Annotated in this window: 60 protein-coding genes and 2 other annotated features (1 of these 62 running past the window's edge); of the genes, 37 read left to right on the top strand and 23 right to left on the bottom strand. The window is 39.8% G+C overall.

Annotated elements, in window-relative coordinates; all coding sequences use genetic code 11:
* Positions 1 to 147: 147 nt before the first annotated feature.
* The 3 genes from GSM42_RS16980 to GSM42_RS16990 all read right to left on the bottom strand — a co-directional run bounded on the left by GSM42_RS16980 (position 148) and on the right by GSM42_RS16990 (position 2,694).
* A complete protein-coding gene (locus GSM42_RS16980) occupies positions 148 to 1,479 on the bottom strand; it encodes a D-alanyl-D-alanine carboxypeptidase family protein (RefSeq protein WP_160802732.1) in 1,332 nt (443 codons plus the stop codon).
* Between the two features lie 357 nt (positions 1,480 to 1,836).
* Positions 1,837 to 2,154: a hypothetical protein gene (locus GSM42_RS16985; RefSeq protein WP_160802733.1), complete on the bottom strand. Its 318-nt coding sequence runs from the start codon at positions 2,152 to 2,154 to the stop codon at positions 1,837 to 1,839.
* A 282-nt stretch (positions 2,155 to 2,436) separates the two neighbouring features.
* On the bottom strand, positions 2,437 to 2,694 hold the full coding sequence (locus GSM42_RS16990) for a hypothetical protein (protein WP_160802734.1): 258 nt from the start codon (positions 2,692 to 2,694) through the stop codon (positions 2,437 to 2,439).
* Between the two features lie 301 nt (positions 2,695 to 2,995).
* Here GSM42_RS16990 and GSM42_RS16995 point away from each other — a divergent pair, with 301 nt between their 5' ends.
* Complete coding sequence (locus tag GSM42_RS16995) at positions 2,996 to 3,523, top strand: hypothetical protein (protein WP_160802735.1); 528 nt, start codon at positions 2,996 to 2,998, stop codon at positions 3,521 to 3,523.
* A gap of 127 nt (positions 3,524 to 3,650) precedes the next feature.
* Here the strand turns inward: GSM42_RS16995 and GSM42_RS17000 are convergent, their stop codons facing one another.
* Positions 3,651 to 4,025, bottom strand: coding sequence for a hypothetical protein (locus tag GSM42_RS17000; protein ID WP_160802736.1), 375 nt, complete (start codon positions 4,023 to 4,025; stop codon positions 3,651 to 3,653).
* Positions 4,026 to 4,423: 398 nt separating this feature from the next.
* Here GSM42_RS17000 and argS point away from each other — a divergent pair, with 398 nt between their 5' ends.
* The 9 genes from argS to GSM42_RS17045 all read left to right on the top strand — a co-directional run bounded on the left by argS (position 4,424) and on the right by GSM42_RS17045 (position 11,210).
* Positions 4,424 to 6,112, top strand: coding sequence for an arginine--tRNA ligase (argS, locus tag GSM42_RS17005; RefSeq protein ID WP_160802737.1), 1,689 nt, complete (start codon positions 4,424 to 4,426; stop codon positions 6,110 to 6,112).
* A 45-nt stretch (positions 6,113 to 6,157) separates the two neighbouring features.
* Positions 6,158 to 6,279, top strand: a sequence feature (ribosomal protein L20 leader region).
* 25 nt (positions 6,280 to 6,304) lie between these two features.
* Positions 6,305 to 6,826 (top strand): translation initiation factor IF-3, encoded by a 522-nt coding sequence (gene infC, locus GSM42_RS17010; RefSeq protein ID WP_160802823.1) that lies wholly within the window; start codon positions 6,305 to 6,307, stop codon positions 6,824 to 6,826.
* Positions 6,827 to 6,846: 20 nt separating this feature from the next.
* The gene (rpmI, locus tag GSM42_RS17015) at positions 6,847 to 7,044 is read left to right on the top strand and encodes a 50S ribosomal protein L35 (protein ID WP_028777459.1); all 198 of its coding nucleotides are present in this window, start codon (positions 6,847 to 6,849) and stop codon (positions 7,042 to 7,044) included.
* A 26-nt stretch (positions 7,045 to 7,070) separates the two neighbouring features.
* The gene (gene rplT / locus GSM42_RS17020; RefSeq protein ID WP_160802738.1) at positions 7,071 to 7,424 is read left to right on the top strand and encodes a 50S ribosomal protein L20; all 354 of its coding nucleotides are present in this window, start codon (positions 7,071 to 7,073) and stop codon (positions 7,422 to 7,424) included.
* Positions 7,425 to 7,618: 194 nt separating this feature from the next.
* A complete protein-coding gene (locus tag GSM42_RS17025) occupies positions 7,619 to 7,759 on the top strand; it encodes a hypothetical protein (protein WP_160802739.1) in 141 nt (46 codons plus the stop codon).
* A gap of 53 nt (positions 7,760 to 7,812) precedes the next feature.
* On the top strand, positions 7,813 to 8,478 hold the full coding sequence (locus GSM42_RS17030) for a transposase (protein ID WP_237446681.1): 666 nt from the start codon (positions 7,813 to 7,815) through the stop codon (positions 8,476 to 8,478).
* A 75-nt stretch (positions 8,479 to 8,553) separates the two neighbouring features.
* The gene (locus GSM42_RS17035; RefSeq protein WP_160802741.1) at positions 8,554 to 8,976 is read left to right on the top strand and encodes a hypothetical protein; all 423 of its coding nucleotides are present in this window, start codon (positions 8,554 to 8,556) and stop codon (positions 8,974 to 8,976) included.
* A gap of 255 nt (positions 8,977 to 9,231) precedes the next feature.
* Complete coding sequence (ilvD, locus tag GSM42_RS17040) at positions 9,232 to 10,902, top strand: dihydroxy-acid dehydratase (protein ID WP_160802742.1); 1,671 nt, start codon at positions 9,232 to 9,234, stop codon at positions 10,900 to 10,902.
* A 116-nt stretch (positions 10,903 to 11,018) separates the two neighbouring features.
* Positions 11,019 to 11,210, top strand: coding sequence for a hypothetical protein (locus GSM42_RS17045; RefSeq protein ID WP_160802743.1), 192 nt, complete (start codon positions 11,019 to 11,021; stop codon positions 11,208 to 11,210).
* Between the two features lie 54 nt (positions 11,211 to 11,264).
* Here GSM42_RS17045 and GSM42_RS17050 read toward each other — a convergent pair whose 3' ends face one another.
* The 4 genes from GSM42_RS17050 to GSM42_RS17065 all read right to left on the bottom strand — a co-directional run bounded on the left by GSM42_RS17050 (position 11,265) and on the right by GSM42_RS17065 (position 17,412).
* Positions 11,265 to 12,812 (bottom strand): SagB family peptide dehydrogenase, encoded by a 1,548-nt coding sequence (locus tag GSM42_RS17050; protein ID WP_160802744.1) that lies wholly within the window; start codon positions 12,810 to 12,812, stop codon positions 11,265 to 11,267.
* Between the two features lie 15 nt (positions 12,813 to 12,827).
* On the bottom strand, positions 12,828 to 14,762 hold the full coding sequence (locus GSM42_RS17055; protein WP_160802824.1) for a TOMM precursor leader peptide-binding protein: 1,935 nt from the start codon (positions 14,760 to 14,762) through the stop codon (positions 12,828 to 12,830).
* Between the two features lie 417 nt (positions 14,763 to 15,179).
* The gene (locus GSM42_RS17060; protein WP_160802745.1) at positions 15,180 to 17,042 is read right to left on the bottom strand and encodes a hypothetical protein; all 1,863 of its coding nucleotides are present in this window, start codon (positions 17,040 to 17,042) and stop codon (positions 15,180 to 15,182) included.
* A 106-nt stretch (positions 17,043 to 17,148) separates the two neighbouring features.
* Complete coding sequence (locus GSM42_RS17065; RefSeq protein ID WP_160802746.1) at positions 17,149 to 17,412, bottom strand: heterocycloanthracin/sonorensin family bacteriocin; 264 nt, start codon at positions 17,410 to 17,412, stop codon at positions 17,149 to 17,151.
* 738 nt (positions 17,413 to 18,150) lie between these two features.
* Here GSM42_RS17065 and ilvB point away from each other — a divergent pair.
* From ilvB to GSM42_RS17100, 7 genes are all read left to right on the top strand, one after another.
* Positions 18,151 to 19,884: a biosynthetic-type acetolactate synthase large subunit gene (gene ilvB, locus GSM42_RS17070; protein ID WP_160802747.1), complete on the top strand. Its 1,734-nt coding sequence runs from the start codon at positions 18,151 to 18,153 to the stop codon at positions 19,882 to 19,884.
* On the top strand, positions 19,881 to 20,384 hold the full coding sequence (gene ilvN, locus GSM42_RS17075) for an acetolactate synthase small subunit (RefSeq protein WP_160802748.1): 504 nt from the start codon (positions 19,881 to 19,883) through the stop codon (positions 20,382 to 20,384). Before ilvB ends, ilvN begins: the two co-directional genes overlap by 4 nt.
* 39 nt (positions 20,385 to 20,423) lie before the next feature.
* Positions 20,424 to 21,434 carry a ketol-acid reductoisomerase gene (ilvC, locus tag GSM42_RS17080; RefSeq protein ID WP_160802749.1) on the top strand — a complete coding sequence of 337 codons (1,011 nt, stop codon included), beginning with the start codon at positions 20,424 to 20,426 and terminating at the stop codon, positions 21,432 to 21,434.
* Between the two features lie 387 nt (positions 21,435 to 21,821).
* A complete protein-coding gene (gene leuB, locus GSM42_RS17085; protein WP_160802750.1) occupies positions 21,822 to 22,898 on the top strand; it encodes a 3-isopropylmalate dehydrogenase in 1,077 nt (358 codons plus the stop codon).
* A gap of 156 nt (positions 22,899 to 23,054) precedes the next feature.
* Complete coding sequence (locus GSM42_RS17090) at positions 23,055 to 23,222, top strand: hypothetical protein (protein ID WP_160802751.1); 168 nt, start codon at positions 23,055 to 23,057, stop codon at positions 23,220 to 23,222.
* Positions 23,223 to 23,617: 395 nt separating this feature from the next.
* Positions 23,618 to 23,971: a hypothetical protein gene (locus GSM42_RS17095; RefSeq protein ID WP_160802752.1), complete on the top strand. Its 354-nt coding sequence runs from the start codon at positions 23,618 to 23,620 to the stop codon at positions 23,969 to 23,971.
* Between the two features lie 142 nt (positions 23,972 to 24,113).
* The gene (locus tag GSM42_RS17100; protein ID WP_160802753.1) at positions 24,114 to 24,278 is read left to right on the top strand and encodes a hypothetical protein; all 165 of its coding nucleotides are present in this window, start codon (positions 24,114 to 24,116) and stop codon (positions 24,276 to 24,278) included.
* Between the two features lie 435 nt (positions 24,279 to 24,713).
* Here the strand turns inward: GSM42_RS17100 and GSM42_RS20810 are convergent, their stop codons facing one another.
* The 4 genes from GSM42_RS20810 to GSM42_RS17115 all read right to left on the bottom strand — a co-directional run bounded on the left by GSM42_RS20810 (position 24,714) and on the right by GSM42_RS17115 (position 26,776).
* Positions 24,714 to 24,893, bottom strand: a complete 180-nt coding sequence (locus GSM42_RS20810; RefSeq protein WP_338055328.1) for a Rossmann-fold NAD(P)-binding domain-containing protein — start codon at positions 24,891 to 24,893, stop codon at positions 24,714 to 24,716.
* Between the two features lie 185 nt (positions 24,894 to 25,078).
* Positions 25,079 to 25,225 (bottom strand): hypothetical protein, encoded by a 147-nt coding sequence (locus GSM42_RS20815; RefSeq protein ID WP_237446683.1) that lies wholly within the window; start codon positions 25,223 to 25,225, stop codon positions 25,079 to 25,081.
* A gap of 296 nt (positions 25,226 to 25,521) precedes the next feature.
* Positions 25,522 to 26,178, bottom strand: coding sequence for a uridine kinase family protein (locus tag GSM42_RS17110; RefSeq protein WP_160802754.1), 657 nt, complete (start codon positions 26,176 to 26,178; stop codon positions 25,522 to 25,524).
* 289 nt (positions 26,179 to 26,467) lie between these two features.
* Positions 26,468 to 26,776, bottom strand: a complete 309-nt coding sequence (locus GSM42_RS17115; protein ID WP_160802755.1) for a hypothetical protein — start codon at positions 26,774 to 26,776, stop codon at positions 26,468 to 26,470.
* 369 nt (positions 26,777 to 27,145) lie between these two features.
* Here GSM42_RS17115 and GSM42_RS17120 point away from each other — a divergent pair, with 369 nt between their 5' ends.
* Complete coding sequence (locus GSM42_RS17120; RefSeq protein WP_160802756.1) at positions 27,146 to 27,301, top strand: hypothetical protein; 156 nt, start codon at positions 27,146 to 27,148, stop codon at positions 27,299 to 27,301.
* Between the two features lie 126 nt (positions 27,302 to 27,427).
* On the opposite strand, the gene GSM42_RS17125 is transcribed toward GSM42_RS17120, so the two are convergent.
* Both GSM42_RS17125 and GSM42_RS17130 read right to left on the bottom strand, forming a co-directional pair.
* Complete coding sequence (locus GSM42_RS17125) at positions 27,428 to 28,636, bottom strand: PhoH family protein (RefSeq protein ID WP_160802757.1); 1,209 nt, start codon at positions 28,634 to 28,636, stop codon at positions 27,428 to 27,430.
* A 281-nt stretch (positions 28,637 to 28,917) separates the two neighbouring features.
* Positions 28,918 to 29,958: an aldo/keto reductase gene (locus tag GSM42_RS17130; RefSeq protein WP_160802758.1), complete on the bottom strand. Its 1,041-nt coding sequence runs from the start codon at positions 29,956 to 29,958 to the stop codon at positions 28,918 to 28,920.
* Positions 29,959 to 30,182: 224 nt separating this feature from the next.
* On the opposite strand from GSM42_RS17130, the gene GSM42_RS17135 reads away from it, so the two are divergent.
* The 4 genes from GSM42_RS17135 to GSM42_RS17150 all read left to right on the top strand — a co-directional run bounded on the left by GSM42_RS17135 (position 30,183) and on the right by GSM42_RS17150 (position 32,785).
* Positions 30,183 to 30,863, top strand: coding sequence for a thioredoxin domain-containing protein (locus GSM42_RS17135; RefSeq protein ID WP_160802759.1), 681 nt, complete (start codon positions 30,183 to 30,185; stop codon positions 30,861 to 30,863).
* Positions 30,860 to 31,276 (top strand): disulfide oxidoreductase, encoded by a 417-nt coding sequence (locus GSM42_RS17140; protein WP_160802760.1) that lies wholly within the window; start codon positions 30,860 to 30,862, stop codon positions 31,274 to 31,276. Before GSM42_RS17135 ends, GSM42_RS17140 begins: the two co-directional genes overlap by 4 nt.
* Positions 31,277 to 31,372: 96 nt before the next feature.
* Positions 31,373 to 31,531, top strand: a complete 159-nt coding sequence (locus tag GSM42_RS17145; protein ID WP_160802761.1) for a hypothetical protein — start codon at positions 31,373 to 31,375, stop codon at positions 31,529 to 31,531.
* A gap of 159 nt (positions 31,532 to 31,690) precedes the next feature.
* Positions 31,691 to 32,785: a M42 family metallopeptidase gene (locus GSM42_RS17150; RefSeq protein WP_160802762.1), complete on the top strand. Its 1,095-nt coding sequence runs from the start codon at positions 31,691 to 31,693 to the stop codon at positions 32,783 to 32,785.
* A gap of 363 nt (positions 32,786 to 33,148) precedes the next feature.
* On the opposite strand, the gene sspI is transcribed toward GSM42_RS17150, so the two are convergent.
* Positions 33,149 to 33,358: a small acid-soluble spore protein SspI gene (gene sspI / locus GSM42_RS17155; RefSeq protein ID WP_160802763.1), complete on the bottom strand. Its 210-nt coding sequence runs from the start codon at positions 33,356 to 33,358 to the stop codon at positions 33,149 to 33,151.
* Between the two features lie 50 nt (positions 33,359 to 33,408).
* Here sspI and GSM42_RS17160 point away from each other — a divergent pair, with 50 nt between their 5' ends.
* The 4 genes from GSM42_RS17160 (at position 33,409) to zapA (ending at position 38,291) form a co-directional block, all read left to right on the top strand.
* Complete coding sequence (locus GSM42_RS17160) at positions 33,409 to 34,206, top strand: TrmH family RNA methyltransferase (protein WP_160802764.1); 798 nt, start codon at positions 33,409 to 33,411, stop codon at positions 34,204 to 34,206.
* 121 nt (positions 34,207 to 34,327) lie between these two features.
* Positions 34,328 to 34,547: a binding site (T-box leader), on the top strand.
* Positions 34,548 to 34,582: 35 nt separating this feature from the next.
* Complete coding sequence (gene pheS / locus GSM42_RS17165; RefSeq protein WP_160802765.1) at positions 34,583 to 35,584, top strand: phenylalanine--tRNA ligase subunit alpha; 1,002 nt, start codon at positions 34,583 to 34,585, stop codon at positions 35,582 to 35,584.
* A 15-nt stretch (positions 35,585 to 35,599) separates the two neighbouring features.
* Positions 35,600 to 38,026 carry a phenylalanine--tRNA ligase subunit beta gene (pheT, locus tag GSM42_RS17170; protein ID WP_160802766.1) on the top strand — a complete coding sequence of 809 codons (2,427 nt, stop codon included), beginning with the start codon at positions 35,600 to 35,602 and terminating at the stop codon, positions 38,024 to 38,026.
* Between the two features lie 13 nt (positions 38,027 to 38,039).
* Positions 38,040 to 38,291 (top strand): cell division protein ZapA, encoded by a 252-nt coding sequence (gene zapA / locus GSM42_RS17175; protein ID WP_028777436.1) that lies wholly within the window; start codon positions 38,040 to 38,042, stop codon positions 38,289 to 38,291.
* 56 nt (positions 38,292 to 38,347) lie between these two features.
* On the opposite strand, the gene GSM42_RS17180 is transcribed toward zapA, so the two are convergent.
* Together GSM42_RS17180 and GSM42_RS17185 are read right to left on the bottom strand one after the other, a co-directional pair.
* Positions 38,348 to 38,683 carry an RpnC/YadD family protein gene (locus GSM42_RS17180; protein ID WP_160802767.1) on the bottom strand — a complete coding sequence of 112 codons (336 nt, stop codon included), beginning with the start codon at positions 38,681 to 38,683 and terminating at the stop codon, positions 38,348 to 38,350.
* 9 nt (positions 38,684 to 38,692) lie between these two features.
* Positions 38,693 to 39,691 carry an Rpn family recombination-promoting nuclease/putative transposase gene (locus GSM42_RS17185; protein WP_160802825.1) on the bottom strand — a complete coding sequence of 333 codons (999 nt, stop codon included), beginning with the start codon at positions 39,689 to 39,691 and terminating at the stop codon, positions 38,693 to 38,695.
* A gap of 223 nt (positions 39,692 to 39,914) precedes the next feature.
* On the opposite strand from GSM42_RS17185, the gene sleB reads away from it, so the two are divergent.
* Entirely contained in the window at positions 39,915 to 40,628 is a 714-nt protein-coding gene (sleB, locus tag GSM42_RS17190; protein ID WP_237446684.1) for a spore cortex-lytic enzyme, read from the top strand.
* Between the two features lie 140 nt (positions 40,629 to 40,768).
* On the opposite strand, the gene GSM42_RS17195 is transcribed toward sleB, so the two are convergent.
* The gene (locus GSM42_RS17195) at positions 40,769 to 41,170 is read right to left on the bottom strand and encodes a hypothetical protein (protein ID WP_160802769.1); all 402 of its coding nucleotides are present in this window, start codon (positions 41,168 to 41,170) and stop codon (positions 40,769 to 40,771) included.
* 536 nt (positions 41,171 to 41,706) lie between these two features.
* Between GSM42_RS17195 and GSM42_RS17200 the strand changes: the two genes are divergently transcribed.
* Together GSM42_RS17200 and GSM42_RS17205 are read left to right on the top strand one after the other, a co-directional pair.
* Positions 41,707 to 42,135, top strand: coding sequence for a hypothetical protein (locus GSM42_RS17200; RefSeq protein ID WP_160802770.1), 429 nt, complete (start codon positions 41,707 to 41,709; stop codon positions 42,133 to 42,135).
* Between the two features lie 632 nt (positions 42,136 to 42,767).
* Entirely contained in the window at positions 42,768 to 43,352 is a 585-nt protein-coding gene (locus tag GSM42_RS17205; protein WP_160802771.1) for a hypothetical protein, read from the top strand.
* 76 nt (positions 43,353 to 43,428) lie between these two features.
* Here the strand turns inward: GSM42_RS17205 and GSM42_RS17210 are convergent, their stop codons facing one another.
* Positions 43,429 to 43,758 carry a phage holin family protein gene (locus GSM42_RS17210; protein WP_160802772.1) on the bottom strand — a complete coding sequence of 110 codons (330 nt, stop codon included), beginning with the start codon at positions 43,756 to 43,758 and terminating at the stop codon, positions 43,429 to 43,431.
* Positions 43,759 to 43,855: 97 nt separating this feature from the next.
* On the opposite strand from GSM42_RS17210, the gene GSM42_RS17215 reads away from it, so the two are divergent.
* From GSM42_RS17215 to GSM42_RS17240, 6 genes are all read left to right on the top strand, one after another.
* Complete coding sequence (locus GSM42_RS17215; RefSeq protein WP_338055329.1) at positions 43,856 to 46,207, top strand: endonuclease MutS2; 2,352 nt, start codon at positions 43,856 to 43,858, stop codon at positions 46,205 to 46,207.
* Between the two features lie 134 nt (positions 46,208 to 46,341).
* The gene (locus tag GSM42_RS21225) at positions 46,342 to 47,283 is read left to right on the top strand and encodes an aromatic acid exporter family protein (RefSeq protein ID WP_338055330.1); all 942 of its coding nucleotides are present in this window, start codon (positions 46,342 to 46,344) and stop codon (positions 47,281 to 47,283) included.
* Between the two features lie 127 nt (positions 47,284 to 47,410).
* Positions 47,411 to 48,979, top strand: coding sequence for a M2 family metallopeptidase (locus GSM42_RS17225; RefSeq protein WP_160802773.1), 1,569 nt, complete (start codon positions 47,411 to 47,413; stop codon positions 48,977 to 48,979).
* Positions 48,980 to 49,031: 52 nt separating this feature from the next.
* Positions 49,032 to 49,361, top strand: coding sequence for a hypothetical protein (locus tag GSM42_RS17230; protein ID WP_160802774.1), 330 nt, complete (start codon positions 49,032 to 49,034; stop codon positions 49,359 to 49,361).
* A 188-nt stretch (positions 49,362 to 49,549) separates the two neighbouring features.
* The gene (locus GSM42_RS17235) at positions 49,550 to 50,143 is read left to right on the top strand and encodes a TetR/AcrR family transcriptional regulator (protein WP_160802775.1); all 594 of its coding nucleotides are present in this window, start codon (positions 49,550 to 49,552) and stop codon (positions 50,141 to 50,143) included.
* 17 nt (positions 50,144 to 50,160) lie between these two features.
* Positions 50,161 to 50,595, top strand: coding sequence for a DoxX family protein (locus GSM42_RS17240; protein WP_160802776.1), 435 nt, complete (start codon positions 50,161 to 50,163; stop codon positions 50,593 to 50,595).
* Positions 50,596 to 50,651: 56 nt separating this feature from the next.
* Here GSM42_RS17240 and GSM42_RS17245 read toward each other — a convergent pair whose 3' ends face one another.
* The 4 genes from GSM42_RS17245 to GSM42_RS17260 form a co-directional block, all read right to left on the bottom strand.
* Positions 50,652 to 50,963, bottom strand: coding sequence for a hypothetical protein (locus GSM42_RS17245; protein WP_160802777.1), 312 nt, complete (start codon positions 50,961 to 50,963; stop codon positions 50,652 to 50,654).
* Positions 50,964 to 52,221: 1,258 nt separating this feature from the next.
* Positions 52,222 to 52,794: a UbiX family flavin prenyltransferase gene (locus GSM42_RS17250; RefSeq protein WP_160802778.1), complete on the bottom strand. Its 573-nt coding sequence runs from the start codon at positions 52,792 to 52,794 to the stop codon at positions 52,222 to 52,224.
* Between the two features lie 144 nt (positions 52,795 to 52,938).
* Positions 52,939 to 53,118 carry a hypothetical protein gene (locus GSM42_RS17255; RefSeq protein ID WP_160802779.1) on the bottom strand — a complete coding sequence of 60 codons (180 nt, stop codon included), beginning with the start codon at positions 53,116 to 53,118 and terminating at the stop codon, positions 52,939 to 52,941.
* Between the two features lie 105 nt (positions 53,119 to 53,223).
* On the bottom strand, positions 53,224 to 54,597 hold the full coding sequence (locus GSM42_RS17260) for an RsmB/NOP family class I SAM-dependent RNA methyltransferase (RefSeq protein ID WP_160802780.1): 1,374 nt from the start codon (positions 54,595 to 54,597) through the stop codon (positions 53,224 to 53,226).
* Positions 54,598 to 54,674: 77 nt separating this feature from the next.
* On the opposite strand from GSM42_RS17260, the gene GSM42_RS17265 reads away from it, so the two are divergent.
* Together GSM42_RS17265 and GSM42_RS17270 are read left to right on the top strand one after the other, a co-directional pair.
* Positions 54,675 to 55,943, top strand: a complete 1,269-nt coding sequence (locus tag GSM42_RS17265) for a purine/pyrimidine permease (protein ID WP_160802781.1) — start codon at positions 54,675 to 54,677, stop codon at positions 55,941 to 55,943.
* 128 nt (positions 55,944 to 56,071) lie between these two features.
* Positions 56,072 to 57,671: the 5' portion of an AMP-binding protein gene (locus tag GSM42_RS17270; protein WP_160802782.1), read on the top strand. 71 nt of this gene lie beyond the right edge of the window; the window shows 1,600 of its 1,671 coding nt (coding positions 1–1,600); the start codon lies at positions 56,072 to 56,074; its stop codon lies off the right edge, out of view.

Below are 57,671 nucleotides of genomic sequence, written 5' to 3' on the forward strand. Positions count from 1 at the left end.
AGGGAGTTCTATTATAGAACTCCCTTTTATTTGTTGGTGGATATATGTTATTTTAACTAAATTCCTTTTTCTTTTACATGAACTCTACTTTGAATAATGGAGTCATGAGATTTTTTGATCTAGCAATGATTATGATTTATCAGAGGTTCAGCCTGCTATCTTTTGGGAGATGCGATCAAAAAAGTTAGCTTCTTTCACAGCATTCTTCGTAACAATAGGTACGCGTTGAAAGCCTTCTATTTTCTTGCCTTTATATAAGATCTCTACTGTTCCAATAACAGCACCTTTTTTCAATGGAGCTTTCAAATTCTTTTTGATCTGAACGTGATAGCTGTAGTTTTTCTTATCTCCTTTTTGGATAGGTAAATCAATACTTTTCTGTACAACAACTGATACTCTTTTTTCTTTTGCATTCGCAATGGTTATAGACTTGAGTTTCGGAATCGCTTGACCTGCTTTCAAAAAAGTAACAGTTGTAAACTGAAATCCGTAATCATAAAGCTTTGCTGTTTCCGTAAAGCGTTTGTCTTTTGATGTTGTTCCCATAACTACAGACATATAGCGAGTGTTGTTTTGTTTCGCTGTTCCGGTAAAACAATAGCCGGCAAGTTGCGTAGAACCAGTCTTTATTCCGTCTACACCCTCATATTGATGCTCCAATCCAGGCAGCATACGATTCCAGTTTTTGACTGTTTGCTCTCGTGTGGTACCTTTATGGAACGTATATTGCGGAATAGTTGTGAATTTGAAAATTTCTGGATGTGTTGTGATTAGTTCTTTCGCTAAATCGGCTGTGTCCTGAGCAGACATGACATGATCTCCTTGTGTATTAGGAGGATCAGGGTAATCTGCTTGATTTAAGCCAGAACTATTGAGAAAATGTGTGTGGGTGAGACCAAGTTCTTTTGCTTTTTCATTCATTAATGCCACAAATTTTTCTTCTGAGCCGGCTACATGCTCGGCTAGTGCAACTGCTGCATCGTTAGCAGACTGAACCATTAAACCTGTAAATAGTTCTTTTATGGTGGTTTTTTCATTCTCTTCTAAAAATATTTGAGCTTCATCAATATCTGCTGCACGTTTGCTGATCACGGCTTCTTCATCCCACTTGATTTCACCGCTTTGTATTTTGTCTAAAATAATGTATGCTGTCATAATTTTTGTCATACTAGCGGGTGGTCGTGGTTGATCTTTATTTTTTTCGGCTAAAACCATTCCTGTTTTATAATCCATTAATATATATGATTCTGCTTCTATCATTGGGTTGTTATCATCTGTAGATGCATGTTGGTTATTCGATAAAAATTCATTGGTTTTCAAGATGGGTTGTTTTTTGTTGGCTGGGGTTACAATTTCATCTTCAAATAATGGGGTCGACAAGCTGATAGATGTAGTTTGTTCTCGAGCAAATGTCTGAGCAGGTAGGGTAAGTAGAGATAAGCAGATCATCCCTAGTAACCATGAGTAATACTTTTTCATCCTTCATCCCTTTTCATGTTTTATGAATAACATAATATAGGAAAAGGTAAGAAGATCGATCCATTTATCGAAAAATTCACTTATTATTAATTTTTTATATACAGTTTAGCTGTTTTTCTGACTTGCAAGATATTACTTTTGATTTAGAAAGCTATTTATTTGATTTGATATTTTGGACTAATGAAAACGGTCATTATTGGTGACCGTTTTCCAGTGAATCTCTGCTGAGTTATGATTGCTGATAAGTTCTTTTCATAGATTTCGTCAATTGTTCTGCTATGCCATTCGGGTCCAGTAATATGCATGATGAGTTTATCCTGATTTCTATCTTTTTCCAAGAGCGGCAAGGACTCTACTTCAAAAACAGATAGGCTTATGGGGGAGCAGCCTGCTTTGCCTCCGTATATAAGAGATGCCATCGAGTATTAAATGATCTTCTTTCTTTTCTATCGAACAAACGGAGGCGTTTTTCTCGTTGTATGTTCCAATAAGTTCTGTGAATACTTGCTCAGATACTTTCGTATTGGTGGTATGTGGTAATTCCAAATGGTCTTGGATTTGATGAAAATAAATATCCCTTTTTCCGTCTGAATTTTCGATTGCTAATTTAGATATAGTAAGCTTCTTAAAAATATCGTCTGTTATGGATCGATAATCTTTCCAATATCTCACCATTCCATCAAAACCTCTTAAATCTCTTTTCATATATAGATTGAGTAGCACTTTGAACGAAGTGCTGTTCCATGGTATCCCCTCTACGATTGCATATTTTTCTCATCGCTTGATGGACATCATCTTGGTAGAAATAGATAAGGCATGGATGTAAGGGCTTAAGGATGTTTTCGATTGCTGATGTATACATTTGAATCATTTCCTTGGATACATCAAAAGGGAATAAGCTCCATGTAAGGTAACCAAACAGGCAGCTATCTACTATGATCGTTTCATAGGTTTTTTTTAATAGGAAGCAAAGTCTCTCCACTGATCTAGTGCTTTCTCAATAACTTCTATATACTGACCCTCAGACAATTCTTTTATAATATTTTGTGCGGATTGATGATCTTTATAAATATAAACAGGATGTCCTTTTTCTTCTTCATACCACCATTTATTTGGGATGCCGGTATTTGTAAGATGTCGAGAAAGGTGATGAGCCGTTGTAGATTTTCCTGATCCAGGTAAACTTTCTATTAATATTAATTTAGTACGATTCATACGAAAGAAGCTCCTTTTCATTTCTATTTAAAATCGTTGCAGTGTATCAATTAAAATAAAATCAGATAGGTATCCTTTTTTGCTAATTTCCATTCACTTCATGTTATGAAAATAATCTGAAATAAGCAAACTGCGTCTCCGCTTGATTACTGCCGATTATCAAATGATGAGCTAATTTTTCAATCAGTGACTTTTAGTCGTTTCCATTTCTGTTGGCATCTTTTCACGAAGAAAAAGATTGTCCAGAATCTTTGTAAAACGTATAATTCTATATGCACTACAGTCTCAACTCGAAAGGAAAATGGACATATTGGTTGTGAGAAAGCTTGGATGTTTGATTAGTAGTTTGTTAACTCTTTTTGTATTGGCAGGTTGTGGGAATAGCGGTGTTTCGGTAGATACTCTTCGTTCACTCTGGGCAAAACAAGTGAATCAAGAGGTAACTCCTCTGATGAAAGATGTTTTTGCTCCTATATCTTCACAAATAACTTCAGAAATCGTGTTACATTCAAATGAAAGCTGGGATGTTCCCAAAGATAAATTACCTAATTACAAATATGGTTTGCAACATGCAAAGCAGACAGAGAATAATCTTCAAGATCCGACGTTGGTGATTCATGTAAGATTAAATCAACCGTTTGCATCCTATCAAACAAATCAATTAGCAGAACAGATTTGGTCAGCAAAGCAACAATTATCTATAAATGGTATAAAAGTTGGGAAAATCATGATGGAATATAACGGAAAAATATATGTAGATGCTTCTCTTCAAGCGATAAATGAGCAAGGGGATATTGAATCCTATCTGAACGCGGGGTCAAAAGGGTAGAAATTTCACTGAAAGCAATGTGTCTTATATGACTATAGCTTTTTTGTGTAAAGGAGAATAATTAATTGGGCTATTGAGCAGCCTCTCGATGATGATGCTATCGAGAGACGGCTCAACAGGGTTTTCCCTACTTCAGCTTCAGCGTGAAGTATCCAGAGGTGACCTGGTGGAACTCGTCGGACTTGAACGTCTCCACACCCTTCTTCTCCAGAAGGAGGTCGGTGAGAAGAACGATGATCGGCTCCAGCCAGTACAGACCGTCGTCCTGCAGTTTCCTCGCCATGACAAGGTTGAACCTCAACGGGGTCGTGATCGGAAGGTACTTGTTGATCTGCTCGGAGCTCAGGTCGGCGTGCTTGGCGACAAGCTCGACGAGCTGGTCGAACGTCAGGGGCTGGGTCCGATTCTCCAGCTCGGCAGTCACCAGCTCGAACAGGCGAACGGCCTCCGGCTCCTCACCCTCGACGACCTTGAGCACGTCCTCACGGTTGTAGGTAGTCATGCTGTTGTCTCGCTTCCTGCTTGTAGGGGTTCAAATTTCTACCTATATTCTAGCAGATGTGTGCATGAAATACGATTGATTTATGTTTTGAATCGTGAGGAGTGGCAAATAACAGGATTAGCTTGACCGATGGTCTTCTCTTTTGGTATATATAAAAATTATCTAAGAATATCAGTAAAGAACGAGTAAGAAGATACAGACATAAAAGCGAACTGAGGATGGTGCAAGCTCAGTATGTCGGTTTTCTGAAACGCATTCTATTTTATTACTGATCGGGGAACTCCTCGTTAACAAGGACAAAGTGGTGCATAAAGTGCACAAGCGGAGTGGTACCGCGGGCAATAACGCTCGTCTCCTTCTAGGGGATGAGTGTTTTTATTTTTTTAGGAGGAACAAAAATGGATTTTAAACAGATTTTTGCAGAACAATTAGCTGGTGCAATAGATCATGTATTAGAAGTAGAAGAAGTAAATAAAGTGATTGAGAAACCAAGAAAACAAAATCTAGGTGACTTTGCTTTTCCATGTTTTGTCCTAGCAAAGCACTGGAAAAAAGCACCGAATATAATAGCGAACGAGCTAGCAGCAAAATTAGAGCACTCCTTATTTGAAAAAGTCGAAGCAGTAGGTCCATATGTAAACATGTTTCTGCACAAAGAAGCAGTCAGCAAACTAATTCTCAGCGAAGTATTGCAACAGAGAGATCAATATGGTTCTAATACAACTGGTCAGCAAGCAGCTGTGACGATAGATCTATCTTCCCCCAATATTGCAAAAGCTTTTTCGATGGGGCATTTGCGTTCTACGGTGATTGGGAATGCAATCGCAAATATTGCTGAAAAAAATGGTTATCGTCCTGTTCGAATCAATCACCTCGGTGACTGGGGAACACAATTTGGTAAACTCATTGTTGCTTACCGGAAGTGGGGGAACGAAGAAGCTGTACGTCAAAATCCAATTTCGGAACTAATGAAACTATATCTTCGTTTCCATGAAGAAGCCGTGCATGATGCTTCACTAGAAGAAGCTGGTAGAGAAGCGTTTAAGCAATTAGAAAATGGGGATAAAGATAACTTTGCTTTATGGGAATGGTTTCGAGAAGAATCACTTCATGAATTTGCCCGTATTTATGATTTACTTGGAGTACAATTCGATTCTTTTGCAGGAGAAGCATTTTATACAGACAAAATGGATGCAGTCGTAGAAATGTTAGAAGAAAAAAGATTGTTAGTGGAAAGCGATGGAGCAAAGGTTGTATTGCTTGAAAAAGAAGAGCTGCCACCTTGTCTGATTCAAAAGTCTGATGGCGCCACGCTTTATGCGACGAGAGATTTAGCCACAGCGATTTATCGGAAAAACGAGTATGATTTTGCAAAATCGCTTTATGTTGTGGGAAGTGAACAGAGTCTGCATTTTACCCAACTCAAATTAGTACTACAAAAAGCTGGTTTCAGATGGGCAGAAGATATGGAACATGTGACGTTTGGTATGATGCTCCGCAACGGCAAAAAGATGTCGACTCGTAAAGGGCATGTTGTTTTATTAGAGGAAGTACTAACAAATGCCATTGAATTAACTCAAAAAATTATCGAAGAAAAAAACCCATCTTTAATCGAGAAAGAAAAAGTTTCCCATGATGTTGGAATTGGGGCTGTCATTTTCCATGACCTCAAGCATTTCCGCACAAATGATGTAGAGTTTTCCATGGAAGCGATGCTCAATTTCGATGGAGAGACAGGTCCTTATTTGCAGTACACACATGCACGATGTCATTCTCTTCTTCGAAAAGGGGAATATAGCCCAAATACTGAGGCGATAGAGTTGGGAGAAGAGGAAGCATGGCCTATTCTTTCTTTGCTAAAAGATTTTGATCAAGTGGTGAAACTAGCTTGGCGTGAATATGATCCATCAAAGGTAGCAAGATATGCTCTTGATTTAGCACGTAGTTTAAATCAGTACTATGCACATGTTCACATTTTATCTGATAAGAAAAACAAACAAGCACGTCTTCATTTAATTTATGCTACTGCTACAGTTTTAAAAGAATCATTACGCATATTAGGACTACAAGCACCAATAGAAATGTAAGAGCAGATTGACATGGTGATAGAAGACATGCTAATATGATTTCATTGTGTTAAGAAGAAGCGCCCGCTTCTCACCTGGTCGACGCAAATGGGTTGTTACTAGGTTAATTGAGAAATACCGTAAGTTTATTACGTGTGGGCGACTTTCGTCCACACTTTTTGCATTGGCAACCTTTTACCTACTGGAGGTGTAATTATTAGCAAAGAACAGCAACAAGTCAACGATGCGATCCGCGCTCGTGAAGTGCGACTTATAGGAGCAAATGGTGAGCAACTGGGGATTCAACCTTTGCGAGACGCACTACGCATGGCTCAGGAACAAAATCTCGATCTCGTCAATGTAGCACCACAAGCGAAACCGCCTGTGTGTAGAATTATGGATTACGGAAAGTACCGGTATGAACAAAGCAAACGTGAGAAAGAAGCACGTCGCAACCAGAAAATTGTGCAGCTCAAAGAGGTTCGTTTAAGCCCCTCTATTGAAGATCACGATGTTCAGACCAAACTCAAAAACGTAGTGAAGTTTTTGGAGCAAGGTGACAAAGTAAAATTAAGCATTCGTTTCCGCGGTCGGGAGATCACTCACCAAGACCTAGGACGCCGTGTATTAGTTCGTATGGCTAAAGAAGTAAAAGAGATCTCAGATATCGAGAGACAGCCTAAGCTAGAAGGCCGTCAAATGATTATGATATTAACTCCAAAATCGTCCAACTGACATCGAAGGGAGTATGTACGATGCCAAAAATGAAATCTAAAAAATCAGCTACCAAACGTTTTAGCAAAACTGGTACTGGTAAAGTAAAACGTAACCATGCATTCACTAGCCATTTGCTAGAAGGTAAGTCTGCAAAACAAAAACGCAAATTACGTAAAAGTGCAATCATGGCTAAAGGTGATACCAAACGTATCGAACAATTAATCGCTTATAAATAGAATAGAACGTCTAGGAGGGAATTTTCATGGCAAGAGTTAAGGGTGGTACTGTTACCCGCCGTCGTCGTAAACGCGTGCTGAAGCTCGCACGTGGTTACTTCGGTTCTAAACACCGTTTATTCCGTACTGCGAAACAACAAGTAATGAAATCTTTAATGTATGCATATCGTGACCGTCGTCAGCGCAAACGTGATTTCCGTCGTCTTTGGATTACACGTATTAATGCAGCTGCACGTACAAACGGTCTATCATACAATAAATTAATGCATGGTTTAAAAGTAGCAGGTGTTGATATTAACCGTAAAATGCTTGCTGAGCTAGCTATCTTCGATGAAAAAGCATTCAGTGAATTAGCAGAAGTTGCAAAAAAAGCACAATAAATATCGATAATCTCATAGATTTCACTCTATGAGATTTTTCTTTTTCCATCTATTATTATATCATTGCGAGTTAGAAAACCCACGGTTTAAATCGTGTATGAAAGCAAGCTGGTAGAATAATTTTTGGATATAATTGACAAGTAGCAAACATATGATCTATGATATTCGCAAAATTCCAACGAGGGGGTGATTTCATGCATAAAGCCTTTTCCTACCGTCTTCGACCGACCATTGAAATAGACGGAAACAAAATCAAATTGCCGAAATTAGGCTGGGTAAAGTTTGTCCCATCGCGAGCAATAAGTGGTCGTATTCTGTCCGCCACTATCCTGTGAGGCATGCTACTTGCGATCCCGCAAGAAAAGAAGCCATTAGCATCGATTTAGGGTTGAGGGATTTTGCCATTTTCGATGATGGAACGAAAACGAAGCCAAACCGATTTTTTCGCCAATACGAACGAAAGCTAGCCAAACTGCAACAAACGATGGCACGAAGAAAAAAAGACGGTTCCAACTGGCACAAAGCCCGTATCCAAGTGGCTCGGATCCATGAAAAAATCACCCATGCCCGTCATGATTTTTTACATAAACTATCCACGAAACTGGTGTGCGAAAACCAAGTCATCCATATCGAAAGTTTGCAAGTGAAGAACATGATGAAAAATCAGAAGCTGGCGAAATCGATCACCGATGCTTCTTGGTCGGAGTTTGTTTCGATGTTGGAATACAAAGCAAAAGAATATGGAAGAAAAGTGGTGAAAGTAGGAAAATCCTTTCCCTTCAGCCAGCTTTGTTCGGGTTGTGGCCATCCAAATAAAGAAGTGAAACAGCTACAGTTGCGAGCATGGACATGCCCCAATTGCAACGAGCACCATGACCGAGATATCCATGCTGCTAAGAACATTTTGCAAGAAGGTAAAAGATTACTTGCCGTGGGGCTCACGTGGGATTACCCAAGAATCCCACGGCTTTCACCGTGTGGAGTTGTCAAGACTTTTATTCTGACAAATTTTGATAACAATTTAACCAATAGATCTAATATTCTTAGTATATAATAAATAAGTAATGATTTATATAAGAGAGGAATAGCCCTCTGTTTTTCTATATGATACTCAAAGGAGTAGGGCTGAATGCTGGTTAATTGGATCAAGCTTGAGTATGAACAGTACGGGCATTTGGATGCACAAGGAAATTTGTGTTTACCCCTTGAGTATGCAGAGGACTTTGTCCGTATCTGCTATCAACATAATATTTCCCTTATTGGTGTCGATTTTATTTTTCGTGCAGAAGACGACAATTACTATCATATTACTAGCCTAGATTGTCGCGAAATCATTTGGAGCTTTGCTGACTGGAATCATTTAGTAGATTATTGTAATCAAATTGTATGGAATGTTATTGTGCAAGAAGGTAGTAAAGAAGGAACGGAATATTTTATCCCTTATTTAATGGAAGAATACGATTGGTTAATGCAAAAAATACTTAATGAACCCGATAGTTTAGAGGATGGTTCATCTTCTTATAATTATGAGTTTGAAAATCAACAATTTTAATTCTAGTAACAAAAAAGAGAAGGTATTCCTCTGATAATTTATTTCAATGGTCGATAGTGGAAATTTTTGAGAAAGCAGGCTAATAATAGCTCTGCTTTTTTTTATTAATTGTGGTAGTATAGATCTAATTTAGTAGATAAAGAAATGATAAAATTTTATTATATCTACATAAGTGTAGTTAGACCTCTGTCTAACCCTTAGGAACTTGCCGACCGGTAAGTTTTCTTTATAATTTGACAAAGTGGGTGACCAAGCATGAGAAGTGACAAAATTAAAAAGGGAATCGATCGAGCGCCACATAGAAGTTTATTGCGAGCAGCTGGGGTGAAAGAGGAGGATTTCGACAAACCATTTATCGGAGTTTGTAATTCCTTTGTAGAAATTGTACCTGGCCACATGCACTTAAATAAGTTTGCCGAAGTTGTAAAAGATGCAGTGCGAGCTGCGGGAGGAGTACCATTTGAGTTTAATACCATTGGTGTAGATGACGGAATTGCGATGGGGCATATTGGGATGCGGTATTCGCTTCCAAGTAGAGAAGTGATCGCAGATGCAGTGGAAACCGTAGCGTTGGCTCACTGGTTTGATGGTCTTATCTGTATACCGAATTGTGACAAAATTACGCCAGGAATGTTGATGGGTGCAATGCGAGTCAATATTCCTACTATCTTTATCAGCGGTGGACCGATGAAAGCTGGGGTAACTCCTTCTGGTAAATCGATTGACTTGGTTTCTGTGTTTGAAGGTGTAGGTGCATATCAAGCAGGAAAAATGGATGAAAAAGAATTGTATGAGATAGAACAATTTGCTTGTCCGAGTTGTGGTTCTTGCTCTGGTATGTTTACTGCTAACTCAATGAACTGCTTAGCAGAGGCACTAGGGGTTGCCCTACCCGGCAATGGAAGTATTTTAGCTGATACACCAGAAAGAAAAATACTTGCTCAAAAAGCAGCTGCCCAAATTTTATCTTTGGTAGAAGCTGATTTAAAGCCAAGTGATATTGTTACCAAAGAATCTATCGATAATGCATTTGCGTTGGATATGGCGATGGGTGGCTCCACCAATACGGTTTTGCATACATTAGCAATTGCAAATGAAATAGGGGTAGAGTATCCTCTTACAAGAATTAATGAAATAGCAGCCAAAGTACCAAATCTATGTAAAGTCAGCCCAGCTGGTAAGTGGCATATGGAAGATATTGATCGTGCTGGTGGGATTCATGCTATCTTAAATGAATTATCCAAAAAAGACGGCATACTGAATTTGGATTGTAAAACTGTTACCTTAAAAACATTAGGGGAAAACATAAAAGAACATAAAATTTTAGATGAAGAAGTAATCCATCCCATTACAAATGCTTATAGCGAAACAGGTGGATTGTGTGTCCTTTATGGTAATATAGCTCCAGACGGTGCAGTAATTAAAACAGGAGCAGTAGATCCTTCGATCAAAATGTTTAGTGGTCCAGCGGTGATCTTCGAATCACAAGATGCAGCAATTGCTGGGATTTCTTTTGGAAAAGTGAAATCAGGTGATGTAGTCGTGATTCGTTCGGAAGGGCCAAAAGGCGGACCAGGAATGCCTGAAATGCTCTCTCCTACTTCTGCTATCATGGGTAGAGGGTTAGGAAAAGAAGTCGCACTTATCACAGATGGTAGATTCTCAGGGGCGACTCGTGGAATCAGTATTGGACATATTTCCCCGGAGGCTGCGGATGGCGGGCCGATTGCATTTGTAGAACCAGGAGATATCATCCATATCGATTTGATTAATCGTACGATCGAGCTCGAAGTTTCCGATGAAGAATTGGAAAAACGAAAAGAAAATTGGACAGCTCCTAAAATTGAAGTAGGTGGCAGATTCTTACGCCGTTATGCTCAATTGGTTACATCTGCTAATACAGGAGCTATCTTAAAAGATATATAGAGCTAGTTCTAAAAGAAAATCATCTCTCATAGAGGTGGTTTTCTTTTTTTGTCGTTCTCGTTTTGTGATAAAGTAAAATTGAAAACCATGGGGAGCTATGTTGAGAGGATACCCAGATGCCTACTGTCAAAGAAATCCGAGACGCAAGCAGAGAACTTGGAAGAGCGCAAGGAGCAGAGAAGAGATATGAAGCAGAAACAAAGCTAATCAACCTCCTTCTGCAAGCTCTCAAGGATCCTTCTCTAGCTAATCTCCACGACCGTCTTCGATTGGATCTGGAAAAACTCCTGAGAAAAGACGTGGAGTAGCCTTGGTTAAAATGGACACCTCGAGAAAGCCCGAGGTGTCCACTGCTTTTAGAACTAATTATGTATATTAGCCTCTATTTTTCCTCTCAAATGAAATGGTCCAATTGGAATTTGAATGAGAGTGGTTTCTTTTTGATCCTGTATTTGATAGAGTTGATCAATCATTTTTGTATTATATCCTAACAATGGATGGCCCCCAAAACCGATTGAGGAGGCAGCAAGCAGCAATCGTTGTACCAATATACCAGTTTCCATCTGGCGGATGCGGTATGCTCGTGTCCCCAGATATTCTGTTCCTAACAAGGGATCGCCCAAAATATGCAAACAGATGGGGACTTGAAAAAGATTGATATGCTGATGAGTCATACTTTGTTGGAAATAGAAACGGAAATCCCCTTCTTGGATTAATTGCAAGGAATGGTTGGCAGGATTATAGCAATAAAGACCATTCGACACCTCCTCCACCTCATATAAGTAACCAGCGATTGTGAGATGATAAAAAGGATGATCAGCATGTTCAGACAAATCATTCGAGTGGGAAGTTGCATCCCTCACCGTATGCAAAAGAGTGCTGAGTTGCTCTAAAGTGACAGTTTTTTTTGTGAAATCAGCTCCAGGTGAGACTCTAGACCGGCAGGTCTCGAGAAACGGTGGTAGATGGGAACGACACGGTGGTAAAGGAGTTATTTGCTTTTTCGTTTGGAAAATTGGCTTTGTTCTCTGTATGGATGGAAATGCTTTTATCTCCTGCTGTATGGATTGAAGATGTATCCGTTGTAAGTCAGGATATGGGATTAATTTTTTTGATTTCATGTGATAATTGTGTGAAATGACAGGTACTTCTGTTATTTTATCTTCTGTAAAAGTATCTGACTGAATGGATAGAGACGATGCCATCGGTATTACGGCATAGATGCTCTCTTTTTCGGTTGACAATCCTAACAAATGATTTATCTGTTCATCTAAGAATTGATAATAGATGGTTGTATCAAAAGAGGTTTGCTTGGCTACTTCTAACAACTGCCCAATGACAACACCACTATCCAATCCCTGTAGTCGATAGGCGAAGTTGTGATATTTGAAGAAGTTTTTCCAAAAGAAAATAGACACGAATATAGTTGCAAAGCAATCTGAGATATCGCAGCGGTTTCCTAGTGCATTTGCTAGATAAGCATCATAGTTGCCCTCTCGCAATAGTACCAAGGAATGGTGAGCTGCATCATAGTGATAGATACCAGGTGGAATATCATTTAATTTGATATAAAGGTATAATTCATTGGGATACAGAGCTCCACCAGAAGGTACAAACCTTCGGTACATTGTTGCAGTATGAGGTATATCATCTATGTGTGCCGGATATGTCGCATAAACTACTTTTGTTATTCCAAATACACACCACAAAAAACATCCCAATTTGTCTAGCGAAAGGTTTCCGGTTTTTTTTTGGAAGGACAGTGGGATTTCATGAGATAGAGCGATTTTCGGTCTATCTTGGTAAATTTTAAAGGGATATGGTGCATTATTCCAATCCACTTCCCAATCATCAGGGCGTATTTTATCAGGATCGATCTGCAGATGAGATAAGAAGGTGTCAGTATGCAAAAATTTTTCCTCCTTTTATGGAAATGGATGGGGATGAGGATTTAGTTGATCAAGCGATAACTCGTTTTTTACATACCCTAGTTTTTTTGGTACTTGCAAAACTCTTGGTAATCCAGTTAAACGAGTGAGATGATGGCCAAATGTCATCGGTAGCATACCAGGAATAATTACCTTCACGCAGTGTAATTCGTTTCGCTCAAGCTCTGTAGTAGTTTGATTTACTACTATTACATCAAGACCAATGTTTTTACAGGTTTGGATCAAATAACGCAGATCATCAGTCAAATCTGTTTCGCTGATCGGTGGTTGACTCATCTGTTGATAAGTTTGAATTCGCTCATTTTGTTTTAATAAAAAATGCAACCGATGTTCTGTTTCTGGTATGCTGTAAAGCATGGAATGATCAGGCATGTGACGTACAAGGTGGGGCTTATCGATCATGTTTCTGTATTTTGCTCGCTGTTGTTCTGCTTTGGCATCAAGTGTGAGCATCATCCCTGCTAATTCATGTATCGCATTTTTGGTAGCTTTAATAGGATCAAAATGAGTTCCTGCTGCACATATCAAATGGAATCCTGTTTCTTTTCTGTTTCTGGCAATTGCAAAAATACTTGGTATTCGATGTTCCATTGTTGCGTCAAAGAGATGGATTTCATAGCCTGCAACAGTATGTATACGATCAAGCATGAGATCGAGCTCCCCGTCAATTGCCGAGAAGGGGTCTATTCTTGTCAGAGGCAGCCGTGCGTACCATGTCATCAAGAATGCATCTCGTTCGAATACTTCAAGTATCCCATGGAAGATTGCTTCTTCTATGCTTCCTCCGAGTGCACAACCATTTGAAGTTTCGTAGACAAATCCTTTTCCATCTCCCAAGCTATAGTAAGCTAATAGTTCCGGCACTAGAATAGGTTGTTTTTGCCCAAAGGAGTATCCCCAAACCCAATTCATCTTTTGATGAGGATCAAAAGCCCGAAAAGGGAAATGAGATGTGTTGTATTGTTCGTTTGAATGAGTACCCACTTTTACAGGATGTAGTGCAAGATCGGAAATATTATGATAGCTATCATAAATAACTGTTCGTTTACTTCTAGGTGCTATACCGCAAGAACGTTCCAATCCTTCAAAGATAGCTGTTATCTCACTGTCTTCAAAGCGGTGAGTTCTACCAGCAGTCGCCTCACTACCTACATACAAAGGCAGCTTCACGCTTGCAGCAGCAAATGGTGCGAGGTAATCATGGATATTTCCATTAAATACTCCTGTGCGGTTTCCGTAATAGTCCCTTTTCAGCGTTTGTCTCCAATGTTCAAATGGATGTTTCCGAAAATTATATGTTTCCGTTTTGGGATTAGATTGAAGTGAAATCCGCGCTAATTCAGCAGTATCTGATGGTAGAGAAGCGCAAATAGAACACAATGGATCAGCAAGTATTTTCTCTCTTGTTGTCTGTAGAGTGGGTAAATGTATGATAATGAGCTCTTCTTGAAGGGAACTTTGAATATTTACAATCTTTTTTATTTCATCCAGCAAAATACTTGTTATATGGTTAACTGCATGGATGGACACCCAAGGATCAATTTTGGTAATTCCTTGCTGACTCAGATGTTGGTAAATTTCCCACATCTCTTTTCTATCACTGCCACCCATCAAGATTCTCCGATCTGCACAATGGAAACAAGGGTTACCATTTTGTTGGATGAGTGGACCGATCATTGCTTCTCCAAATCCAATAAAACATCTTAACCAAGGGACAACAGACGAAGTTTGTATTTCCCGATGAATAGAGGGATACCAGTAGTCATGCAGAACCAATAGGAGATCAATACTTTCCCAATCCACGTTCTTCCGATTCTCAGGGATGGAGCAGATAGAAAATTGTTCTTCTAACACATTAGTTATAGATCTTGCTAGTATTCCTTCTCCCAAAATACCAATAGTATATTTCATCATTTTTCCGACAGGATACCTCGACTTCTACAAGTCGGGGAGGAATAACGACGTGATTCTTAGAACCACATTCTTTTCTCCTGTCGTACTCCTTTCTAAGTAGGATTTTTGAATATATTGTCGAATGGGATGGGCAGGAGAAAACCGTTGGGCACTTTTTGCTATCAGGCACTCCTTGTACTTTGGCAACTATATCTAGGCAGTTGTAGTAGGAATGCTCTACTACGTAAAAGATACAAGCTATCGGAAGGTTCTGTATCTCGGGAAGTGGAGTACCTAAACACAGGGTCTGTATGTATCAGCATGACTGATAGGGAACAGGTAGCTGTCAACTTGCATATAACATCCATTTAAGGTCAGAGTCTCGCATGACTGGATCGTTACAAGCTTCCACCTCTTAGGTGGTGAGTCGTTGACTTAGGATTGTTCCTCTCGCAACATAACTCCGACGACAGAAAGATGCTGATCGATTATCTTTTCCATACATATTGAAAATACATCCATCTGCTGGTTATGATGTTCAAGTGTAGGTAGAACAGATGATAAAACTTGTTCATACGAGTCAGCTTGATAGCTTGGAAATAAAGTAGTGCAAAGTGCTAGTTGTTTGTTAGTATGGAGCGCTGACGTTTTATTGGTATCATTTTGTACCATTTGCAATGCTTTTTGTAAAGCATTACGAAGAGCAGCAGTCAGATGAAAGCCCACACTCGCAAACCAAGTACTTCCAGTTTTGATCCATACAACAGGGAAACCAAAGATAGGTTCACCAATAGACACAGTAGGTGATCCATATAAACTTCTTATGCTTTTCACATAATATCGGCTTTTTTCATCCTCGATAAAGTTGAGTGAAAGTTGGTATTGTGGAAGCGTAGGCGATGCATTCTTTTCTTTAAGAAAATGGGTTAAATGTTTTTGTAGACCTCGACAGATTGCTTCTGCATTGCTTTCTCCAGCACCAATTCCAATGTAAGCAGAAGGACTATTTAACAAATATGTTCCTTTTATCAGCTGTGAACCATATGCTTCGATCCCAGCTAAACCGGATTCGCGCTGTGCCTCTTGGTGATTCCATCCTGCACAAATAATAGGAGTCAGCGTTTGCGTTGACTCGGCTGATAACGGATTAGAAACAATTACTTGGCATTGGGATAGCGGAAGTTGAAGGTGATTTTCTGGTCCCCATAAACGGAAAATACCAGTTCTAGAAGAAGTGATCTGTTGGAATAAATATGGTAAATTCCCATTTTTGTGTATAGTACTGTCATTCCATTTTTCCTTTGGCAGGGCTTTTAAGATTTGATTGGTTTGGTCTAAGTGAGGCAGAGATTGAAACGAATGCCATCTGCCTTCCAGTGTTACTAGGTCAAGCAGGAATACAGTTGGTTTGTTTTTTCGTACAATGCCTGTTTGGATTTGAAACCAGAGAAAAGCCAATTGATTGGCAAGCAGGCATAAGCTCGTGCTACTGGCTTTATTGGTGTTGTTTTTAAAAAAAGAAACTCGCTGGTATGCTGATTGAAAATCAATAGCAGGTCCAACCATTCCTGTATCATGTAAAACGATTGCAGGTAGAAAACATTTCTGTGCTTTTTTACAAACATGCTCTAAAAGAATCATTTGATCTACATCTTTTTCTTCACCAACATATAAAACGGTATCAAACGAGCTGACAATTTCATCCCAACAGGAAATGGAGTCGTAGGGGATAGGAGCAATAGAGACACCAGAATCCATCAGCTTTGTATCATGCAGTAGTTGGGAAATTCGGTTCATTGAGGCAGTGCTATGTTCCGTTGCAATCATATGGATTTTTTCAAGACCGGATTGAAGCAAAGCATAGATAAGTGTGGTCAAAAAATCACCTGATCCAATCGTAAGTACGCTTGATTGACGATACTTTTCAAACCGATGAGCGCCTGAACCAGAAAGATGATCGAGATAATCGATCTGGGCTTGATATTTTTTTTGAATGTTTTCGGCTAATGTATGACCTTCGTCTGTACTGATATCACGTGCATAACCATTTTCTAGTAAGATTTCGGCGAATTCATAAACACGTTGTTGGAAGTCCTCAGGCAGTCCTTCTGTAATCTCTTGCAACGTTCGTCCTCCATCGAAAATAGGGAGTAACTTTTCCATCCATTGGTAGACATTAGAACCATGCATGCGAAACGAATGGGAATTGTTTCGAAAATAAATTCCACCCTTCCTATCTGGAATATAGTATGTATCTTGATTTACTTTTAGGCGAGTAGATGCGAGGATACCTGGCATGAAGATTCACCTTTCCTTCCATGTTGTTGTCTACTCCCATGTCTATGTTTCAAGGCCTATCCACTTTCTTCGTGTAAAAAAAGCCCTTGAAAGCAGGGCATATGTTTTAGAAGAATGGAAAAAACGGAAAAAATGGAAATAGAGGGAAGCATCCACCACAACCACCGCAGCCGCCACAACCGCCACAACCGCCACAGCCACCACAATGGCGCCCGCAGCCACCGCAGCCACCACAACCGCCACAACGACCAAAGCGTTGGGCTATATCAACATCTTCGTACTGCTCCATGTAGTGCTGCCATGGTGTATTTTCGCTTTTTTCATATTCATCAATGCTTAGTTCTTGTAAGTCTTTTTGAAAATCTCCCATCTTTTACTACCTCCATTAACTAAAGGGGTTTCGGAAGGGATATCGTGACAGTCGCCCTTCTTGACATGATATATCTATGATGAGAATGGAAAAGAGGTTACTCGAAATAATTAGCTGTTTTTGTCAAAAGTGTGTGTTTTTTTTGCTGTTTCATGGTATGATTTACAAAAGTAGCTACATATCTGCACATCATGAAGAATAAGCGTGATGTATTCCTAAAACACCTTCCTTAAATTATTATTTTTAATAATTGGAATAGTAAAAACTCAGGAATGACGGATGACAGCGCTGTCATTTTTGTAATATAAAATAATGACAGAATGGGTTGACAATCGAAAAGTGTCATCGATATAATAGCTCCTAAATAATAAAAAATAACTGTATTTCTCAAAACTTAAAAACAATTTATATTGACATAATTGAAACAATGACGAGGATATAAGTGTTGTACCAATACGCGAGACAGAGATTTTTGGGATTTTGCTGAGACCCAAAACCGTAAGTACTTTGCTTCTCACCTCTGAGTTACATGCCGAAAAAGTAAGGAAACACTTGAGTAGACCATGATCGGTTGTCGCCGTTATCGACCGAGTACTTACATGTACTTGATGAGACTGAATGCTGCGAGGCTTCAGTGAACTTGGGTGGTACCACGAAACTGTTCGTCCCAATTGGTGAATTTATTCACTGGGATTGTACGGTTTTTTTTTATTATGATTTAAAAAGGAGGAATAACTTTTGGCTCCCCAACTAGAATCAAAAACAAATTCTATTGGCTTGGATGAAAAAAAGTATACAGGATCTGAAATTTTACTGCGCTCTTTGGTAGAAGAGGGAGTAGAAATGATTTTTGGTTATCCTGGGGGTGCAGTCCTTCCTATATATGATTCGCTGTATGATGGTCATGTCCGGCATTTGCTTGCAAGGCATGAGCAAGGGGCAATTCACGCAGCAGATGGGTATGCGAGGGCTACTGGTAAGCCTGGTGTAGTAATGGCCACTTCAGGACCAGGGGCTACTAATCTAGTAACAGGGATAGCCACTGCAATGATGGATTCAATCCCTCTTGTCTGTATTACAGGGAATGTGCCTTTGAGTTTATTAGGAACGGATGCATTTCAAGAAGCTGATATTACGGGCATAACGATGCCTATCACAAAGCATAACTACCTTGTACGAAGTATAGAAGAAATTCCTACAGTAGTAAAAGAAGCTTTCACGATTGCAACTACTGGGAGACCTGGACCAGTTTTGATCGATATTCCAAAAGATGTCTCACAAGCGACCAACACTTTTTCGTATCCAGAGAAAGTAGAGATCAGAGGTCTAAATAAACCCCAAGAACCTAGTGAAGTCCAAATAAATCGGCTTTATCAAGTCATACAACAAGCAGAACGTCCTGTTATTTTAGCAGGTGGTGGAGTAGTAAGGGCAAATGCGCAAACTGAACTGATTGAATTTGCTGAAAAATCTAATATCCCAGTTACCACAACTCTGATGGGTCTCGGTGGGTTTCCTAGTAGGCATGATTTATGGTTAGGAATGCCTGGGATGCACGGGACATATGCCGCGAACCATGCTTTACTGGAATGTGATTTGTTAATTGGAATTGGAGCGCGGTTCGATGATCGTGTCACAATGGGACGAATTGATAAATTTGCAACTGGCGCTAAGATCATTCACATCGATATTGATCCGGCAGAGATAGATAAAAATGTGCATACGTATGTGCCGATTATCGGAGATGTAAAAGAAGTGTTATCGGTTGCGAATAAACAGCTTCCATCGGCTAATTCCAGTAGATGGATCGGTACATGTGATGCTTGGAAGAAAAATCATCCGCTTCAGTATCAAGATACAGATGAAAATGGATTAAAGCCTCAATGGGTAATTGAGCATTTGGATCAAACAACGGAAGGAAAAGCGATTGTAGCTACTGATGTAGGACAGCACCAGATGTGGGTTGCGCAGTATTATCTTTTTTCAGAACCTCGTTCGCTATTGTCATCAGGTGGGCTTGGAACGATGGGCTTTGGATTTCCAGCAGCAATCGGAGCTCAATTAGCCGATCCAGATCGTACTGTTATCGCGGTGACGGGTGATGGTGGATTTCAAATGACAGCACAAGAATTAGCAGTTATCGCTTTGGACAACATCCCTGTAAAAATTGTTATTATCAATAACCAATGCTTGGGTATGGTTCGCCAGTGGCAGGAAGTATTCTACAAAGAGCGTTACAGCGAAGTAGATTTATCAGGGAGCCCTGATTTTGTAAAACTAGCAGATGCTTATGGTGTGAAAGCATGGAGAGCAACGAATAAGGAAGAAGCAATTCAAGCATGGAAAGAAGCACTTCATCATCCTGGTCCGGCTGTAGTCGATTTCTGGGTTAATCCAAATGAAAATGTATATCCAATGGTTGCTCCAGGAACTGGATTGGATGAGATGATGATGGGAGATGAAGAGCAATGAGACATATATTTTCAGTATTAGTAAACAATCGGCCACGTGTCTTAGCTCGAGTCTCCAGTCTTTTGGGACAGAGAAACTTCAATATTGAAAGCATCAGTGTAGGACAATCAGAAGAGAAAGATCTGTCACGTATGATCATTGTGACGAGTGGTGATGAACGAACGCTAAATCAATTGTCCAAACAATTGTCTAAATTGATAGACGTAATCGAAGTTCGAACGATTACAGAGACAACTAGTGTAGAAAGAGAATTGATGCTAGTTCGAGTTGCGGCCAGCCCAAATGTACGGATGGAGATCCAAGGGATTATTGATCCATTCCGAGCATCAGTAGTAGATGTGGGACACGATACCATGATGCTGCAAGCTACGGGAGATAGAGCAAAATTGGATACCTTAACGGAATTATTACAGCCTTACGGTATTTTAGAAGTTGCTCGAACAGGTGTTATTGCTCTGAATAGGGAATTTGAAAAAATTTCGCTTACAACCGTTATCTAAAGAAATAAAAATAAAAGAAAAAATCTGGGGGAATGTATCATGAGTAAAATGTACTACGAAGGCGATGCAAATCTACATCTTTTTAATGGCAAAACAGTTGCAGTAGTAGGATATGGCAGCCAAGGGCACGCACAAGCACAAAACTTACGTGATAGTGGAGTGAAAGTAGTAATCGGTCTTCGTCCGGGAAAATCATGGGATCAGGCGGAAAACGATGGATTTTCCGTTTTTACGGTTGATGAAGCTGCCAAACAAGCTGATGTGATTCAGATCCTACTTCCAGATGAGCTTCAGAAACATGTATACGAGACACAAATCAAAGAAAATTTAACAGCTGGTAATGTATTGATGTTCTCTCATGGATTTAACATTCATTTTGGTCAAATCGTTGCACCATCTGATGTAGATGTTATCCTTGTAGCACCAAAATCACCTGGCCATTTGGTTCGTCGTGTTTACCAAGAAGGATTTGGTGTTCCAGCTCTGATCGCAGTTCACCAAGATGCAAGCGGACAAGCAAAAGATGTTGCACTTGCATACTGCAAAGGAATTGGCAGTACACGTGCAGGAGTGATCGAAACTTCTTTCAAAGAAGAAACAGAAACAGATCTATTTGGAGAGCAAGCAGTACTCTGTGGTGGAGTTTCTGAGCTAGTGAAAAATGGTTTTGAAACATTGACAGAAGCAGGATACCAGCCAGAAATCGCATATTTTGAGTGTCTGCACGAGCTAAAATTGATCGTTGATTTGATGTATGAAAAAGGTTTGAGCGGAATGCGCCATTCTATCAGTGATACAGCAGAGTACGGAGACTATGTGAGTGGGAAACGTGTTGTAGGAGCACCTTCTCGCCAAGCGATGCAGCAAATCTTGAAAGAAATTCAAGATGGAACATTTGCAAACAACTGGATTGCGGAGAATCAAAACGGTCGCCCAGAGTTTAACAAAATCGCAGCAAGCGAAAAGGAGCATTCGATTGAAAAAGTAGGAAAAGAACTTCGTCAAATGATGGTGTGGGTAAACAAAGAACCTGTCAGTTCCAATAACTAATTTTTAACGGAAAGAGAAGGAGCAACGACTATGCGGACAATCAAATTTTACTACTACATTGATTGTGCGATGGAAAAAATCTCCTAGTGTAACGCTAACAAAAGGTGTGAAGATGGAGCTGCACTCCAATAAGATGGTGTCCTCTGATCGAAACAGAGTTCGCTGCATCTTTACCTGGAGATCGACAAGCGATAACAGAAGTAGAGAATGCAACGGTTTTAATTTAGCGTATTGTGTGGAAAGTGAGCGCGAAGTGATTACAGACATCTTAGAAGCTAGTGCCCGAGCGTTATGGATGAGGTAAATCGTTTGATAGCAAGGAAATTGGAATGGGAAGTTGAAGGTGTATGGGAAACTGCTGCTTCCTTTTCAAAGGGGGAGTAATCATTGGCAACAAAAAAAGACATAGTAGTGATACCAGGTGATGGAGTCGGTACAGAAGTGATGGATGCTGCACTAGCTGTTTTGGATGTGGTGCAAAATAAATACAACTATGATTTTACTTATCATCAAGCATTAGCTGGTGGAATAGCGACAGATACAGTTGGAGTACCTTTACCAGATGAAACATTGGATAAAGCAAAAAAAGCAGATGCGATCTTATTTGGGGCAGTTGGTGGTCCAAAATGGGATAATCATCCACCTCATCTTCGTCCAGAGCAAGCACTTCTCGGATTACGAAAAGCGTTAGGTCTCTTTTCCAATCTTCGACCAATTGTATTATTCTCGGGGTTAGAAGACAGTTCTTCTTTAAAAGCCGAAGTGATTCAAGGTGTCGATTTTGTAGTTGTTAGAGAGTTGACAGGTGGTATCTACTTTGGCGAAAAACAAAGACAGAAAGATAACAATGGGTATGAATATGCGTCGGATGTCTTGCTCTATCATGAGCATGAGATTGAGAGAATTGTTCGTTTAGCATTCCAGATGGCACAAAATCGCAAGAAGCAACTTACATCCGTTGATAAAGCAAATGTTTTAGAAAGTTCTCGTTTATGGAGAGCAGTGGTAGATCGAGTGAAAACCGATTATCCTGATGTTACGGTAGAACATATGTTGGTTGATAATTGTGCGATGCAATTGGTTCGTCGTCCTGCTTCCTTTGATGTGATCGTGACAGAGAATATGTTTGGAGATATCTTGAGCGATGAAGCAGCTATCTTGACTGGATCAATAGGTATGTTGCCATCTGCAAGTTTAGGGGAGGGAACACTCGGTTTTTACGAACCAGTACACGGCTCTGCACCAGATATCGCAGGGCTTGGTATAGCGAATCCAACTGCAATGATTTTATCCATGGCAATGATGCTTCGGCACTCTTTCCAAGACGAAAAAGCAGCTTCTGATGTAGAAAAAGCAGTAGAAAAAGTTGTACATATGGGATATCGTACACAAGATACGAAAGTAGATAGCGATAAAACATTAACCACTATGCAGTTTGCTGAAAAAGTAGCAAGTTTGATTTAACTGTTCGTTAGCCAGTCCATTAGGGCTGGTTTTTTTAATGTTTTTAAATATAATATAAATTTACAGAATAAAAAGTTTACATTTTTAGGCGTTTTGCGATATACTTTGTATGAACGTACAAATCGTACGTCCTTGCGTGCTTTGGAGGAAAAAGAGATGAGCCAGCCAAATCAGCAGGATGAGCTTGAGCTGCGAGAACTGGAGAAGGATCCTGAGAAGAAGAGGACGATTCGGATGCTCGGAGAAGATTATACTCCGAGGTTTGTGGAAGAACCGAAGACTCGTCGTCGACGTGTGATTCCTTCGAAGAAGCAGCAGGGTTGATAGAAATATCAACGCAGGCCCGATGTATCGCAGCATCGGGCCTGGTGACAAGGTTATTTGGTAAAAAAAGTGCTTTCAAGATTGATGTTTTAAAGCGAAGAAACCTAACCGAAGTGGTCAGGTTTCCATATATAAAAATGTAAATTCATCGAAATCAACAGCTTCTTTTAGTGGTTGCAATCTGGCTCGTTGCAATAACGCATTCCAAACACCTCCTCTACAAGAAAGAAATGATTTTCTATTATTATATCAAAAGTAGCGTGTAAATGTTAGAATATTTTTCTTTTATATTTCTTTCTGAATTAAATACGATATTAAAAAATATCCGTTCCCAAACAACAAATGAATGGGATTTTCCATTATAATAGTAAATACCAAAAGTGAGTTTCTCATGGTTGGAGACTGAAGTGCTCAAGCGTGATGTGATTGTCCGTACCTACCCGACTAAGGGGAAGGTTCTGGAGATCGCTTTCGACAACCTCTGGAATTTTGAGAAGAAGCTGGAAGCGTTTTTCGATCGTATTGACCTGGATAAGGTCGATACGCTTCCGACTCACCTGAAGGAGAAGTTCGTGAGCTTCATCGAGGGCGAGGTTGTAGCGGAGTGGTATCATACTCTTCTGACCATGCTCGATGCGACTGATCCGGACTCTTCTTCGGATGATTCTAAGTTTCCGTCTTTCACGCTTGTCAACAGGACGGGCTATTACCTTAAGGAGCTCGACGAGATCGAGAAGGCGTTGTCTTAGCCTTTTCCCGCCCCGCTTTGGAACTGATTCCAAGGCGGGGCCCGAAACAAAATAAATTATATGATATAATAGGAAGACGTTGTATGAAGAACAAAAAACGACTTATTCATTAGGAGAATACCTCAAAAAGGTGGGACACCATATGGATAATAAAAATAATTTAGTCGCGATGTTTCGCAAATTACCGACAGAACGTAAAGCGATGATTGCAGAAACGGCTGTGGTAGTCATCGGTTGGCTCGCAAAGAAAGCAGTCCATACTTATCAAAATCGAAAGAAAAAGAAACAAGAAAAGGTAAGCTCCTAAAGCTTACCTTTTTGCATGCAAAAAAGAAAACTATCTTCTAAATAGGGGTGTAACCAGTCATATAATGAAAATGAACCGTTCTTAGAAAGGAACGGTTCATTTTCATAGGTTTATTAAGCTAATCGCTCGATCGAGAATTATACGAAATTCAAGGTATGGATTGATATGGTTGTAAATAAGGGGAGTAAGAGCAAGTTAGTTAGCTTGTTTCTTTTCGAACATAACAAAATAATTAGAGCTGCGCATCTCATTTTTCATTTCTTGTCATTGAACTAGAAAGTAAGTCAGGAAAGAATTTCCCAGCAAATCGTAAGAACTTTGAAAATCCTCGAACTACACGCTTTTTGTTCTTTTCCATGCCTTTGATGCCATGTTTAACAAGTGTATCTAAACTCATATTTAGAAAGTCGCCGCCACCATCCTTTATGCTTGGTTCTAGATTCGTTTACGCAACAAGAGAAGAGGTGGGACTAGCTCCATCACATGAATATTCGCCCCTGAGTTATTTAATTGAATGCGAACCGCATCTGTATACATGTGTACACCTGCTTTCGTTGCTGAATAGGTAGGATGTATGGATGAAGTGATATAAGAAAGATCGGGACTTGTTGTCACTATCATCGCCTTCATTTTGCGCGGCAAGTTGTGGTAGCAAAGGTTGTGTCATTCAGATTGTCCCGTTTAAATTCGTTTCAACTTCATTTGTTACTTGTTCAAGTTCTATGTTTTCATCCAACAACCTAAACGAACCCATGATTCCTGCTGAGTTGAATAAAATATTTGCTTTGGGATGGTTTTCCTTAATGAATGCTGCTTTTTATGCGTACGGAATCTGGAATTGAAACATCTCCGTGCAGTTCCATTAGTCCCTTATTATTTTTTATCACTTGATCAATTGTTTTTTGATTGCGATCAACAATAATTACTTTATTTCCACGTTTGGACAATTCTTTCGCAAAAGCAAGACAGATGCCTGAGGTGACGCCAGTAATGACAATAGTATTTTTGAAAGGTTCATTATTTCCTCCTTTAAGTTATATAAATTTGTTTGTGGTAACTCCTAACGAAATGAATCTTATCGCATCCAGTTGGAGTCTTCGTATCTTTTCGGGAAAAGTGTACGTTTAGGCATATTTCATACGCGAGTTAGATCTCTACGTGTATGTGAAGCTGTAGAATACGACAACAATATGCGATCTTAGCGTATTACACTTCTTCGTTCAGTTGCTGTTTTGCTCCTTGATTATTTGCATTTAAACTCAAATCTATTTTTTTCTATTTCTATTGCTCGATTAGATGTTTTGATAATAATATTAAAATGCTGACTGTACGTATGCATAAACACTTCGTACTGAATCCTGCGTTCTTCATGAGATTGACTTAAATAATGAATATCGGTTCCTCTTTGAGCAATATCACGTTTCAACCTTCTCATTAATTCCGTTTCACCATCTGTATAAAAGTAAATTTTTAAATCAAATAATTTCGGATTTATAAATGCAACACTCATCCCTTCTACAATTGTTACTTTGTTTTTTGAAGAGATTAACTCGCTTTTCTTATAATGTGAATCAAGTGTATATAAATCTAAACCAGCTCTAACCATCTGAATATCCCTTTCTAAAGAAGACAAATGATGCGCTGATGGATGGCAAGCCGTCATTTTATAGCGATGAATTTCGTTCTGATATGTATAGTCGATGATTGCATGCTTTCGAAGATTTGAGCTAACAATATATGGATCTGTATTAATATAATTTATTTCATTTTGATTTAGTAGGTTTACGATCCTATTGGCAAATGTTGTTTTTCCAGCAGCACCATGACCTGAAATGCCAATAACAATCTTTTCATCATTTATTTTGACCCAATTTATGATTTCTTGTAATAACTTATCCATCACTCTCTCCCTTTTCCTGATATGCTCCTCTTTTATCCGATATCGTAATATTCTCTCTTTTTATTATACATGAATTAAGAAATATAGATTCGCCGTATTTCTTTATATTAATCCTAGATAAATTAAATCAGTTTTTATTTTACATATTATGTAAAATATCTGATGAACTATAGTAACAACCCTAGGGCTCTTTTTTTGATCAATTCATTTTCCATTATATAGTTACATTATCACTCGTCGCTGGATGCTGGTTCTAAAATAGAGCTGCTTTATATTGTAATAAGAGAAACTATTTTGGTTTACTGATCATTCTCCATTTACAAACTAGAGATATTTCTATATAATGACAATGCAAAGTCCAACTCAACCTCTCCTTGGGAGAGAAAGGACACACTGAAATGGGTCTCTTTGACGATCTCGTTGGTGCTGTCACCGGAGCTGCCGATGCAGTGGCTACCACTGCATCGGCAGCTGGTGCCGTGACTGATGCAGCCACTGGTGCTGTGGACGGAGCAACTGATGCTGCGACTGATGCAGCCACTGGTGCTGTGGACGGAGCGACCGATGCAGCTACTGGTGCGGTGGAGGGCGCTGACAACTCTGCCAGCGACTTCCTCGGCGGGCTCTTCTAAGCGCATCAGCGTCTAAGACGCCTCCTGTCCTGGGACGGAGCCTCACGCTACAAAGCGTGTGTACTCCGTCCCGGGAACCTGCCTATTCTTTCCATATTGAAAATATATAGAGAATCTGCCGCTATGGCAGATTTTTTTCGTTACCTTAAATCTTATTTTTTACTATTGTAAAGGATAGTATCCGATATTCCTTCGACAGAATTTGCAAGCTTTTACAAAAATACTTGTCAGAATATAATTCTAAATAGTTAGCAAAGGGAGTTTACAGCTTTTCTTCTATTCCTTATAATAGTAGAAAGTACACCTAACAACCTCTCACGAGGGGAAGGGCCACTATGTCTGGGATCGGTCACATCTCCACTGACAACTCGACTGGCACTACTGCTGATGCAGTGGCTGCCAAGACCAAGGAGAAGATCGTCGCCGACGTCTTCGGGACGGAAGGCGCTACAGTCGTCGAAGCTGTCGAGGTTTTCGGCAACATCGGCTGACCTTACGGATACCTAGGCTGTCTCGAGGCGGAGTTCACACCACAAGCGTGTCTCTGCCTCGGGAACCTGTACAATATAATTATTCACATATAGGAAAGCTGCCATTTTTTTGGCAGCTTTTTGCTTTTACATCAAGTCTGCTTTCTTCGCAATCTCACTCCGGTAAATGTGCGGAAGTTCTACTTCTCCATAGTAAGATTCCCCACGAAAAACTTCTGACAATCGACGCATGCCGTTGTTTATGCCCTCGTAACTGCTATGATCCACTTGGGCGTCAAAATCACCATCAATGATTAATTTGGAGTCTTCCCCAATACGCTGTACTGCAAGCTTCATTAAGTCTACATCTAGATTTTGTGCTTCAATAATATAGACAATGGCACGCAACCCAGTAGTGTCAAACCCTCTAATATCACTAAATGGTAATAAGATTAATCTGGGAGGCTCTTTATCTTTGCCTTTTAGCAGATCTTCTACGATCATTTTATCACCAAACTTGCTGCATAACATGGAACCAATCGCAGAGTCCATAATTTTTTCATCTCGAGTACCTGGATAAAAACCTAGTTTTGCGCTATTTCGTGATGCCATCGGATTGACAAAACAGATTAAACGATCAAATTTTCCTTTTTCAATTTCCCGCATAGCATAGTTTAAAGCAATCAAAGATTTACCTGATCCAGCTTTACCTTTTATCATCGTAATCGTGTTATTCCGCAAACTATCTAATGCACACCGCTGATATGCATCTTTGGGAGAAAATTTACCAAAATACGTGGTGTCAAACCCACGAGGTCGAACATACACATGTGAATCCCCTGTCCATTTTAAGAGATCAGCATGATTGTCCCCATCTTTAATAACCAAGTACTGATTGGATAGCAATTCAAAATGGTTGACATCTAAGTTATGGCAAAGCGCAGCATAGCGAGCATCTTCTACGTGACTCTCCAAGTAACCAAAATAATGTTCTTCCTCTGCGTCTAGTTCCAACAAAGAAATTTGGAAACCTCGTGCCTTTTGCTTTAGTAGCAGATCATAGGTGATTAAACCAAATTGATTGTCGATACAACATTGCAAAATTTTATTGTCGGCATAATTAGCATCAAAATCGTTTCCTAGTTGAACAGTATAATCTTTTACATCAATGAAAATATCATCGACATGCTGTTCGATGTATCGAGTTGCCACACGTGCTTGGAATGCAAGTGTCTGATTTTGTGACAACTTATGCTTTTCTAACTCTCTTAATACCATGGAAGGGATGACAATTTGCTTGTGATCAAGTTTGTCTGTATGTTTCAACAAAACATTGGTATCGACTACATATCGCATGGAGGCGAATACCCCCGTTCTTAGATTATTAATTTCAGTTTCTCCCGTTTTGCACAAAAAAGATGATGCATTTTTTGGAATAAACGACCCGGAGGTAGATAGTAGATTGTTCATATATTCTTTTATTTTATGTCAAAAGGATGAGGTGGAACTAGTTGTTTTATCTAAATTTTACATAAAAAGGAGGAATCATAGGATTCCTCTTTTGAAATGAATAGAAAAGACTGGGAAAATTTACATTTGGTTTTAAAATGCTTCTCGTGCATAAGCTTTTCAAAAACTTATGCCTTTACAGCGACTGGGGTTGGTTTTGATTTGCTGTTGGAAAAAGGCTGTTTTAATGCTTCTTGTTGACCATTTAACCAAAGTTCTTCTATTTTCTTTAATTCCTCAGCAGTAAAAGGTGTTTTTTCACTAGCTTCAGCAAACTCTTTTAAATTTGCTTCGCTTGTTATGTTAGGCAAGACCGATTTGATAGCAGAGCTAGCAAGTGAATAGAGGATAGCTGCTTGTCCTATTGTACGATCTGTGCCTTTGTAGATAAAGCTCCAATCACGAACTGCTTGCACACCTGCTTGCATCCATTTGATAGGACGATGGTTTCTGTGATCGGATTTGTCAAAGTGCTTATCAGGATCATAAGAACCGTCTAGCAAACCAGAAGCATGTGGTACACGAGCGATCAGAGATGTTCCTGCGAGCTCAGCAGCTTTGATTAAATCTCTTGCTGGATCTTGTTCGATTAGATTGTTGATGATTTGTGCCATATCCATTTTTTGTTTTTGAATTGTAGCCAAACCTTCTTCTCTCCAGCCAATATCTGGTCCTAAGGCAACACCATAGCTACGAATTTTTCCTTCTTCTTTAAGACGCTCTAGTGTTTCCATCACTTCATCGCTGATAATTGCTTCCATACGTGCATTGTGCAATTGATATACATCGATGGTTTCGATATTTAGTCGTTTTAAACTAGCTTCACAAGACTTACGGATGGATTCTTTGTCCCAGTATTGAGGTAACTCGCTATGGCCGCCATGACGATCTCCGCGTTTTGCAAAGATATCATAGCCGAATTTAGTAGCGATAACCACCTTATCCAGTAACCCATCTAGAGCTTCAGCAAGCAATGTTTCACCTTTCCCTTGACCATAAACATCCGCTGTGTCAAAAAAAGTAATTCCATAATCTTCGTAGGCACTACGGAGTAATTTTTTTGCTAATGTTTCGTCTTTCACACCCCACCAAGGAGTAGCAACAGACCAAACACCAAACCCTACTTCTGATACTTTTTTATCAACATTTTTCATGGAACGATATTTCATGATATATCCTCCTTGCGGCAACTTTATTAGTGAGTATGTAGTTTATTCTTTCATTATCAATCTTATTGTAACACACTGCATACCTTAACATTTTAAACGTAAAAAGAACAAGCAGTTTTATTATGTTTGTAACCCATTACTTTCCATTCATATTTAAAAGGTGAAATTTTTCTCTATCCTTGTTATTATTTTTTGTATACTTATATAAAATAGAGGTGAAGTTGGTGGCTAATCAAAAAAAATCACGGGATATGCAAGGGATAGTAATTGGTACTATCTTGGTCCTCGTGTTAGCGCTTGGTATATATGGAGCGATAAGTTCATTCTCCAGTACCCAAAGTGCTGTAGATAAAGTTTTCACAATCGACTATAAAGGGCAACCATTCTTAGGGAAAGAGAATGCACCTGTAAAAATCATGGAATATGGTGATTATAAATGTCCAGTTTGTAAACAGTTCAATGATTCCATTATGCCACAACTGAAGAAAGATTTTATTGATACTGGAAAAGTTGCTTTCTATTTTACCAATACACAAATTATTGGACCGGATTCTTTGACAGCTGGAGAAGCTGGAGAAGCTGTTTTTAAGCAAAATCCTCAAGCTTTCTGGAAATACCACGAAGCTATGTATCAAAATCAAGGAAATGAAAGTTTAGAATGGGCCACACCAGCATTTTTAGTTGATCTTATCAAAAAGAATGTACCAGAAGTGGACGCGAAAAAAGTAGAACAAGATCTGAAAAATAAAACTTTCCAAAAACAGGCTTTAGAAGACATGGAGAAATTTAATAAGCATGGTATTGATGGCGTGCCTACCATTATGGTAAACGGAAAATACATTGAAAATAGCTTGTCTTATGCTGATATTAAAGCCACGATTGAGAAAGAGTTGCAAGCAAAATGAGTTCATTAGCTGATCGCTTTGGATTGTATTTTGCATGGTTGGTATCCATTGTAGCGATGGGAGGAAGTCTGTATTTTAGTGAAGTAATGGGACTTGTTCCTTGTGTATTGTGCTGGTACCAACGCATTCTCATGTATCCGCTGGTCATCATTTTGGGGATTGCTACCTATCGTCAAGATAAAAAGGTCTCTATATATGCTTTGCCAATGTCCATTATTGGATTAGCTATTTCTTTGTACCATATTATCATCCAACAATTTCCAAATTTAGCGACGGCTGCTACCTGTAAAGCAGGAGTACCTTGCACAGTGGATTCCCTGCATTTGTTTGGGTTTATTACCATCCCGATGCTGGCTTGTGTCGCTTTTCTCTTGATTACGATCACGTTGTTTTTTACGCGGAAAGCATCATAAATAGGTGCTCCATTTGTGTAAATATCTATTCCAAATGCTTCTTTTGTACATAAGGTAGTGATATAGAAATAGAGGTGCAAAAGGAGGATATTGGTAATGAGTGGATATGGATCTTATGGATTCTTGGGAAGCGGTATAGGCATTCTTATCGCTATCATCGTCATCATTGTTGTGCTCGCCTTGATTTTTGGCTGGTTTAGCTGGGGTTTCGGCGGTTTTGGTGGCGGATTCGGTGGCGGTCTCGGATATTTTTAAATCCTCCTTTTGGAGGGTTTTTTGTTTTATAAATATTTTGACCGACTTTATCTTTTGTAGGATAATAGTTGGATATTAAGTAACAATAATCCTCATTGGTTCTTAATAAATGATTGTGAAGTGCATACAAAAGAATAAAGAAAGGTAAAGTGGTGTTTTATGTTACAGACAATATCGCCGACAAGGCATTCCTTTGCTACAATGCTACAAGAGTTGGTCGATGTAGCTGGTCCGCCTGGAAATGAAAAAGCAGTGCGGGAAGTGATGAAGAAATGGGCAGAGCCTTGGTCGGATGAAATAATAACAGATCGTCTTGGGGGTTTGATCGCTCGTAAAGGACTTTCTGGTCCAAAAGTCATGCTTGCAGCCCACCTAGATGAAATCGGTTTCATGGTGACAAATATTACGGAAGATGGTTATTTGCGTTTTCAAACACTCGGTGGTTGGTGGAGTCAAGTTCTTCCTGCTCAACGGGTAGAAGTGCATACGAGAAAAGGAAAATTACTTGGAATAATCGGTTCCAAACCTCCACATCTCATGCCTAATGAAGATCGGAAAAAGGGAATTAATATCGAAGATTTGTTCATCGATCTTGGATTAGAATCAAGGGAAGAAGCTGTAGAATTGGGAATCAGACCAGGTGATTTTGTCATTCCTTATTCTCCCTACACCCAATTGAGTAATCCCCATCGTGTTGTGGGCAAAGCGATGGATAATCGGATCGGTTGCGCTGTCGTAACAGAAGTGCTATATCGATTATCGCAAGGAGTAAGACATCCCAATCAAGTATTTGCTGTTGGAACGGTGATGGAGGAAGTCGGACGTAGAGGGGCAAAAACGGCAACAGCAGTAGTAAGACCAGATGTTGCGTTTGCGATTGATGTAGGAATTGCCACAGATACACCAAAAATAGGTTTTACCCCAACCCATCTGCATCTTGGAAAAGGTCCTGTTTTAGCATTGTATGATGCAGGTCATATTGCACATCAACCACTGCTCCAACTAGCTAGAGAGGCAGCAGAGGAAGAAGGAATCCCTTACCAATACGAAGTAGTGCAGCGCGGAGGGACGGATGCAAGTCATATTCATGTCTATGGTACTGGAGTTCCAACTCTAACTTTAGGTGTACCTTCTCGCTATATCCACAGTCATACTTCTGTTATTGATCAGCGTGATGTTGATCATCTTGTCGATTGGCTGGTTGCATTAACAGCTCGGTTGGATCGTTTGACGATTGACAAACTTACCAGATAAATTTTTTCGTCAAAAGGAGAAGCATGTCCAGCAATAACTCTCTGGTTGGCGAGAAAATTGAAATTGGTGGAGTACCGATCACTGCAAAAGCTCTCCAGTTTCTGTATGATAATGGGATTTTTAGCTTTTGAAGAGGATCTCTTACTTTCGACTACCAAAAGATGTCAGGGATTTGGCATGTCGTCCATGGTGAGGATTGTTATGTGGTAACATACAATAACAAGGTTTGTGCCACCAAGATTTGATCCATGTAGCAACTTCCTCTGGCACTGGGATATTCTCACTGCCAGAGGAATAAGAATAAGAAGAATATCAATAATAAACCACTTCTATTTCATGCAGAAGTGGTTTTTAGGTAAATCCTTACTTTTGAATTTTTTGATGGAGTGTTTCAATCATATGTTGCTGCTCAGTAGAATCACTGTTTTTCCAAATGACTTCAAACAAAACACCTAATCCAGGGAGTAATTTTTCTTCTCCTTGTGAAATCGAGTCTTCTACTAAACCTGTTAATTCGCTATTATCCATGTGTTGAATGTTATGGATAACTGCACCGCGTATGTTAAAATTCATCTTAACAAATCACCTCATAGGTCTCCCATATGAACAAAGGAGAATTTTTTATGTACTATTCCTTAACCTCTCCCCAAAACCAGCAAGTTAAACGTTGGAAAAAATTACATAGTAAAAAAGGTCGTCAAACTTATGGTACATACTTGGTGGAGGGAGTCCATCTTGTACAAGAAGCAAAAAAGGCCAATGCAAAATTAGCAGCAATTATCGTGGATGAGAAATTTGATGATAAGGATCATTTATTATCTTTTGAAAATAGAGAAGTGCCCATTTATAAGGTGTCTTCACCCGTTTTTTCCCAGATTGTAGAAACAGAGCAATCACAAGGTATTATTGCAGAAGCACACATTCCTACAGTGGATTTTGATGAGAAGTTAGGTAACAGTTCTCTGCTTTTATTGCTGGATAAACTTCAAGATCCAGGAAATCTTGGTACCATCCTTCGTACAGCATCTGCTGCTGGAGTAGATATGGTCATTCTAGGTGATGGAACCGTCGATCTTTATAATAGCAAAGTGGTCCGCTCGACAATGGGAGCAATGTTTCATCTGCCTATTTTTGAAATGAATCTGCCCAACACGCTTCCAAAATTAAAAGCTGAAAATTTTACTGTTGTAGGTACATCACCCCATAATGGTGTTTATTCCTTTGATTATATATTTCCAGATAAGGTTGCGATTGTACTTGGAAATGAAGGACAAGGAATTCAACTTGATCTTTTAGAACAGTTGGATCGAGCGATTATGGTTCCGATGCCTGGAGTTGCAGAATCTTATAATGTAGCTGTCACCTCTGGAATACTGCTGTATGAGTTGATTCGTCAACGTTTTATTGCCAAAAATAATTAGAGACCTGATTGATAGTTTGGATTTTCAACAAATTCCCAAAAAATTTCTTTAAAATGAACGGAAGTAATTGCAACTTTCTTTTCTATCCGATATAATGGTTGCGATCTTTATACATCTATATTTTTTGGCTATGACAGAGACAGAACACAATGTATCCATTTCAGGGAAGAAAAGCCTTGGACTGTGAGCTTTTCTATGGCACTACCTGTGTTATTCACTCTTGAGCTGCCCCTTGAAATATAAAAGTAGGGGGGACCGGTATAATGCTGTCCGTTATCGGCAAACAAGTGGGGGAGATCTTCTCCTCAACAAGGGTGGTACCGCGAACTCTCGTCCCTTAGGGATGGGAGATTTTTCTTTTTAAGGGGAGTGTGCGATGCGTGATCGTTTATTAGCGTTACAAGAAGAGGCATCACAAATAATTGTGGAAGCACCTCATCTCGAAGCGCTAAGAGAGGCAAAAGTGAAGTACCTTGGCAAAAAAGGGGAAATCACTGGTGTACTCAGAGGAATGGGGAGTTTATCTGCTGAAGAACGCCCTGTGATTGGTGCACTAGCAAATGAAGTACGGGCAACATTGAGTACGTTAATTGATGAAACAGAAGCAAAACTGGAACAAGCGGCATTAGAAAGCAAATTGGCAAATGAAAATATAGATGTCACTTTACCAGGGAAATCCATCCCTCTCGGTTCTTTACATCCGATCAATGCCATTATTGATCAGATGGAGGATATCTTTATTGGTATGGGATTTCATATTGCGGAAGGTCCTGAGGTAGAGACTGATTATCTTAATTTTGAAATGTTGAATTTACCCAAAAATCATCCAGCTCGTGATATGCAAGACTCTTTCTATATCTCACCAGAGACGTTACTTCGGACACATACATCTTCTGTACAAGTACGTACAATGATAGATAAAAAGGGAGAAGTACCTGTTCGGATTATTTGTCCAGGTAAGGTGTATCGTCGTGATGATGATGACGCAACACACTCTCATCAATTTACTCAAATTGAAGGCCTTGTGGTAGATAGTGGGGTATCGATGGGTGAATTGCATGGAGTTTTGTTACATTTCATCAAGAAATTATTCGGGGAAGACACAGAAGTACGTCTTCGTCCTAGTTATTTTCCTTTTACAGAACCAAGTGTAGAAGTAGATATTTTCCATCCCGAAAAAGGCTGGATTGAAATATTAGGTGCTGGCATGGTACATCCAAATGTACTGGAACAAGCTGGTTATAGTGCAGAGAAATATACAGGTTTCGCTTTTGGGATTGGTGTGGAGCGAATCGCAATATTAAAATATAACATAGACGATATTCGTCATTTCTATCAAAATGATCTACGGTTTACGAAACAATTTAAGTCGGTTTAAGAAGGAGGGTAAACAATGTTAGTTTCTTATGAATGGTTATCCGAGTATGTTGATTTAGAAGGCATTTCACCAGAAGATATAGCTGAAGAGTTAAATCGCACAGGAATTGAAGTAGAAGTAATCTACACACGAGATGCAGGAGTTTCACGTGTCGTAGTAGGAAAAGTGTTGCAATGTATTCCACACCCAGAAGCAGATCGTTTAAATGTGTGTTCTGTCCATGTAGGGCTGGCTGTTCCACTACAAATCGTATGTGGAGCGAAAAACGTGGCAGCTGGTCAATTGGTTCCTGTCGCATTAGAAGGAGCTACCCTGCCTGGGGATATAAAAATAAAGCGAACCAAACTTCGTGGTGTAGAATCCAATGGTATGATTTGTTCAGCGAAAGAATTAGGTTTGCCTGATAAAGTTTTGATGAAAGAACAACAAGAAGGTATCTTAGTTCTTGGAAAAGATGCAAGAATTGGGCAAGACATCAAACAATATTTAGGAATGAATGATCAAGCGATCGAATTACAGCTGACACCTAACCGTTCAGATTGTTTAAGTATGTTTGGTGTTGCTTATGAGATTTCAGCTATTTTTAATCGAGAACTGCGCTTGCCAGAAGTAGAAGTGGAAGAATCACCAGAGCAATTGATGCCACTTTCTATCTCACTACAAAATGAAGAGGATTGTCCAATATACGCTGCCCAAGTTATTCATGATTTGCGGATTGGCCCATCCCCGCAATGGATGCAAAATAGACTGATCACCGCAGGTATACGACCCATCAACAACATTGTTGATATTACCAACTATGTTATGGTAGAGACAGGACAACCGCTACATGCTTTTGATTATGAGCAAGTACGTGGTGGACAGATCGTAGTACGCAGAGCGGTAGAAGGGGAACAATTGGTAACATTGGATGGTGTTACTCGCACATTAGATGATGAAACACTGATCATTACAGATGGTCAAGAAATTCTTGGTCTTGCAGGTATTATGGGAGGAGAATCAAGTGAAGTAAAACCAGTTACTACGACGATTTTACTTGAATCAGCTTATTTTGATCCTCATAAAATTCGTAGTTCCTCTCGTAAACTTGGAGTACGTTCAGAAGCAAATCATCGTTTTGAACGTGGTGTCAACCCTGAGCGTGTACAACCAGCCCTCGCACGAGCTGTACAATTGTTGCGTGAGCTAGCTTATGGAGAAGTAGCATCTGAAGTGGTAGTGGCAGGTTTGGAAGAAGTAGAAGATATTGAAGTTACCCTGCGTCACGATCGCCTGACAACCGTAATGGGTATTGAGTTAGAAGAAGCAGAGGTGCTCTCTATTTTTGAACGGCTTCAATTTCCGGTAACGGTTGAAGAAGGAGTTTATCGTGTAAAAGCACCTGTTCGTCGCCCGGATATTAATATAGAAGTGGACCTAATTGAAGAAGTGGCCCGTTTGTATGGATACGATCGGATTCCGACATCTCTACCATGGGGGCAGCAGCAACCAGGTGGTAGAACCGAGTGGCAAGAGAACAGAAGAACGATACGTCATACCTTGCGTGATTTAGGTTTAAATGAGGTTATCACCTATAGTCTTACTTCTGAGTCATTAGAAGGAGAAATTACGTATCCGTTGACTGTTCCTCATATTCCGATTCCGATTGCAATGCCAATGAGCAATGAACATGCTATTTTGCGCACCAATTTATTACCTCAGTTGGTACAAGTAGCAGCCCATAATCGCAATCATGGGGTTCCGGATATTTCTATCTATGAACTTTCGAAAGTGTATCTAGCAAGCGATGTCAATCAACACACTCTCCCAGAAGAAAGGTTTCAACTTGCGTTTCTGTTAACAGGTGACTATCATCCTTCTAGTTGGATACAAGCTCCTCAAAAAGGTGGAGATTTCTTTACGGCAAAAGGGTTACTCACAGCTTTATTAGAACGTTTGTGTATCACTGGCATGGAATATGAAGCTATTTCGATCGATGGTTTTCATCCAGGACGAACCGCATTATTAAAGTATGATAAGCATGTGATAGGCGTACTTGGACAGCTGCATCCATCGTTGAGTAAAAAATATGATTTAGATGATACAGTTGTCTGCCAGCTAGATTTGGAAAACTTGCTACAGTTGAGCAGCAAAGATGATTTGATTTATCAACCAATCCCACGTTATCCAGGAATAACTCGTGATCTGGCGTTGATCATCGATGAATCTCTTCCAGTAAGTCAAATCGAGGCAGGGATTCGAGCAGTCACTGGAGAATTACTCAAAAAGGTAACTTTATTTGACGTGTTTACTGGGGAGCAAATCGGAACTGGTAAGAAGAGCATTGCCTTCAATCTCGTCTATCGTTCAGACGATCGCACCTTAACGGATGAGGAAGTACAGAGCGTACATGATGGAGCAGTAGCCTTTCTCGTGGATACATTCAAGGCAAAATTGAGATAACAATGGTGGTTTTATGAGCAAAAACAAAATGTCTGTCGAAATATATGGTCAATCCTACCCGATAGTCAGCAAAGCTAACCCAGCACATATGCGTGAGGTGGCTAGTCTTGTGGATCACAAGATGCGTGAACTTGCGGAGATGAACCCACGTCTAGACACCACCAAATTAGCTGTATTATCTGCCTGTAACATAGCTGATGAATTTTTGCGACTGAAACAAGAGTTTGATGAGTTAATGCACTTAGTGGAAGATGAAACAATTTAAGCACCCAATCGGGTGCTTTTCCTTTATTTTAAGCGGGAGTATAGAGGTTATCATTTTTAGCATTTGAAGCTGGGGATACCTGATTTTAATTCCATAATCTCTTTTGCTGTTAATTCCGTAATCTCTGCAATAAATGGAATATCCATCCCCTTCCACAACAAAGCTTTTGCAACTTTTTGTTTTACTTCTCGTTTCCCTTCTTCAAACCCTTTTTCAAATCCTTCTTTAAATCCCTTTTCATAACCTTTTTTCTTCATTTCTTCAACAGCTGCCAATAGAGAAGCTCTATCATGGAGAGATTTTTGTTGCATCTCATAGATTCGACGTGCTTCTTTTTCATGTTTCATTAAATTAGATATGGTCAATGGTTTTTTGGAATTAAATATATCCATATTATCTCGCTACTCATCAAGGATGTGTGCTAAACCAGTTTTTATTTCGATAATCTCATCTTCAGTCAATTTCGTAATCTCCGATATGAACTGGATATCCATACCTTTCTGCAACAAGGCTTTTGCGACCTTTTTTGTTCCTTTTGTTTCTCCCTTTTCTAACCCTTCTTGCAATCCTTCTTTATGTCCTTCCTTACGTCCTTCTTCTCGACCTTCTTCTCGACCTTCTTCTCGACCTTCTTCTCGACCTTCTTCTCGACCTTCTTCTCGACCTTCTTCTCGGCCTTTTTTCTCAGCCTCTTCCCTAGCACCTGCCAGCATGGAAGCTTCGTCATGAAGAGCTTTTTGCCGCATCTCATACAATCTACGTGCTTCTTTATCTTGACTAAGAAATTCTAATGCCGTCATTGCTTTGCCAAGTTTGGCGTCGTGCATTTTTAACACCTCCCAAATCTGCTTGTTTTCACTTTTTAGAAAGAGCAGCCAATTGAGTAGTCCACCTTTAGTTGGAATTTCAGTGGTGTCTATTTTCGAGAGTTCTAAAAAATGTATTTCTATATCATCAGATAGTGTAATACCAGTATGATCTTCGTATAAATGAAAAGTACTATGATAACGATCATTTGGTAAAAAGGGAAAGTCGAGGATATTGATAGTTATACATTTTTTTAACTGTTTATATGGATTTCCTTCTTCGAGCTGCTCAGCATATTGCTTGCTCCAGTAATACAAAGTCCGTTTTTCGTTATCATAACGATTAAAGAGCTGCATCTCTACGTTTACGATGGAACCATCAACCGTTTTGGCTTTGATATCAAAAATGGATTGTTTATCTCGTGGTGAATCTTTGTCAGTATATGGATTAAGTAAAATAATTTCTGTAAGTGCAGGTTCACCAGCTTCTAGCAATGTGCGATTTAGGAAAGCCAATAAAATATCTTTGTTTTCTTCACTGCCGAAGATACGTTTAAAAACAAAATCATTTTTTGGATCAAGTAACTCGTTAATCAATTAAATCAACCCCTCGACCTGTTATTAGTATATCACGAACATCGTAGTTGTTTACCATCGTATGTGTGTTCTGTTTTGTAATAATAAGTGGTTAATTTTGAAAAAACAAGCTTTTTTTGATGAATTTCCTTGTATCCTTTTCAAATTAGTAATGAATAGGAGTTTCAGAATGAGGAATAATACTGTTAAACTTCAACCTAGAGAAAGGTTGTGCATTTCGTTGAGACAAAAATGGGTTGTGGTAACCCTTCTATTCCTCTTTTTAACCCCGTTTTTCTTAGGAGATCAAGTCGTAGAAGCAAAACCATTTGGCAAAACAACACTTCGTTATGGTGCAAGAGGTGGAGATGTATATGAACTGCAAGGTAGATTGAAATACCTTGGCTATTATGATGGGAAAATAGATGGTTCATTTGGTTCCAAAACCAAAAATGCTGTGACTTGGTTTCAATGGAAATTTGGTTTAAAGTCGGATGGATTAGTTGGTGGAAAGACAAAACTAAAACTATGGCAAGCGACAAAGGCATGGAAACCAAGTGGTGGTGCAACTTCTAAGCCAGTACAGTCTTCAAGTGGCTTTTCCTCGCAAGATCTCAAATTGCTCGCACAAGCAGTTTATGGCGAAGCAAGAGGAGAGCCATATACAGGTCAAGTAGCAGTTGCAGCCGTCATCCTCAATCGTTTAGATGACCCCAATTTTCCAAAAACGGTATCAGGTATTCTCTTTGAGCCATTAGCTTTTACGGCGGTCGCAGATGGGCAGATCTGGCTCACCCCAAATGAAACAGCAAAGAAAGCAGTCCAGGATGCGATAAATGGGTGGGACCCTTCAAGCGGAGCTACTTACTATTTTAATCCAGCTACAGCGACTTCCAAGTGGATATGGAGTAGACCACAGATCAAGCGAATTGGAAAACATATCTTTTGTAAGTAAAACCATATTTTTGCTGGTTTTACTTTCTTTCGTTTAGCAACTTTCAGGATATGTCAATCCGCAAATGTTGATCTTAGTGTGTTAATTAGCAGTGGGTTACTGGAACATCCAGTAACCCACTTTTCGCTGATTTTTCTTTTTTACAGCTTGTTCTGCTTTTCAAATGCCTTTGCAGCTCGTTCGAGCGTTGCATCATCATCGTTGGCATGGTCTTCCAGCCACTTAGCAAAAGCGTTACTCAGTGTAACATAGGCTGCAAGCTTTGTCCTATCAACACCAGACTTTGCAGCAAGCTTAGGGACATCCTTCAGTGCTTGTGCCCACGCACTGCGGGCATCCTTCAGGTCTTGTGAAATAGATCCGCTTCCCTTAGGACCAAAGGGGTTAAAAACCTTCAGCATATTAAGCGGACCACTCTTGGAACCCTGAAGCGCTTCCTTGAGTCCTGTCTTAGAAGTCCCATGTTCACTGTCCAGCTGCTCAAGCTTTGCCTGAACCTTTGCAGCAACCCGACTACGGATCTGCTCAGCCTTTGCACCCATTTTTTACTCCATTTACTATAGTGGATGGGTTGTATGAGTTTCATACTAATAATATTGTAAACATATTTTAGCAAAGCAGTAAAGTAAGTTATTCTATTGTAGTTGAACAAAAAAAGAACCGAACCTGAAAACATTTTCGTTTCATTGCAATTGGGGGATCTTGGTGCTTTCCTTGGCAACATCAAGGAGATTGAGAAGGTGATTTCCAAGCTTCGTCGGAATCAGTACACCCAGTTGCACACGGCTATGGGTATTTTGCAGGCAAGCTAATTCGATAAATTTACCTAGGAAGTTTTTTCGGACGGAGAATTCCAAAAACGGAGTTCTAAGCGATTAAAATGTATCCTATTTTATATAAGTCGAAGTTGTTATTCGGAATTGAAGCTTCATATACTTTCAAACGTAGAATATTATTTCTATGTCTTTTTAAATTTAATTTGTTTCCATGATAACTGACTTGTACCAATTTACAGTATATTATAAAATAAAATATAGAGGGTAGAACAACTTTACCCCAAAACGAAAGGTAAGACCACATGCCTAAGAAGGATCAGGAGTTCGCTCAGTACGCTCACACATGGCCAGAGGCTATCCGTGTCATTCTCGCTGAAAAGGAACGGAATGCCCTTGCTGCGGTGGAGCAGTACAAGGAAGAGCTCGATGAGATCTGGAAGGATTCCAAGCAGGATCATCCGCTGCTTCGCCGGTTCCAGAAGGACGCACGGGGACGTCGGCAAGCTGCCATGGCAGCAGCCAAGGCAAAGGCCAAAGAGGAAAAGCCCAAGGCGCTCAAGGCTAAGTGGCTGGCACTTGCTGGAGCCCTCTCTCTCTATGACGAGGTAGCGAATTCCATCATGGATCTCGCCGCGTATTTCGCAAAGGGAAAGCGCAGCAAGGAACCGACCTCTCAAGTTGAGATCGAGCTGCGCAGGAGGATCGAGTCCTACAGGTGGTTTAATCTCTGATTGTGGTAAGTAAAATCCCCATTATTTCATGGGGATGTGCAAGTCTCTCTGTTACTCTAGCATACTTGGAGGCATACAACTTACATCGCTGAATTTTTTGTCTAACTTTTGTTGAGGCTTGACAACGGGGTGGCGTATCCAATCTTGGGATATGCCACCCCGCCAACATTTTTATAAATACATGACGGGCTACTGAATATATTCAGTAGCCCATTTAGTAGTTTTTATTCTTGTTTAGAGGCTTTGAAAGCCTTTACATGCCTTTCGAGCTTTTGCATGGTCTTTCAGCCACTTAGTAAAGCAGCGCAGTGGACTCCGAGCCTTGGATGCTTTATTCAGCCCAATCTTTGAACTAACATGTGTTCCATGCTTTGCCAGAACCTTATCAGCAAGGCGCTTTGGGATCTGAATCTCTTTAAGATCTCCAATAGAAGGATTTCATAATATTCACAAAAAGATAGTAAGCTATTTGATCAGGATAGTAAACCGCATCTGGTTATATAAAAACATCGTTTTTTAACACTATTCATTTATTCGAATAATTTTTCTTGAATAATTCTTGTTATCTTGTACAATAAAAGAAAGTGAGGAGAAAAAAAGAAATCCTCATCCCCTTCTTTGAGAGGAATGGCATGTCCGATAACCTTCTTGAGCAGTTGGAAAATGGTGCGAAGAATAAGAGGAAGGATATTCCTTTTATTCTGGATCTTGTGAAGAAGTATAAGGCAGAAGAGAAGGAACGTGGATCGGGCCCCAATCTGACAAGGTCTGAAACCAAGGGTCAGATCGATGGATTTGTGGCAAGTGTGGCATATCTCGCTACAATCTACCAGAATCTTCATGACACCTATATGGCCAATCACCGTACTCATGAGATTGCGGTGGTTCAGCTTCGGGAGGAAGTCAAGTCCAATAGTGATATTCGTAACACTGCTGGTCGAGTAGAGTTGAAGCATAAGTGCGGGGAGCTTGGTGCACAGTCAGAGGCACTGGTTTTTGCTCAGCGCGTGCTTAGCACATCCTATAAGGATCTTGATTTCGTGATCGACCAGATTAATCGAGTACTTCCTCGTAACCACCAGCCCAATCCTGTCTCTAGGGTGAAGTTGAAGCGACCTCCGTTCGCTTCTAGGACTCCCAAGCCGCCGAGTCTGGGTGCTCAGATTACAAAGCAGATGACGGCTGCTGCTATTTCAAGGTATTTTAAGAAGTCGTAAGTTCTCACCTGAATTTTAGGTGGTAGGGCGAGGCATCTTTTTCCATTAAAGGAAAGAGATGCCTCGCAGTCGTTATTTATGCTTTCGATCTCGTAGTCGGAGCAAAAATATCGATGATCCCAATAATAAGCGAAGCAATTAACGCTGAAAATATACCAATACGAAACCCAGGAACCAAAAACTGAATCAAATACAAAACAGCAGCGCTAACTAAAAAGCCAACCACACCCCTGCCATACGGGGTTATTTTATTGCCTGTAAAGGATTCGATTAACCAGCCAACTACCATGATCGCGAGTGCTGCGAGTATAGCAGATCCAAATCCAGCTATCGAAAAGCCAGGAACCAAAAAGGCAACTACCATCAAAACGATAACAGAAACGATAAAGCGAATGATGTGACGCAATTTATCCCACCTCCTAGGTATAGTCTGTATCCTTTGCCGTTTTTTACTCGTGTTAGTGGTATAATAAAAATGTTTGCAGGCACGGAGGTGTTACATAGTGGAACAATCGTCATGGAATACATTGGAATATACGACGATAAAACAAATGATTAAAGATCTTGCAGCAACTTCACTGGGGCAAGAGGAAATTGAAGCAATCGAGCCTTCTGCTAATTTTCATCAAGTGGAACAACAATTACAAATAACGGCAGAGGCAATGGATTTTATGCGTCTACGTGGAGAAATATCGCTGTATGGTTTGGAAGATATCCGTAGCGCGTTAAAGCGTGTAGCAAAAGGAAGTATTTTGCAAGTAGAAGAATGTTGGGATATAGCGACGACGATCCATGCTGGTCGACAGATAAAATCAGCCATGCGCCAACTTCCAGAAGAGAGCGCTCCTCTACCTTATTTGCGTAAGAACTGTGAACAGATAACTAGCTTAGACGAGCTAGAAGAAGAAATAAAGCGATGTGTAAACGAAGACTTAGAAGTAAAAAGTACAGCAAGTGAAGATCTTCGTGCCATTCGGCAAAAGTTAGTAACAGGCAGGCAGCGAATTCAAGAAACGCTGCAACAGATGCTCCGTTCTGCTCGTATTCAAAAGATGTTACAAGAATCTCTGATTACGATTCGCAATGACCGCTATGTGATCCCCATCAAAGCAGAGTATCGGGGTTCTTTAGCTGGTATGATCCATGATCAATCAGCTTCAGGCGCAACTTTGTACATAGAACCAGCATCCGTGGTAGCTCTCAATAATCAGCTTCGTACATGGGAACTGGAAGAATCCAGAGAAATCGATAAAATACTAGCTGCTTTATCGAATTTAGTGGCAGAAGTGACAGTCGAATTAGCCCAAAATGTAGCGATCTTAGGGGAAATAGATGGCTTATTTGCCAAAGCCGAGTTTGCTAGAAGACAGCGAGCGATGGTTCCCAAGTTGACGAAAACTGGTCCGCTTACGTTGAAACAAGCTCGACACCCCTTGTTGGATAGAGAAATAGCTGTACCCATCGATATTGTACTTGGTAATGATACACAAGCGATCATCATTACCGGACCAAACACAGGCGGCAAAACTGTCAGCTTAAAAACAGTAGGCTTGCTTGCATTGATGACCCAAAGTGGTTTTCCGATTCCGGCACAAGATGGGACAATCATGCCAGTGTACAGTGGGGTTTATGCGGATATCGGTGATGAACAGAGTATTGAACAAAGTTTGAGTACGTTTTCCAGTCACATGACAAAAATTGTCCGCATCTTAAACGAAATCGATCATCGTAGTTTGGTTTTGTTTGACGAATTGGGAGCTGGAACCGATCCAACAGAAGGTGCTGCAATGGCGGTGGCCATTTTAAATCACGTTTTGCAAAAAGGTTGCTCCATCGTAGCGACTACCCACTATAGTGAGTTGAAAGTTTTTGCACATACGCATCCGTATGCAGTTAATGCAAGTGTACAGTTTGATGTGGAGACGCTTCGTCCTACCTATAAATTGGAAGTTGGAGTTCCGGGAGAATCCAATGCTTTCTCTATTGCCAAAAGGTTGGGCTTATCTGAAGCAATTATTGAAGCTGCGAAGGAAGAAATATCCCAAGAAGAAAGCAGACTAGAAGAAGTCATCACATCACTTGCAAAAGCAAAACGAGAAGCAGAAGACGAAGGAAACAAAGCACAACATCTGCGTGAAGAAGCAGAGAAATTGTACCAAGATGTACGAGAGAAATGGCAGTTGTGGGAAGAAGAAAAATTCCAGCTACAAGAAAAAGCGAGACAAGAAGCGCGTTCAATAGTAAACAAAGCAACACGAGAAGCGGATGAAGTGTTAACAGAGCTACGTGCGTGGGCGAAAGAGCGCCCGCAAGATGTGAAAGAGCACAAGCTATCAGAAGCTAGGAGTAGATTGGAAAAAGCTAATCCTGGTGTTACACTAGTTGCACCTGCGGAAACCTTTGCACCTGAGACAGCAGTTTTATCAGTAGGTGATGAAGTGAAAGCCAAAAGTTTTGGTCAAAAAGGCACGGTTGTAGAAGTGCTCGCTGGTGATCAATACCGAGTTCAAGTTGGTTCTCTCAAGTTGGTATTGGATCGATCAGGGTTAACCAAACTAAAATCAAGTGCTGCTGCTACCAAACCAATCGCATCTGTACGGAGTCGATCTTTTGTGAAATCGGAGATTGATCTAAGAGGTAAGTTAGTGGAAGAAGCTTTGATGGATATAGAAAAATACTTGGATGATGCGATCCTTGCAGGTTTTAAACAAGTTCATCTTATTCATGGAAAAGGCACAGGTGCACTGCGCAAAGGAGTACATGCTTATCTTGCAAAACACAGGCGGGTTGCCACTTTTCGAAATGGTGAATACAGCGAGGGTGGATTGGGAGTTACAGTGGTAGAATTAAAGTGAGGGAAAAAGTATGAAGTATTTACCTCCCATTTTGGGCGGGTTCTCCCTGCTCTTTTTGGTTATTGGAATCCTATGGTTCTATTATCATGCAACATAATGAATCGATAGACACAGCAAATCGAAGGTGACACATAGTGAAAATTGGTTATCGAATTTTAAAAACAGCTTTTGGAGCTGGCATTTCGATCGCTATCGCTCAACTACTTCAACTCACTTTTTATGCATCAGCTGGTACAGTTACTATGTTGTGTATCCAACGGACAAGGAAAAAATCGTATGAAATCGCATGGCAACGTTTTTTAGCTTGTTTGATTGGTTTAAGTGTTGCAGCTGCTATGTTTACTGTTTTTGGCTACCATCCTTGGACAATCATTCTTATTATCCTCATCAGCATTCCGTTGATGATTCGTTTTAAAGCGAAAGAAAGTGTTATTGCTAGTTCTGTTTTTATCTTCCATCTATATGTACTAAAACATATCACATGGTCATTGATCTTAAACGAATTAGCATTGATGGTAATCGGGGTAAGCGTTGCTCTCTTGTTAAATTTATTCATGCCAAGTGCTGATCAAGAGTTACGTCGATTTCAACAAAAGATCGAGGAAAATTTTCGGATCATTTTTCATGAGATGTCTCAGTATTTACGTGTTGGAGATCATGATTGGAATGAAATGGAGATGGTGGAAACAGGTCGCTTGCTAAAAGAAGCGAAGGAGCGATCCGTCCACAATGTGGAAAATCGCTTTGATGAAGAGGAACTATGGTTTTATCGTTATTTCCAGATGCGAGATAAGCAATTTGATGTACTGGATCACTTGCTCCCACATATCACCTCTTTCCATCCCTATAGCGATCATGGAGAAAAACTCGCTGATTTTTTGGATGAAATAGCGGAAGGGATTCATTCTGGCAACACAGCTGAAGTCTATCTGGATAAGTTAGACAAAATGAATGAAGAGTACCGAAAGATGCCTTTGCCTCAAACCGAAGAAGAATTTGATATGAGAGCAGTATTATTTCTGATTATGAATGAAATACGGCGTTATTTGACGATCAAAAAAAGTTTAGCAAAGTAAGAAGAAAATAATAGATGCGACTTGGCATAAGGGTGTGTTCGACTGCTTTTATCTCAAATAAGATAAATGAATGTTAGGTATAGATCATAGGATGAGAGAGATGGACAAGAGATGAGGAGGAACCTCTATGGATCGTTTTCTTGGTGATGAAAATGAAAAATTAAGTAGCATGCTGCTAGCATTGAGTGAAGCGATGTGGAACGTAAATACAACCGGTGAAGAAAAATGGCAGAAAGCAGAGATGGAAGCGGAAAAAGCTTATCGGCAATATGTTTCCAATAAAGAGCGTTTTGAGAAATTAAAAGTATTACAAAAGGAATCTGCACCAGACAGCCTAAATGCACGACAAGTAGAACGCTTATATCAAGATGCATTCTCGAACCAAATTTCACCCGAGATTATCCATGAACTTGTGCAACTATCATCGACCTTGAGCAATCAATTTAACACATTCCGGGCAAAAATAGACAGCAAAGAAGTAACAGAGAATATGGTACGGGAAACACTTTTAAAAAGCACCGATGTAACACACCGAGAAAAAGTTTGGCATGCGAGTAAACAAATCGGGAAAGAAGTAGAAGAAGGTTTACTTCAACTCGTAAAACTTCGAAATAAAGCTGCGCAATCGCTCGGGTACAATGATCACTATGAGATGTCCTTTGAATTAGCAGAATTAAATTTAGAAGAAGTCTTTGCTATTTTTGAAGATCTGATCAAACAAACGGAAGAACCTTTTCGCCGAGTAAAAGCAGAGTTAGATGATGAATTAAGACAGCAATATGGTATCACAGACAAAGTGTTATATCCTTGGCACTATCATGATCCATTTTTTCAAGAAGCCCCGTCTATCCCAGGAACAGATCTAACTCCACAACTAGAAGGGAAAAATATCGAGCAACTCACGATTGATACTTTTTCTTCTTTAGGAATGGAGATCCGAGATCTATTGGTAAAAAGCGATTTATACGAACGACCAAACAAAAACCAACATGCTTTTTGTTTGGATATGGATCGTCAGGGCGATGTGAGAGTTCTTTGCAATATTCAATCCAATCAATACTGGCTGGAAACGATGCTCCATGAATTTGGTCATGCAGTGTATGACAAATATGTAGACCGCAAGCTGCCTTTTATTATTCGTACTCATGCCCACATTTTCACAACAGAAGCAGTAGCAATGTTTTTTGGTCGCATGGCAAAAGAAGAAGAATGGTTACATAAATTTATGGGCTTATCTAAAGAGCAGTTAGCTTCTTGGATGCCATTGCAACAAAAGATGCAACAGCGGAAAATGTTGATCATGGCTCGATGGATTATGACATTTGTCTTCTTCGAAAGAGAGCTGTATCGCAATCCCGATCAAGATCTCAATAGACTATGGTGGAAACTGGTGAAAGATATTCAAGGAGTTGAGCCTCCAAACGATCAAGACTACCCACATTGGGCTGCAAAGATTCACTTTACGATTGCTCCTGTTTACTACCAAAACTACTTGCTTGGTGAATTGATGGCTTCTCAGATGCATTACTACATTCAAGAGCATGTTTCTTCTGAAATATTTACGGAGCAAACCGGGCGATTTTTCATTGAGAAAGTATTCCAACCTGGAGATAAAACAGATTGGAGAGAATTGATTCAATCTGCTACGGGAGAGTCCTTAAATCCGGCATACTTTGTCAAACAATTTGTGTTATAATGCGACGGAAGGTAGACAAAAAGAACCTTCACCCAACTAACTAAGGGAAATAATGAATACTAGCGTTGAACCGAATTCTGTAAAGATGAAGGCATACAAGCTTTCTGGGGCTTGGCAAATGTACATTAGTCCGAAGCTTCCAAAGTCTCGACGACCTGTAATTAATAAAAACTCTGCTCCTAACCATCGAGGAGAAAGTAGCGGTGCAGAGGGTACACCGGTCATCATTCGGCACTGTTATGACCTTGTACGAAAGGAAAATGAAATTACGTTTACCCTTCATAAGGGTGGTATGGTTCAGGTGGGCGATACCACCCAGTATTGTGCAGGTGGTGGAGATACTTACGTAACAATTCGTGCGACCAACGAGAAGTTTGATTAATCCCTGATTCCGAGTGGTGTTAAAAAACACCACTCGGATGACCATATGAAATTAACCTAGAAGCTATACCTTCTAGGTTTTTTGATGTTTATAAATGGAAAAATGAATTCAGTAAATCCAGTAAAGCATAAAATCATTTACAAACCGATAGTCGGTATATATAATAGATAAGAGCAGGAGGAAAATTTATGAAGCAAGAAGAAAGACGTTCCCAAACAAAAAAATTATTATTAGATACTGTAAAATCACTTATTCAAACAAAAGGATGCAATCTAGTCACAATGGCTGACATCATGGAGCTATCCGGTTTATCCAAAGGAGCTATCTTTCATTATGTAAAAAGCAAGGATGAGTTATTTGCTTGGGTACTACAGGATCGGTTGGAACAAATAAATATGCAGTTTACCCAAAATGTAGACAGTAGTAATCCCACTTTTGAGCAGCCAATGGAGCAAATCGCAAATCATTTGTGGCAGCTGGAAGACGACAGCGATATAGCTAATCAGGTTTTGATTTATCTCATGAGCAAAGCACAACTACCCTTTGTTTCTAAAGTATTAACACAATTTTATGAACAGTCTATTTCGTATTCCGAAAGATGGATTAAAGAAGGGCAATCACATGGAGTGATTTCAAAAGAGTTACATGCAACCAAAAAAGCTGAAATGTTTGTGCTGTTATCTTTTGGGTTCCGTTTACGATCTACCATCCAAACAACGGATGAAAGTTTTGGAATACAAGACTACATCTCGTTTATCCATCAACAACTGCAAGGAAAATAGAGTACGGAGGGGTTAATATGGCACCATTTATAGCATTGGTGGTATCTTTTGTCTTTTTTCGAACAATAGGTTTTGCTGGGGTCGATTACTTTAATGAGTGGCACACTTCTCTGCAAGTAGCAGTCGCGATGATGTTTTTGTTAACTGCTTCTGCGCATTGGGGAAAACGAAGAGAAGATTTGATTCGCATGGTTCCTACTTCTTTTCCAAGGCCAGACATCTTGGTTACAGTGACAGGTTGGCTAGAGATAATAGGTGCAATTGGTATCGTAATTCCTCAAACATCCATGTTTGCTTCTCTAGGTTTAGCCATTATGTTGATCGCAATGTTTCCGGCTAATATAAGAGCAGCACGAGAAGGTTTAACAATTGGAGGGAAACCTACGCCAAAAATAGTAGCTCGTACTCTATTACAGATCATATTTTTGATAGCGGTATTATTAGCTGGTTAGGTTGAAGGGGTTTGTCGCTGTTCTTATTCAGAACAGCGACGATTGGAATTGGGGAGTTAACGCTCTAGTTTTGCAATCATTTGTTGAAGTGAGGTTCGCATCGCTTCAACATGATTGCTCCAGCTTGACTTCGGTCCAATCTCTCGCAGGTGTTTGATGAATCTGAGAAAAACAGTTGCATCCAATCCGGGAGGTCGTTGGTTTTCTGGTGAGCTCCAGATTGGTTCCAAGGTTTTGAGTATAAGATCCAATCCACCTCTAGTGATGGGATCAAGCTTATGCCTGTTAGGCCATTGTGGTGACAACTTACTCAGTTGTGAAGCAGCTTCTTCTAGCAGTTTTACACCATCTTGGTTAGAAAGAGACATATTATTTTCCCAATTCAGCCTGTGTGACTTGTAAGTTATTATATAGAAAATATTTTTTTGGAACAACATTCGTAAAGGAATGGAGGGGAGGACGAACCAATTTCTACTTTTAATCGGTTTGTTTCTTTACACAGAAAGAAATCACTCGATTACCGTCCCATGAATAAGTATTTTTCATAAATGATATGATCTTTAAAAAAACGCAGCGACCGATCTATGTCTTTTTTCAGAAAGAATATCAATTGGTCGATTTATACTTAGGAGAAAATCCAGCTCGCTTAGCTAGGTCCAAATTGAGTAGGTGTTCGCTTGATCTAGATCGTTTTTTTGCAATGCTGGTTCTGCCGGTCTTGGGGAGCAAGGTGAGGTATCCGCAGACGGCGGTCGCCATTATTTTTTTGTATTCAGAAGACCGAATATGTTCGTCTTTGACAGTCTTCTCTATATATCCCATCTCCTCATAGTTGTATGAGCCAAATATAGGGCTCTTCCTTCATTTCTATTAGGTCTCAAAAGCATATCAACTACAAAGGGCATAAGGGATATTGCCAACAAGGGAGTTTCATCAAAAAAATAGGCAACGGATGGAACGATCTTGTTTCTTTATGACGTATAAAATAAAAAACACCTGTGTCAGGTGCCTAAGTGATTGATCCTCAAAACCTAAACCATTTATCCTAAGTATACTTCTAGTTGAGATTCACCTATATTTCTACTTCAAGCGCTTGACCTCACACACGTCAGTCATCGTGTTCATATCTCGGAGAGTTCGCGGCTGGTTAATCTTGAGATCCACCACATTGTCCAGCATTTCCTTATTTTTGATGATCGACACACCAAAATTGGTAATGTAGAGGATATAGCCTTCAGCTAGTAATTTTAAGATGGGACTTGATTTCCCATCGCTTGAACAGCAACCTTAGGCATGCGGAAATCCTTTCGTCGGAAGACAGATAGTTCTGTCTAATTGTATTCTAGCACAGACATAGTAATCTTCCTATCTACCTGATCACCTTCATGCCTCCTATTTATTCACTCTGTATGGGGTAGGGAGACGAATGAAAGCACAAACATATCAACTTAAGCTTTCGCACAGGGGAAGAGATCATTGGTGTAAAAATGAATTGGCAATTATCGGCTGAAAGGGTAATGCAAAATAGAGATACTTGGAAAGATGTGGGAAGAGTTGAATCGAACTATTCCGCTCAATAAAAGATAAAATAAAATAAATCCCCTTATAAACAGGGGATTTTCCTTCTTATTTATTTTCGCCCCAACGTTCTACCGTACCTGTATCAATCCCAAATAGATCTAGAGCTCGTCCCACGGTATGGTTGATAATATCTTCTAAGGAGCGTGGACGAATATAAAAAGCAGGCACCGGAGGGGCGATGATGCCGCCGCTTTCTGTGATTGCAAGCATATTTTTGATGTGCGAAGTTGTAAGAGGTGTTTCCCGAAGGAGAAGGACTAATTTTCTTCGTTCTTTTAAAGCTACATCAGCAGCACGTGTTAAAAGGTTATCTGTAATAGTGTGCGCAATAGCAGACATTGTTTTAATGGAACAAGGAGCTACGATCATCCCCATCGTATGAAAGGATCCGCTTGATATGGCTGCACCGACATCTTGGATGCCATAATTCACATCTGCTAACTTGCGCAATTCTTTTACCGACATATCAGTTTCATAGTGGAGTGTCATTTCAGCTGCTTTGGAAATAACCAAGTGACTTTCGATTTCTAGTTTTCGTAATACCTCTAATATGCGAATGCCATAAATAACTCCAGTTGCTCCACTTATGCCGACAATTAAACGTTTTTGGTTACTCATATTTGATCCTCTTTCGTATATGTAGATGTATTGCTATTATAACAACAAATAGCAAAGAGGATTTTTTCTTTTACTAGTAAAAATAATGGAAATATTATATTCATAAGAAAATAAAAGAGACGTACTTGCCTATAAGGCAGACGTCTATGGATCGAATCGTGCACGAAATATGATCCTTGTTTCTGGTAGTGATATCAAAGGGACAACTGGTTCCTCGAGTACTTCTTCTTCCTCATCTAAAAAATGACTCATATAAATCCATTCCGGTTGTATCATCCCAAGTGCTATCCAGTACTTATTGGTAGCGGATTCTTTTAAAGTCATGATGTTTTTCCTTATCTATTTTTTTAGATAATAGGGTAAATTTAAGAATAACAATTAACCTATGCCTTTCGCAGTATATGCAAGGAGGCTTGGGATGATGAAAATTTATTTTGGTTGATCATAAGCGAAACGAAGCCATTTTGGATAATGATTTTTTAAGATCCCTGCTGCGCCTTTCCCCCATCCTAAAGGATATCCATCTACCGTAACTAACGTCCAACCTTTTTTTGTAGTTGGTACTGTTTCCCCTTGCAAAAAACGGTATAGTTCAGAATCAGTACTACGATAAGATTGAACCTGATTGACGCTTATTGGATCAAGAGTCATCGCTAAAGCGTGAGACGGGATAAAACGACCTTTGCGGATTTCGCCTAAGTATCTTCCTGGTTGAGCCACTTTGCACTTATCCAATGATGGTAACCCAATAGGTGATTCGTATAAATGATCTCCATAAAGTAGCAAAGAACCGGATAAAGGAATAGGGTCCTTGACATGATCACGAATAAAGGAATCCCATAATTGACCTATTTGTCTTGGAATACGAGGGTATTTCATGGTTTTTGCTGGCTTTATTTCTTCTATTTCGCTATCATTTTTCTGTAAAACGGCAACAAAATGTCCTTCTCCTCGAAGGAGATGAGGCCAAAGTCTTCCCACTTGTGATGTAGAAGATGTTAACCCAGCTTGAAAATACTCATGATTGGGTACATCGAGTAGGTGAAATTCAGGGTGTGTTTGGAGAAAATGTTCTAACGTATATTCATTTTCCCGACGGTTAAAGGTACACGTAGAGTATACAAGCCGTCCACCAGGCTTTAACATTTTGGCTGCTTCTGTTAGGATATATTGCTGGAGGTCGGCACATTTTTCACTGTTTTTGATGCTCCAGTGTTCACATGCTTCTGGGTCTTTGCGAAACATTCCTTCTCCGGAGCATGGAGCATCTACCAAGATTCGATCGAAGAAAGCCGGAAAACGATTGCTAAAGCGATGAGGCTGTTCATTTAAAACTACTGCATTGGTTACTCCAAGACGTTCGAGATTACTTATTAATGCTTTGCAGCGTTTTCCATCCACTTCATTTGCTATTAATAAACCAGAACCGTTTAATTTTGCAGCAATTTGTGTCGTTTTTCCTCCCGGAGCTGCACATAGATCCAGTATTTTCTCACCAGGAAGTGGCTGAAGAGCTTCAACTGGAGCCATTGCGCTAGCTTCTTGGATATAATAAAGACCAGCAGCATGATAAACATGTTTACCTGGACGGGATTCAGGTGAAAAATAAAACCCATTTGCACACCAAGGAATAGGTTCCAATGCAAAAGGTATCATATTGAGTAGGTTTTTTGGTGAAACTTTCATGGAATTCGTTCGTAAACTTTTGACGGCTGGTTGATTGTAAGAAGCGATAAATGGATCAAATGAATCCGCTAATTCTTTTTTTATTTCTGTTATGAAATCTATTGGTAGTACAGTCATGTAGCTTTTCTCCTATTAAAAGTAAAATTAGATGTGGACATACTTTTTATCTTATCAAAAATTCGGGAGGGTATGATATGACTTATTCTATGCGTTCACTCCAATGGTTTATTTTTCTTTTAGCCAATGGTCTTGGAGTGCCTATTGTTGTAGGTCAATTATTTCATCTATCACCAATAGAAATTGCTGAATTCATTCAACGCACTTTTTTTGTAATCGGGATTACTACATTTTTACAAGTAACATTTGGTCATCGACTGCCATTAATTGATGGACCAGCAGGAATATGGCTAGGTGTGTTTGTAGTGATGGGTCAAATTGCTGCTACGAAAAACACATTAAACTCCTTGACAGCGATCGTAATGATAGCAGGTATTGTTCTTGCTGTTTTTGGTGTCACAGGTTGGTTTAGCAAAATGTTAGCGATTTTCACCTCATTGGTGACAAGTACGTTCCTTGTACTGCTTTCTCTACAACTAAGTGGAGTATTTCTCAAAGGAATGCTAGGCATTCAGACGGATGCTACTTATTTTCCGATGAAAGAAGCTAGTGTTGCTTTTCTTATATTTGTGTTGGTGTTTGTATTATCGATGTGGGGAAAAGGATGGATGAAGACTTACAGTGTTCTGATAGGGATCGCTTTTGGATGGATTTGCTTTTTGTTGATTGGAGCTCCAAGTCATGAAACCTCGACAAATTCTGTTTTCTCTTTGCCTGAAATATTTGCATGGGGGATGCCGCGTTTTGATATTGGAGGGGTGATATCAGGTATATTAATTGGATTGGTTCTCCTGTCTAATAACGTAGCAAGTATCAAAGCAGTTAATCAAGTTGTACCTGATAAACAGAAAGCGGATAAAAAAGAATTAAACAAATCGGGTTGGGTCAGTGGATTCTCTCATATATTGTCAGCGTTTTTCTCAACAATTGGTATGGTACCACTCACAGTTACAGCGGGATTTGTGAAGATAACCAATCAGATCAGGACAAATGTCTTACAAGTAGCATGTATGGTATTGATTGTCCTTTCTTGTTTTCCACCGATTATGTCTTTTTTGTCCCTTTTGCCTAGCCAAATCGCATATGCTGCTATTCTTCCGTCTTTTGCTCAGATGTTTGCGATTGGTATTCGTACGTTGTTAGAGACAGGGTTAGATGAACGGCGCATTACGATTTTTAGTTTGTCTGTATCACTTGGGATTGGAGTTATGTTTTTACCATTGCCTTTGTTTCAAAAATTCCCTTCCATTGTTCAGTACATATTTGGAAATGGTTTACTCGTTGGAGTTGTGATTGTTATTTTATTGGATCAAATATGGAAAAGAAAACTAGATGAAAATGAGTAAAAGTGCATAAAATGAATGAAAAGTCAAAAAGAAATGATGCAAACTTTGGGGTTAGTTGGATACAATAAAGGGAGAAAGTTATTTTATGTGTGGTGGAGTTTATTCACCTTTAGGAAGGAGCCTGGCTGATGACACTGTCAAAACCATGGCTACACCAATATCCGCCTCAAATTCCTAAAACATTATCGTATCCAGATGTACCACTTACTGCATTGCTTACGGATGCAGTAAAGCAGTATCCGGACCGAGAAGCCATACATTTTTTAGGTAAGAAGATAACGTATCGGGTTTTATTGGAAGAAACTTACCGATTTGCACATGCTCTTGAACAGATTGGGATTAAATCAGATCAACGGGTAGCGATTATGTTACCCAATATTCCACAAGCCGTGATAGCGTACTATGCAGCACTGTTTCTTGGTGCTATTGTAGTACAAGTAAATCCGATGTACACCGAGAGAGAGTTACTTCATTTGTTAACTGATTCAGGAGCAAACACGATTATTTGCCTTGATATTCAATATGCGAAAGTAGAAAAAATCCGTTCGCAGACGAATATTGGGCAGGTTATCATAACAAGTGTTTCAGAGTATTTGCCTTTACGAAAGAAAATGTTGTATCCGTTTACACAGACGTCGATTCCAAGAATACCTAAAGAAGACGATGTGTATTCTTTTCAAAACTTGCTTCACCTTGTTACTGTTCCCACTCCTATACAGACAGAAAAGCAAGCCGACGATCTAGCTCTGCTGCAATATACAGGAGGGACTACAGGTCTTGCAAAAGGTTCGATGTTAACTCATCGAAATCTAGTAGTAAATGCCCATCAAGCCTCCGCATGGATGTATAAGACAAGAGAAGGTCAGGAAAAAATCCTAGGTGTTTTGCCATTTTTTCATGTTTATGGAATGACAGCCGTGATGAACTTGGCTATCAAACTCGCTGCAACGATGATCTTACTTCCTAAATTTGATCGAGACCAAATCCTCAAAACAATTGTCAAAGAGAAACCCACTATTTTCCCTGGTGCACCAACGATGTATGTGTCTCTCATCAATCATCCTCGAATTCATAAATACCAGTTAAACTCGATTGACGCTTGTATCAGTGGCTCTGCTCCTCTGCCAATTGAAGTGCAAGATAAATTTGAACAATTAACAGGTGGTCGATTGGTCGAAGGATATGGATTGACGGAAACTTCACCAGTCACTCATACTAATCTTATTTGGGATCGGAAAAAGGATTCAACCATCGGTCTTCCTTGGCCAGATACAGAGTGCAAAATCGTCTCGATGGAAACAGGAGAGGAACTAGCCCCAGGATTAATTGGCGAGCTGTATATTCGTGGTCCTCAAGTGATGAAAGGATATTGGAATCGTCCAGAAGAGACAGCAGAAGTAATCAAAGATGGTTGGTTAGCCACTGGCGATCTAGCAAAAATGGATGACGAAGGATATTTTTACATCGTGGATCGCCGCAAAGATTTGATCATTGCGGGTGGTTTTAACATTTACCCACGTGAAATAGAAGAAGTACTATATGAACATCCATCAATAGATGAAGTGGTGGTCATAGGTGTACCAGATGCTTATCGTGGGGAAACTACAAAAGCCTATGTAGTATTAAAAAAAGGAATGTCAGCCACTTCGTCAGAGCTAGATAAGCATTGTCGGGAGAATCTAGCTGGATTTAAAGTTCCTCGGCTGTATGAATTTCGTGATGAATTGC

Source organism: Shimazuella alba (assembly GCF_009831235.1).
Classification (GTDB): Bacteria; Bacillota; Bacilli; order Thermoactinomycetales; family Thermoactinomycetaceae; genus Shimazuella; species Shimazuella alba.

Bases quoted from the DNA above. Each gene is read 5' to 3' on its own strand.
- GSM42_RS16980 (WP_160802732.1), bottom strand. From the start codon at position 1,479: ATGAAAAAGTATTACTCATGGTTACTAGGGATGATCTGCTTATCTCTA.
- GSM42_RS16985 (WP_160802733.1), bottom strand. From the start codon at position 2,154: ATGGTGAGATATTGGAAAGATTATCGATCCATAACAGACGATATTTTT.
- GSM42_RS16990 (WP_160802734.1), bottom strand. From the start codon at position 2,694: ATGAATCGTACTAAATTAATATTAATAGAAAGTTTACCTGGATCAGGA.
- GSM42_RS16995 (WP_160802735.1), top strand. From the start codon at position 2,996: ATGGACATATTGGTTGTGAGAAAGCTTGGATGTTTGATTAGTAGTTTG.
- GSM42_RS17000 (WP_160802736.1), bottom strand. From the start codon at position 4,025: ATGACTACCTACAACCGTGAGGACGTGCTCAAGGTCGTCGAGGGTGAG.
- argS (WP_160802737.1), top strand. From the start codon at position 4,424: ATGGATTTTAAACAGATTTTTGCAGAACAATTAGCTGGTGCAATAGAT.
- rpmI (WP_028777459.1), top strand. From the start codon at position 6,847: ATGCCAAAAATGAAATCTAAAAAATCAGCTACCAAACGTTTTAGCAAA.
- rplT (WP_160802738.1), top strand. From the start codon at position 7,071: ATGGCAAGAGTTAAGGGTGGTACTGTTACCCGCCGTCGTCGTAAACGC.
- GSM42_RS17025 (WP_160802739.1), top strand. From the start codon at position 7,619: ATGCATAAAGCCTTTTCCTACCGTCTTCGACCGACCATTGAAATAGAC.
- GSM42_RS17035 (WP_160802741.1), top strand. From the start codon at position 8,554: ATGCTGGTTAATTGGATCAAGCTTGAGTATGAACAGTACGGGCATTTG.
- ilvD (WP_160802742.1), top strand. From the start codon at position 9,232: ATGAGAAGTGACAAAATTAAAAAGGGAATCGATCGAGCGCCACATAGA.
- GSM42_RS17045 (WP_160802743.1), top strand. From the start codon at position 11,019: ATGCCTACTGTCAAAGAAATCCGAGACGCAAGCAGAGAACTTGGAAGA.
- GSM42_RS17055 (WP_160802824.1), bottom strand. From the start codon at position 14,762: ATGAAATATACTATTGGTATTTTGGGAGAAGGAATACTAGCAAGATCT.
- GSM42_RS17060 (WP_160802745.1), bottom strand. From the start codon at position 17,042: ATGCCAGGTATCCTCGCATCTACTCGCCTAAAAGTAAATCAAGATACA.
- GSM42_RS17065 (WP_160802746.1), bottom strand. From the start codon at position 17,412: ATGGGAGATTTTCAAAAAGACTTACAAGAACTAAGCATTGATGAATAT.
- ilvN (WP_160802748.1), top strand. From the start codon at position 19,881: ATGAGACATATATTTTCAGTATTAGTAAACAATCGGCCACGTGTCTTA.
- ilvC (WP_160802749.1), top strand. From the start codon at position 20,424: ATGAGTAAAATGTACTACGAAGGCGATGCAAATCTACATCTTTTTAAT.
- GSM42_RS17090 (WP_160802751.1), top strand. From the start codon at position 23,055: ATGAGCCAGCCAAATCAGCAGGATGAGCTTGAGCTGCGAGAACTGGAG.
- GSM42_RS17100 (WP_160802753.1), top strand. From the start codon at position 24,114: ATGGATAATAAAAATAATTTAGTCGCGATGTTTCGCAAATTACCGACA.
- GSM42_RS17110 (WP_160802754.1), bottom strand. From the start codon at position 26,178: ATGGATAAGTTATTACAAGAAATCATAAATTGGGTCAAAATAAATGAT.
- GSM42_RS17120 (WP_160802756.1), top strand. From the start codon at position 27,146: ATGTCTGGGATCGGTCACATCTCCACTGACAACTCGACTGGCACTACT.
- GSM42_RS17125 (WP_160802757.1), bottom strand. From the start codon at position 28,636: ATGCGATATGTAGTCGATACCAATGTTTTGTTGAAACATACAGACAAA.
- GSM42_RS17130 (WP_160802758.1), bottom strand. From the start codon at position 29,958: ATGAAATATCGTTCCATGAAAAATGTTGATAAAAAAGTATCAGAAGTA.
- GSM42_RS17140 (WP_160802760.1), top strand. From the start codon at position 30,860: ATGAGTTCATTAGCTGATCGCTTTGGATTGTATTTTGCATGGTTGGTA.
- GSM42_RS17145 (WP_160802761.1), top strand. From the start codon at position 31,373: ATGAGTGGATATGGATCTTATGGATTCTTGGGAAGCGGTATAGGCATT.
- GSM42_RS17150 (WP_160802762.1), top strand. From the start codon at position 31,691: ATGTTACAGACAATATCGCCGACAAGGCATTCCTTTGCTACAATGCTA.
- sspI (WP_160802763.1), bottom strand. From the start codon at position 33,358: ATGAATTTTAACATACGCGGTGCAGTTATCCATAACATTCAACACATG.
- GSM42_RS17160 (WP_160802764.1), top strand. From the start codon at position 33,409: ATGTACTATTCCTTAACCTCTCCCCAAAACCAGCAAGTTAAACGTTGG.
- pheS (WP_160802765.1), top strand. From the start codon at position 34,583: ATGCGTGATCGTTTATTAGCGTTACAAGAAGAGGCATCACAAATAATT.
- pheT (WP_160802766.1), top strand. From the start codon at position 35,600: ATGTTAGTTTCTTATGAATGGTTATCCGAGTATGTTGATTTAGAAGGC.
- zapA (WP_028777436.1), top strand. From the start codon at position 38,040: ATGAGCAAAAACAAAATGTCTGTCGAAATATATGGTCAATCCTACCCG.
- GSM42_RS17180 (WP_160802767.1), bottom strand. From the start codon at position 38,683: ATGGATATATTTAATTCCAAAAAACCATTGACCATATCTAATTTAATG.
- GSM42_RS17195 (WP_160802769.1), bottom strand. From the start codon at position 41,170: ATGGGTGCAAAGGCTGAGCAGATCCGTAGTCGGGTTGCTGCAAAGGTT.
- GSM42_RS17200 (WP_160802770.1), top strand. From the start codon at position 41,707: ATGCCTAAGAAGGATCAGGAGTTCGCTCAGTACGCTCACACATGGCCA.
- GSM42_RS17205 (WP_160802771.1), top strand. From the start codon at position 42,768: ATGTCCGATAACCTTCTTGAGCAGTTGGAAAATGGTGCGAAGAATAAG.
- GSM42_RS17225 (WP_160802773.1), top strand. From the start codon at position 47,411: ATGGATCGTTTTCTTGGTGATGAAAATGAAAAATTAAGTAGCATGCTG.
- GSM42_RS17230 (WP_160802774.1), top strand. From the start codon at position 49,032: ATGAATACTAGCGTTGAACCGAATTCTGTAAAGATGAAGGCATACAAG.
- GSM42_RS17235 (WP_160802775.1), top strand. From the start codon at position 49,550: ATGAAGCAAGAAGAAAGACGTTCCCAAACAAAAAAATTATTATTAGAT.
- GSM42_RS17240 (WP_160802776.1), top strand. From the start codon at position 50,161: ATGGCACCATTTATAGCATTGGTGGTATCTTTTGTCTTTTTTCGAACA.
- GSM42_RS17245 (WP_160802777.1), bottom strand. From the start codon at position 50,963: ATGTCTCTTTCTAACCAAGATGGTGTAAAACTGCTAGAAGAAGCTGCT.
- GSM42_RS17250 (WP_160802778.1), bottom strand. From the start codon at position 52,794: ATGAGTAACCAAAAACGTTTAATTGTCGGCATAAGTGGAGCAACTGGA.
- GSM42_RS17255 (WP_160802779.1), bottom strand. From the start codon at position 53,118: ATGACTTTAAAAGAATCCGCTACCAATAAGTACTGGATAGCACTTGGG.
- GSM42_RS17260 (WP_160802780.1), bottom strand. From the start codon at position 54,597: ATGACTGTACTACCAATAGATTTCATAACAGAAATAAAAAAAGAATTA.
- GSM42_RS17265 (WP_160802781.1), top strand. From the start codon at position 54,675: ATGACTTATTCTATGCGTTCACTCCAATGGTTTATTTTTCTTTTAGCC.